Genomic DNA, 57671 nt, shown 5'->3' on the forward strand with positions numbered 1-57671 from the left:
GATGATTTTGGTACTGGATATTCAAGTCTTAATTATTTAAACCAGATGAGTGTAAATGAATTGAAAATCGATAAATCATTTATATGGGATATTGAAAAAAACAATAAAAATAAAATGATTTCAAATACCATAATAATTTTAGCAAAACAACTTGGATTGAAAGTAACTGCTGAAGGGGTAGAGAATGAAGAACAGTTAAATATATTAAAAGAAATGAAATGTGATATAGCACAAGGATACCATTTTAGTAAACCAGTCCCTAAAGAAAGCATAAATGAAATGCTAAGTATAAAAAGCCCTATATAGTACTAGTGTTGCATTAAAGAAATAATTACAGGTTGACATGGAAAAATTTATATAATGAAAAAAAGAACCCCTTGTGTTAAATTGTTTTTGACTAGAAAACAATGAAATGGGGTTCTTTTTTATGGTTCAATATAATAATAAAACAGTTTTTAGTAAATTAATAGAAGTAATAAATGGAAATAAGTTAAATTATATAATTAATAAATATAATTCAGATTATAGGATTCAACATTTTAACACTAAATCTCATGTTTTTTCCATGCTTTATCTTCAGTTAAGTAATACGAAAAGCTTAAGAGGCTTAATTGATAAATTAAATTATAGTCCAAAATTACAACGAACAGTTAATGTTCCAAGCCTTTCACAACTTTCAAGGAAGAATGCCAATAGAGACTATAGAATATTTGAAGAACTTTATTATAGCATGATAAATATGGCTAAAAAGGAGTTAGGAATTAAGAAATCTAATGAAAAATTTAAAGAAATTAAGGCTTTTGATTCAACAGTTATTACAATAGCTTCCTCTTTAGCACCTGAATTATTTTTTGAAGGTAAGTCATCAGGAATAAAGATTAGTACTTTATTGAATATATCTCAAAGCCTACCTGAAAAAGTAAATATTGTACCTGCAAAAATTAATGATAGAAAGTGTATTGATGACTTTTTTGATGATAAGGATACATTATATCTCTTTGATAGAGGTTACTATAATTATAATTGGTATGATAATTTGACTGACAATGGATATAAGTTCATTACAAGACAAAATACTAATGCTGTAATTGAGGAAATAAGATCAACTTATGTTGAGAACGAATTAGTATTTGATGCTGAAATCACCTTAGGAACTGATTACAGTAAAAATAAAACACATAATAAATATAGAGAAATTCTAACCTTTGATGAAGAGGGGAAAGAAATAAGATTTCTTACAAATGTATTTGATATAGAAGCTGAAGAAATTATGGAATTATATAGATTGAGATGGAAAATAGAACTTTTCTTTAAATGGGTTAAGCAAAACTTAAAAATAAAGAAATGGTTAGGCCATAATCAAAATGCTGTTAAAATACAAATATATTCAGCATTAATATCTTATGTAATACTAGCTTTATTAAAGACAAGAATGAAAATTAAATCTTCTATGATTTCAATAAGTAGAATAATTGAAGTAAATTTATTAGAAGAATCATCAGTTTTAAATTTATTAAGTGGTTAAGCTTTTAAAAAAAGTATTTCTTTTCTAGCCTTGGTTTTCCATACGTAATAGATGGTAAATATATGATATATAGTATAATATTGACAAAATGGATGCTGTATTTAGAGCATCCATTTTGTCAAAGCTTAAATTTTACATTAATGCAACACTAGTACCTATATAGGGCTTTTTAGTATTTAAGGGGTGCTTGATGAAGCATATTTACATTACCTTTAGTAAGGAATTTTACTGTACATATAAAATTATCATTTTCCTTATCAAATCTATATTCTTTAAGAATTAAATTTGCAGTACCTGATTGAACTGTGGTAATTACAAAGTCTTCATCTTGAAAATATGAATAGAAATGTAAACCACCTAATTGTATATAATCATCAAATAATACATATTCCTTATCACCATCATGAAGAACTAGAGACCAATTCTGTCCATCGTCCCAGGCCATTTCACCATCAGGTCCTCTTCCAGCAATGGTATAAAGAGAAATAGTTTCCTCTGTTCCATCATTGTCATAGTCTACCTTAGATGAATCAAGTAAAGTCATATCAGTAAAGTCAGCTGGTTTACTTGAAGAAATAGTAAATGAATCTCCTTCTTCTGTATCTTGACCTTCTTTCATAGAATCTACTACTAAGTCTTTTATAAACTCATTTATCTCTATGGATTCTAGAGTATTATCCTCATTATATGCCACCATATAATATTCATTTTCTATTAATCCATTGAACACGCTTTTATCTCTAACTTCTAATTTAATGTTTTCTCCATTGGCAGCAATTTCAATATAATTTTTATTATCTTCAGTTGATTTACTCTCTAAAAATCCTAAATTGGTGTAAAGTTTTTTCTGTGAATCCTCATTAGGAGTACATCCAAAGGAAATAGTTAAGACTAATACAACCAGTAATAATAAAGAAATCTTTTTAGTTAAGTTTTTCATATAATCACCATCCTCTATACTAAAATATCATAATTATATAGCTTTTTCAAGGAACAGAGAATTACAAATTGATTACAATAAAGTTTTATTAATATGATATAAATAGGGTATAGATAATTATGCTTCCCAACTGTGTAGATAAAATGGTTTATGTTTGATGAAATAAAAAATTATCCTATTAAAGTACTAGTATCATAATAAGGAGTTGTTTAAATGGATTGCAATTGTTTTAAAAGAGAAGGAAAGAATTGTATAGAAATAGTACCTATTTTTAGCAATTTAAACTATGAAGAAATGATGGAAGTGGCCAGAATAACAAAAGAAAAGGTATTTGAAAAAGGTGAAATGATATATATGGCTGGTCATAGGGGAGAAAATCTCTATGTAATTCATTCTGGAAAGGTAAAGATAACTCGTTTTACAAGTTCTGGAAAAGAACAGGTAATTAGAGTATTAGGACCTGGAGAGTTTATGGGAGAGCTGTCTCTCTTTAGTCATTTGCCCCTAAGGGATAATGGAGAGGCATTGCTAAAAACTACAGTATGTATGATTGATGGATATAGACTAAAGGATTTAATGAAGAAATATCCTGCAATAGCTTTAAAAGTAATGGAAGAACTAAGTCAAAGACTTGAAAAGGTGGAAAAATTAGTAGAAAATATAAGCTTACAGGGAGTAGAAAAAAGACTTGCAGAGAGTTTAATCAATATGGCAAATGAAAAAGGAGAAATAGCTCTGAAAATGAGTAAAAGAGATTTAGCCTCACATTTAGGAATGAGCCAAGAAACCCTTAGCAGAAAACTAACAGCCTTTCAAGATACGGGAATCATAAAATTAATTGGTCATAGGAGAATTTTATTATTAGATATAGAAGCTTTAGAGAATATAGAATGACCTCTGATTTTACAAAATCAGAGGTCATTCTCATAAATATTACTTTATTAAATTCTTTATGCTATTAAAAAAGTCTTTATTATCTTTGATTATTTTCTCATTTCCCACAGTTACAATATTATTTTCTTTTAACCCTTTTTCAATGATTTCAGCAAATTTCTTCATATCTTCAGGTTTTGTATTTAATATTTCTGTAAGCTCTTTGTTTAAATCCTCAGCTTTAACTCCTGTAAAATAATAATAATCTGCTGTATTTCCTTTACTTAAATTAGAGACTGGAACATAATATTCTGCTAGAGATGAGATAATAAATTTTTCAAACTCTTTCTCATTTAAATCAAAGTTTTTAAGAAAATCTACAGTACCGTTATAAGCATTGTAAGTCTCCTTTAGTTTTGGGTCCCTATAACTCATAAATAGAATATTAGATCCATCGATTATACCAAAGGAAGCACCATATGCTCCACCTTTAACACGAATTTCATTAAATAAATAGTCGGATATAACATTGTTTAATACCTTCATACTACCATTATATTTAGTACCATATTTTGTAAAGTCAAAAGCTGCAAAATTATACAATACATCTGCTGGAGCAACAAATGCTTCATTAGTATCTTTAATATCAAATTTATATTCTTGTGAAGTCAAGTTTTTAGTTTCCAAGACTTTAACTAATGTGTTTAGATTGTCTTTGAAAGCTTTGTATTCAGCATTTTCACCAGTGATACTTACTACTAAATTATTTTTATTGAAAATAGTGTTTGTGACTTCTTCAAGATTTTTAACTATATCTTCAAATTTAGAGTCATAATTCAAATCAAGGTCAGATATAAAGTCATAATAGCCAAAGCCATTTAAATTATCATTATATTTAAAAATAGGTGAGAAATAAGATATATTTCTTATGGCCGCCATATTTGTAGGCATATTATTCAGTTGATTTTCTACATTGAACTTAGACATGGAAATAAGTTGTTTTAGTCTTTCTTTATCATTAAATTTAGTTTTACTTATTTCTTCTGAAATCAATTCAAGCATAGAACCTAAATTTTCACCAGTTGCAATAGATAAAATTCTTAAATTAGGACTATATTCTGTATTACTTCCTGACTTAGTAAATGTACTAGGAATGTAGTTGATTCCACCTGTATACATAGTTTCCTGTACAGGAAGCTGAGAATAGTGATATTTTTCTGTACTCATTTTTCCTAAGACTTCAGATAATAGATTTATATAAGGAATTTGTTCCTGTTTTACAGAAGATGTATCAAAATATAAATTAACACTACCAATACCATTAGTAAATAAAGGATGGTGTAAAGTAGTTATATTGTCAATTTTACTAATATTGGTAGGAGTTTCTTCTATATTAGGTTTTAAGTCTTTCAAAGATAAAACAGGCATAGTATCTAATACTTCTTTAGAATTAGGAGTATTATTCCATTCTTGAAGTTTCTTATATTCCTTTATAATATTTTCGATTTCCTTATCTGAAAGAGAGTCTTTATAGGCTTTAAGCTTTTCTGTTGCAGCAGCCTCCTTTTCCTCCATCAGACCTTTTTTTGGCTGAAGAAGAACTGAAGAACCATGATTATTGTTTAAAATATGCTTTTTAATTAACTCTTCAAAATAAGGTTTATCTAATGCAACTTTTAGTTTTCTAAAACTATCTGCCATATTAATACTTTCAAATGGGTTTTCATCATATAGCCAGCTAAACATTGCTAAATCACTATACATAAGCCCAGTGTTTATATCTCTTGAATATTGTTGTTTTAAATCCAATTCTACAACATTTAAAGTAGATTTAATAAGGTCTTTGTCTATACCTTTTTCTACTATATCTTCTAAAGAAGAAAATAGAACTTTTGCAAAATTGTCCTTCATATCAGAATTGATATTTTGTGCCGTTATTGTCACAAAAGGTTGTAGAAAATTAGAAGAAATTTGAGCATTGATATTATAAAAACCAGCTTTGTTTAGTTCTTGAACCACTGGAGAAGCTTGGTTATTAAACAACATATAAGTCAATACATTGAAAGAAGTCATTGTATCGATTCTAGAATCTCCTTTAACTGCAAAGCTTAGAGCAACAGATGATTTACCCTCTATAGAATCATCAACTGAAATAGGATATTGAACTGTTACTTCCTTTTTATTATTAAATGGTTTTTGAAGTTTAGGCATAGAATCAATTTCTTTTTTATTGAAATCTTTTAAATAATTATCATTAATAAATTGAAGTTTTTCCAATATATCGATTTTGCCGTAAAGATAGATATAACTATTAGAAGGATGGTAATATTTATCATAGAAATCTTTTACCTCTTGGAAAGTCAAACTTGGTATATCAGGAGGATTTCCACCAGATATATAAGCATAGTTTGTATTTGGATACAAACTTTGAATTATGGAATAATAAAGTTGAGCATCAGGAGAGGATAAAGATCCTTTCATTTCATTATATACAACACCATTGTATTGAAGGGGTGAATCCTTATCCTCAATACTATAATGCCATCCATCAACTTTAAAGAAATTTTCATCTTTATAAAAAGCAGGTTTGAAAACTACACTTAGATAAACATCCATTAAATCATTGAATTCTTTATCATTCATACTAGAAAATGGATAAGTAGTTCTATCTGGATAAGTAAGTCCATTTAGATTTTTAGTTAGAGTTCCCTTTACAATCTCAAAGAAGAGATTTCTAACTGGATATTTTTCGGAACCCCCATTTAAAAGCACATGCTCTAAAATATGAGGAATTCCTTTATTGTTTTCTACTGGTGTTCTAAAAGAAATAGAAAAGGCTTTGTTTTCATCATCATTTTCTATTTGAAGTAATTTGGCACCAGTCTTATTATGTTGAAAAATCCTACCAATACCATCTAAATCTTTTAGCTTTTTTTCTTCAATTAATTTGAATCCAAAATATGTCTCTCCAACCTTTAAATCTTTTGTTTCAGCATAAGAAATATTAGGAGATATGCTAGAAAACAAAAAAGTAGATAATAGAACTGCTAGTAAAAGTACAGAAATTTGTTTTTGTTTAACACTAAATTTTTTCATATTTTCCCCCTTTAAATTATATTTATTTGTACTAGTGTATTAAGTTAACGGTACACCAAAAAATACCATTTGTCAACTACCTAATTTAAAAAGTGACCTAAGTAATTATATTCTAGTACTTAGGTCACTCTTAATATTGATTCTATAGATATTTACTCTCCATTTCTTCTATTAATGCAATATATTTATTTTGGACACCGGCTTCAGTGGCTAAATTCTCTATTTTTTCACATTCGTTTTCAATAAATAATTTTGTATTATCATTTAACATGTTTTCTGCAAACTTATACATAGCTGTATTTTCTTTTTCTATATGTCTATCTAATAAATCACTATAGGAAATTCCATTGGCTATAATATCCAATCGTTTTTTATCATCGCCAGATTTAAAGCCTTCTATGGCCTTTTCCAAGTTTGCCATATAGAGTCTTCCCATATCATGTTCTATATACATTCCAGTTATTGCACCTGATTTAGATAATTTTTCTATTTCCTCATTCATGGTCTTGAAAAGAATATCCTCTTCTTTTCCATGATGATGTTTATCTGCATATGTTCTTACAAAATCAATTATTCTTGGGAAATCATCTATATCATAATCCCCTTGAGTCATTAATCTGTAGGAAACTTCTCTAATTACCTTTAACATTCTTCTTATATTTTCATGCTCCTCTACCATTACCTTTATTGAGTTCAAATTTTTCACCTCTTAAAATATTTTCACTATGATTTTACCCCTTTTGTTAAAATAAATAACAAATTAATAATATTTAATGTAAAAGATGGGTAAATATAATGTAAGATTTCATGAAAAAATATAAGGAGGGGTCATAATGAGTTTTAAACTTACAGATAAGGTAAAATGGGTAGGAAAAATTGATTGGGAATTAAGAACATTTCATGGTGAAGAATATTCAACACATAAGGGGTCATCATATAACTCATACTTAATTAAAGACGAAAAGACAGTACTTATTGATACTGTATGGGGTCCATTTGCCCATGAATTTATTGAAAACCTAAAGAAAGAAATTGATTTAAATGATATCGATTATATAATCGCACAACATTCAGAAGTAGACCATAGTGGTGCTTTACCATTATTAATGAAAGAAATACCAAATACACCAATTTACTGTACTGCAAATGGTGCAAAGATATTAAAAGGTCATTACCATGAAGACTGGAATTTTGTAGAGGTAAAAACAGGAGATACTTTAAATATAGGGGAATCTACTTTAACATTTGTAGAAGCAAGAATGCTTCATTGGCCAGATAGTATGATGACTTACATGAGTGGAGACAATATATTATTTAGTAATGATGCCTTTGGACAACATTATGCTTCAGACTTAATGTTTAATGATTTAGTTGATCAATGTGAACTATGGGCTGAATGTATCAAATACTATGCAAATATTTTAACTCCATTTAGTGCTTTAGTAACTAAGAAAATAGAAGAAGTTTTAAGCTTTAATCTTCCTCTTAGTATGATAGCCACATCCCATGGAATTATTTGGAGAGATAATCCAGCACAAATAGTTGAAAAATATTTAGAATGGGCTAATTCATATCAAGAAAACCAAATTACAATAGTATATGATACTATGTGGGATTGTACAAAATCAATGGCAGAATCTATTTCAGAAGGTATAAAGTCAGTAGATAAAAATGTAACTGTAAAATTATATAATGCAGGAATTACAGATAAAAATGATATAATAACAGAATTATTTAAGTCAAAGGCTGTATTATTTGGTTCATCTACAGTAAATAAGAGTATAATGCACGCAACAGCTGGCATCCTTGAAATGATAAAAGGAATAGGATTTAAGAACAAAAAAGCGGCTGCCTTTGGTTCTTATGGCTGGTCTGGTGAATGTGTTGATGTATTAGAACAAAAAATAAAGGATGCAAAACTTGAATTAGTACAGGAAGGAATAAAAATTCTTTGGAATCCTGATGAAAATGGAAAAGCAGAATGTGTAGAGTTTGGAAAGCGTTTTGCAGAAAAATTATAGAAAACCATAATATAGAAAATCATATTAAGGAACAAAGGTATGTACCTTTGTTCCTTAATTGTTAATAGTATTTTAGTAAATTTTACATATTTGATTGTAGTAATCTTATATAATTATATAGTATAATTATTTCATATTATTATGGATTGATACAACTGAATACAGAGAGGGGATTAATATGTTTGATCAATTATTTATCAGTAAACTTAAAAAAACAGGAATATTTTTTGCAGTCTTTACAGCAATATATGTATTATTTTTTCTTACATTGCCTTATACACTACCATTTGTCTTAGCTTTTGTATTAGCATTATGGATAAAACCATTAAATAGGTATATTCAAAGAAAGATGAAGATTTCCAATGGAATATCCTCTTTAATAACTACCATATTGGTTTTTACTGTAATATTGGTAATAATATCAGTCATATTATTTAAGATTACAAACGAAGCAATATTGCTTATTACAAAGATTCCTAATATTGAAGTTATAAAGGATTATATAAAGGAATTGACCCATGAGGCAAGTAAAATATTTGGGCAATTAGATCCTACTATATTGGAAAAAACTTATCAATATTTAAGTGCTATGATGAACAATGTACTGAATGTATTAATTAAGATTTTAAACTCTATTTTATCTTTTGTACTTAAAGTGCCATCTGTATTAATGATTGGATTTATCACATTTTTGGCTACTTACTTTTTTTCAAAAGATATGAGCTTTTTTAATCAAAATTTCTATTCTATTTTCTCTCCACAGGGAAAACGTAGAATGGAGAATGTTATAAAACAGGCAATCAGCATGATTACAGGATATATTAAAGCCTTTTGTACAGTAATTCTAATAACCTTTGTTGAAACATTAATTGGATTTTCAATACTTGGCATTGAGTATGCCTTGATTCTCAGCTTTACGGCATCATTTATGGATGTTTTGCCTATAGTTGGTGTTAGTATAGTTTATATACCACTGGCTATATATTACTTTATTATAGGAAATACATTTGTTGCAGTAGGAATAATGGTATTATTAGCCATAGTTACAGTGGTTCGTCAGATAGTAGAACCTAAACTAGTATCAACTAGTTTAGATATTCATCCAATAATGATTTTAGCTGCAATATTTATAGGTCTTAAAGTCTATGGGTTTATTGGGATGATTTATTTAATAGCTTTAATCATATTCTACAAGATTTTAGTAAAAGTGAAAGCTTTATAATAAGTATAAGTCGATGAAAAAGTTAAATTCATCGACTTATTATATTTATTTGAAGTTAATTTAAGGTTCTGAAAAGGGGAAAAGAGTACTGTAATTAGGAAAAAACTATTAAGATTAAGTTTAAATTTAAAAAAAACCTAAAGTTTATCCATTTCTTAAATTGGCATATTTTTTGCTTACGTTATAATATAAAATAGAAATGATTTATAGGAGTTGGATTACATGAAAAATCTTATGTTTGCAGGATGCGATATTGTAAAATTAGCAGAAAAATATAAAACCCCTCTTTATATAATGTCTGAGGATTATATTGTGGAGAGATTAAGAGAAATAAAGAATGATTTTTTAAATAGACATGAAAAAACTAGAGCAGTATATGCAAGTAAAGCTTTTTTAACTAAGGAAATGGCTAGAATAGTCCATAGAGAGGGAATAGGAATGGATGTAGTGTCTGGTGGTGAGCTTTATACTGCCATGAAAGCAGAATTTCCCATGGAAGATATAATATTTCATGGAAATAACAAAACTATAGATGAATTAGAATTGGCAATAGAAAACAATGTAGGAAGAATAGTAGTAGACCATATAGAGGAAATGGATTTAATTGAAGAAATAGCCAAGGAAAAGAATAAGAAGGTTTATATACTGTTTAGAATAAGTCCTGGTTTAGAAAGTGACACCCATAAATATATACAGACTGGGCAAGTGGATTCAAAGTTTGGAATTCCATTAACTGAAAAAACCATAAGTTCTGCCATGGAAAAAGCATTGAATTTAGAGTTTACTGAGTTACTAGGATTTCATTTCCATATTGGCTCTCAACTTTCCGATAATGAAAATCATATTAAGGCAATAGATATAATGACAAAGTTAATGAAAAAAGTTAAAGATGAATATGGATTTATTACAAAGGAATTAAATACTGGTGGTGGCTATGGTATTCATTATTCTGAAGACGAACACAGAAAGCCTTTGTCATATTATACAGATTCCATAATGATAGAAATAGAAAAGCAATGTAAGTCATATGATTTAGAAAGACCTTTAATAATAATAGAACCAGGAAGATGGGTAGTAGGCGAAGCAGGTATGACCATTTATTCCATAGGAGCCATTAAAGAAATTCCAGGAGTCAGAACATATATATCTATTGATGGAGGAATGCCTGATAATCCTAGACCAAGTCTTTATGAGGCAAAATACGAAGGTGTAATTATAAATAAGATTCATGAAGAACCAACAGAGATAGTTACCATAGCGGGAAAATGTTGTGAATCTGGAGATATTTTAATTTGGGATTTAAAAATACCAAAGGTTGAAAGAGGAGATTTCCTGGGGGTATTGTCTACTGGTGCATATAATTACTCCATGTCCAGTAACTATAATAGAATACCAAGACCTGCTGTAGTTATGATAACCGAAGGAAAAGATAGATTAATAGTTAAAAGAGAAACCTATGATGATATATTAAGAAATGATTTATAGATAACCAACATGAAATCATAATAAAAAATATTAAGGAAGTGCATTTGCAGAATATGGAATAACTCCAGCCGTAGGTTGCGGACTTGAACCTCCATACAGTCGGTACAAGTCTCGCCAACCCTGACGGTAGTATCTACAATTCAACTTTGCTATCGCTCGTTTCACTGGATACTACTCCCAATGAATGAAGCTATAAAATCCGTAAAGAAATTTATATGTTTGAGCGTAGCGAGTTTATAAATTTTAGGATTTTGTAGCTGAATGAATTGTAGGAGTTATCCATATTCGAAACAGCACGAACGTATATTTTTTATTATGATGTTGGTTATCTATATAATTAATATAATCAAATAAATAGGAGGATATAGATGGAACTTTTAAGGGATACATTTCTTGAAGTCAACTTGGATAATTTAATATATAATATAAAAAGCATAAGAAATATGGTGGGAAAAAATGTGGCAATAGCTTCAGTAGTAAAGGCAAACGGATATGGACATGGAGCTAATGGTATTGCCAAGGATTTAATGGAAAACGGATCAGACTTATTAGCAGTAGCAACTTTAAATGAGGCATTGGATTTAAGAAAAAACTTCCCCCGATACCCAATATTTATTATGGGATTTACTCCTGATAGACTTTTAGAATATGTAGTGAAATATAATATTATCCAAAGCATATTTTCATATAATCAAGCCAAGGTATTAGATGGTTATGGGATTAAATATAATAAGAAACCCATAGTCCATATAAAATATGATACTGGGTTTAATAGATTGGGATTTAGAGATTCAAAGGAAAGTATAGATGAAATAGAAAAAATCTGCAAACTACCAAATATAAACGTAGAAGGTATGTTTTCTCACCTTGCCCTTACAAATAAAGATGAAGATGAAAAACAATATAATAGATTTAAAAATGTAATAAAAGACTTAACCAATAGAGGAATATCCTTTAAATATACCCATATTGAAGATAGTATATCAGCAGTAGATTATCCAGAGTTTAGAATGAATATGATTAGACCTGGGGCTATAATTTATGGTATAAAGGGCTTTCATCATAATTCACTAGATATAAAACAGGTGTTAAAATTTAAAACCAAGATATATAATATAAGAAAAATAAATAAAGGTGAAGGAGTAAGCTATGATTTCTTATGGAAAGCAGAAAGAGATAGTATAATTGGAACAATGCCTTTTGGATATGCTGATGGTTATCCAAGAAATCTAAGGGATAAAGGCTATGTCATGGTCAATGGGCAAAAGGCACCTATTATTGGAGTAATATGTATGGATCAATGTATGGTAGATTTAACAGATATAGGAAAAGTTTCAGAGGGAGAAGAAGCGATTATTTATGGTGATGGAACTGATGGTTCTTTAAATATTCATAATGCGGCATTACTGGGAGAAACCAATAAAAATGAAATAATCAGCAAAATTAGTATGAGAGTACCAAGGGTTTATATTAGAGATGGAGAAATAGTAGATATAATAGATTATATTGGTTAAGGAGAATTAGATGGATATAGAAAAAAGAGTAGATGATTTGTTCGGGGAGTTAGTAGATATAAGAAGGGATTTTCATAAATATCCTGAATTAAGTGAGGAAGAATATAGAACCCATGAAAAGATATGTGAATATCTTGAAAAATGGGAAATAGAGCATATAAAAAATGTGGCTAAAACAGGAGTAGTTGCCATAATAAGAGGAAAAAAACCTGGTAAAACTGTAGGGGCTAGGGCAGATATAGATGCTTTGCCAATTAAGGAACTAAATGACTTAGAGTTTAAATCTCTAAATAAAGGAGTAATGCACGCTTGTGGTCACGACATTCATACAACTATCCATCTTGGAGTAGCCAAAATCTTGAAGGATATGGAAGAAAATATATGTGGAAATATAAAAATATTTTTTCAACCAGCAGAGGAAACCATAGGGGGAGCAAAGCAGATGATAGATGAAGGATATTTACAAAATCCAGATGTGGATTATATATTATCTCTCCATGTAATGCCTTATTTAGATGTAGGTAAAATTCAACTGAAACAGGGTAAAATGAATGCTGCCACCAATGAATTTTCCATAAAGATAAAGGGTAAATCCAGTCATGCAGCTTATCCCGAGGAATCAGTAGACGCCATAGTTATATCTGGATATATAATTACTGCTTTACAATCACTAGTAAGCAGAAATATATCTCCTCTTAACTCAGTTGTTTTAACTTTAGGTAAAATCAATGGAGGAACAAAAAATAATATAATAACAGATGAAGTCATTATATCTGGTACTTTAAGGACATTAGACGAAGATACAAGATTATTTGCAAAGAAAAGGCTAAAAGAAATTGTAGAAAATACAGCAAATGTTTATGGAGGTGAAGGAAAGGTTCATTTTGAAGAAGGTTATCCTGCTCTTATAAATAATGATGAAGTGGTAAATATTTTACAGGATACAGCTGAAAACCTATTAGGAAAAGATAATGTAGAGTTTAAGGAATTTCCAAGTATGGGTGCAGATGATTTTTCTTATTTTCTAGAAAAAGTAAAAGGGGCATATTATAATTTAGGCTGCGGAAATAAATCTAAGGGTTGGACAGCACCAATTCACAATGGAAACTTCATAGCAGATGAAGAATGTATAAAGGTAGGAGTTCTTTTACAGACAAAGGCTTTACTTAAATTATTAAATATATAATGGAGAGTGAAATAATGAAAGTTTATATTAGTGTAGATATAGAAGGAATAACAGGAGTTACTAATTGGAATGAAACTGAATTAGGTCATGGTGAATGGCAATGGGCAGTTGAACAAATGATAAAGGAAACCATAGCAGCTTGTGAAGGAGCTTGTGATGCTGGTGCTACAGAAATAATAATAAAAGATGCCCATGATTCAGCAAGAAATATGAATATATCAAGATTTCCCAAGGAGGCAAAGGTCATAAGAGGGTGGGACTCATCTCCTGAATCAATGATGGCAGGTATAGATGAAAGCTTTGATGCTACAATTTTCATAGGCTATCATTCCGCAGCAGGAGAAGATGGAAATCCATTGGCACATACAATGAATTCTAAAAAAATAACCTGGATAAAAATAAATGGAGAAATAGCATCTGAATTTGCAATCAATACATTTATATCTGAATATTACAATGTTCCAGCAGTATTTTTATCAGGAGATAAGATGTTATGTGAAAGTGCAAAAAAACTGATTCCAAATATAGAAACTGTAGATGTAAAGGTTGGAAAAGGTGGAGCAACATTTAATATTCATCCAGATACTGCCTGTGAGTTAATAAAAGAAGGAGTAAAAAATGGATTACAAAAAATAGATAAATGTAAAATAGAATCTCCAAAAGAATTTAAAATGGAAATAAGATTCAGAGAACATCAAGATGCTAGAAGGGCTAGTTATTATCCAGGAGTGACACTTATAGATCCTCATACCGTAGAATATATAGGTCAAAATATTCAGGAAATCATAACAGCAAAGATGTTTATACTATAAATTTTAATATGGTACTACAATAAATCATCAAAAAGTGATATAATTGAATGAAAAATATCTCTAAAGGGTGATTAAATGGCTTTTAATTCAGAATCCTATGTAAAAATGTTTACTGATATGATGTCTGAAGGATTTATAGTAATAGATAATAAGGGAAGTATTCGGATTTATAATGAAAAGGCCAAGGAAATTTTTGGTATAACACAAGAAGGACAAAAACACCATGAGGAAGGAAAGTTAGAGTCTGGTGATATAATCATTATTGGTGACAATTCAATAGGTAAAGACGATGGGAAAATAGACTCTGAAACATTGAAGTTTTTAGGAATAAAAGATAATACCATAGGTAAAGGAGATTCTCTTATTGTAGTTGGAGTATTTAATGAAAATGGAATAATAGAACCAGTCTTTAAGACTTTAAAAAGTAATCATAAAGAAAGTTCTTTAGTTCTAAACACAGAGTATTTGGAAATTCCTATGGAGATAAAAATAGATTTTGCAAATAAACTAATATCCATTAAAGTAAGAGATGAAGAGTTTATCATGAATTATATCAATGCCATTGGACATATGGTGATTTTAGATGGAACTACTAAAGAAATGAAATTTTATCAATCCCATGGATATACTGCAAGAGAAGAGAGCATCAATGATTTACTAAAGGGAAAAGTATATAGACCTAAAGGTAAAAACACGGAGACTTTAGATGTAATAGGAAAAAACATTTTTCAAATTCATAAATCGGATTCAATAATTGAAGAATTTTTTAATGTGGCTAAAGGTGAAGATATTAGTTATATAGATAGATTTGAAGATATTAATGGCTATCCTACTATGTGTACACTTTTACCTGTGGAAGACAAAAATAACAGAATAGGTGCGGCTTTAAAGGTTGAAGATATTTCAGAAATAAAGAGAATTATAAAGGAAAGAGATAATGCCATTAATAAGCTGGAAAAAGCAGAAATTCAATTAAATGAAGAAAAGATATTGAATATAGCATTTTCAGACTTTAGGGGAGACAGTAAAGAAATTGAAACTGTAAAAAGAATGGCATTAAAGGCATCGAAGACTAATTCCAATGTATTGCTTCTTGGAGAAAGTGGAACAGGAAAGACTATTCTTGCAAAGCATATCCATGAAAATAGTAAGCTTAAAAGCAAAAGGTTTATCCATGTAAATTGTGGTTCTATACCTGAAACTCTATTGGAATCTGAATTATTTGGATATGAGAAAGGGGCTTTCACAGGAGCACTTTCTGAAGGGAAAAAGGGTTTTTTTGAAATAGCCAATGGTGGAACTATATTTCTAGATGAAATCGGAGATATACCTATGAATTTACAAGTTAAGCTATTGCAAATTATCCAAGAAAAATGGCTTTATAGAGTAGGTGGTACAGAAAAGATTGAAGTAAATATAAGGATAATTGCTGCCACTAACAAGAATTTAGAGGAGGAAATGTTAAAGGGAAATTTTAGAGAAGATTTATATTATAGGATAAATGTATTTCCCATATGGATACCTCCCTTGAGAGAACGTAAAGAAGATATAATTCCACTAATAGATACTTTGCTTCCTAAAATATGTAGAGAAATAGGATGTGAGCCTAAAAGAATTTCTTCAGAAGCAATTAATATATTGGTTAAATATAATTGGCCAGGAAATATAAGGGAGTTAGAAAATATTTTAGAAAGGGCTGTTAACTTAGCAGAAGGAAATAATATTCTTTCTAAACATATAAAACTAGGATCAAATAAACAAGAAAATAAAGATGAAAGTATAAAATCTCTAAAGGATTCATTAGAAGAATATGAAAAGAAATTAATAGAGGAGATTTTGTCCATTTATAAGGGAAACAAGAAAAGGACAATGGAAGCCTTAAAAATAAGTAAGACTACATTTTACGAGAAAATAAAGAAATATAATATAGAATAATACTACTAAGGAGGGATTAAATGAAGATAAAAGAAATAAAAGTAGGCAAAATAACAGTACCTCTTAAAAAATCTTTTAAAACTGCCCTTAGAACAGTTCATAGTATTGAAGATATAGTAGTTAAGGTAGTTACTGATACAGGTCATGTAGCATATGGAGAAGCAGCGCCTACAGCTGTAATTACAGGAGATACTAATGGGTCCATAAGATGTGCCATAGAAGATTATATAGCACCTCAAATAATAGGTTTGGATATAGAGAATATGGAAGAAATAATGACCAGAATAGATAAATCTATAATTAAAAATACATCTGCTAAAGCGGCAGTAGATATTGCAATATATGATCTTTTCGGACAACTGTATAATGCACCTTTATATAAACTTTTAGGAGGATATAAAAAGGAAATAATTTCAGATTTAACCATAAGTGTAAACGAGCCTTCTGAAATGGCAGAGGATAGTATTGATGCTGTAAAGAGAGGATATAAGACTTTAAAAATAAAAGTAGGTCTTGATTCAAAGATGGATATGGAAAGAATAAAGGCAATAAGAGATGCAGTGGGATATAATATAGATTTAAGATTAGATGCAAATCAAGGCTGGAAGCCAAAAGAAGCCGTTATGTTACTTAGAAAGATGGAAGATAAAGGTTTCAATATAGAGCTTGTAGAACAACCGGTTTTAGCCAGTGACTTAGATGGATTAAAGTTTGTAACAGATAATGTAAATATACCTATATTGGCTGATGAATCTGTATTTTCACCAGAAGATGCAGTGAAGATAATTCAAAACAGAGCTGCTGATTTAATAAATATTAAATTAATGAAAACAGGTGGGATTCACAATGCACTAAAGATATGTTCTGTTGCAGAAATATATGGAGTAGAATGTATGATAGGGTGTATGTTAGAAAGTAAATTAAGTGTAAGTGCAGCAGCTCATTTAGCAGCATCTAAAAAGATAATAACAAAGATAGATTTAGATGGTCCAGGGTTATGCAAAGAAGACCCAATTATAGGAGGACCAGAATTCAATGACTATAGAATCATCTTAAACGATGATGGAGGATTAGGATTTAAAGAAATTAGAAATTTAAGTTTTAGTTCATAGAGTTGACTGATGTCAACTTACAATTAAAATTATCAGATAATTGCGTCAATAAAACCTAGTTAGAATATTTAAAATATGTTTGTTTTATATAACAATTATTTCTAATCTATTTATATGGAATAATATTTTCAAAATCATAATAAATAGTTAGTAAACCTTAAATATATTGATACTAAAATCATTACCTTGAGGAAGGGGGACAGCATTATATAATTTTAAAATAAAGGGGGATAACAATGAAAAGGTTAATAGCAATGATGTTAGCAATAATGATGATCTTGGCAGGATGTAAAGGAAAAACAGATAAGGCTTCAGGAAAAGGAGGAGAGCTTGTTGAGTATTCAACAGTCTATTCAGGAGAAATCACCACATTAAACTACTTAGTAACTGCAAGTACAAATGAATTTGCCTTAGCTGCAAATATGGTAGACAGTTTAATTGATTATGATAAATACGGAGTGGTTATACCTGGCTTAGCAACTGAATGGCATAATACAGAAGATGGATTGATTTGGACTTTAAAAATTCGTGAGGGAGTAAAGTGGCTTACTTATGATGGTAAGGAATATGCGGAAACTAAAGCTAAGGATTTTGTAGATGCAGCTAAATACTTACTAGACCCTAGTAATGAATCTCAAACTGCAAATATATTTTATTCTGTAATTAAAAATGCAGAGGAGTTTTACAATGGGGAAATAGATGACTTTGAGCAAGTAGGAGTAAAGGCTTTAGATGATTATACATTGGAGTATACTTTAAAAGAAAATACACCATATTTTTTATCCATGTTAAATTATATTTGTTTCTTACCTGTTAATGGAGATTTTTTAGAAGAAGTAGGAGGTAGATTTGGAACAGACAATACTAATGTATTATACAATGGAGCTTTTATAATGGAAACCTTTGAGCCACAAACTAGAAGAATCCTTGTGAAAAATCAGGAGTACTGGGATAAGGATAATATATTTATAGATAGAATAAAGGAAACTTATAATCAGGAATCTGCAACACTATCCCCAGAATTATTTCTACGTGGAGAAACTGATTATGCAGAGATTCCAGCTTCTTTAATTGAGGAATGGCTGAAAGACCCAGTTAAAAAAGATGTAGTCAGACCAATTAGAACCAATTTCTATACTTATTTTTACGCATTGAATTTTGACCCTAAATTTGATGCTGAATATGAACCAGATAATTGGAAAATTGCCGTAAATAACCAAAGCTTCCGTAAATCACTATTTCATGGACTAGATAGAAAATCTGCCATGACAACATCAGAACCTTATAATCCAGAGCAAAGATTATCAAATACTATTACACCAAAGAGCTTTGTTGACCTAGCTGGAGTGGATTATACTGAATTAGGAGGACTAGATGAATTTGTAAATACAGATTCATTTAACGAAACATTAGCAAAAGAATATAGAGATAAAGCTATGAAAGAATTACAAGGCAAGGCAAAATTCCCAATAATAGTATATATGCCATATAACTCAGGTGGAACTGAATTAGCAAATAGAGTGCAGGTCATAGAACAGCAGATGGAGAACCTGTTAGGAAAGGATTATATAGATATTCAAATAGATCCAAAACCACCTACAAACTTCTTAACAGAAGTAAGGCGTTCTGGAAAATATGGATTCTTAGAATGTAACTGGGGACCAGATTATGCAGATCCAGAAACATATACAGACCCATTTACTCCTGGGGCAAACTATAATTTCCCAGAATATGTAGAAGGCTATACAGATTCCAATGGAGAAAAGACTTACACCAACTTAACTAATAAAGCTAAAGCAGAAGTTAGAGACATAAATAAGCGTTATGAGTTATTTGCTGAAGCAGAAGCATTTTTAATCAAAGAAGCTTTTGTCATTCCTTATGCAGTTGGTGGTGGAGGATATGCAGCAGGTAGATTGAACCCATTTGAATCTCAGTATTCACCATTTGGAGTATCATCACAAAGATATAAGGGACAGCGTATCATGGAAAAGCCTATGAATACAGAAGAATATAAAAAAGCACTTGATGTATGGGAAGAAGAACGTGCAAAGGCATTGAAAGCTGACAAATAATAATATAGACCTAAGGATTATTTGTAATCCTTAGGTCTATAAATTAAGATACTATATTATATTTAGTTATGTATAGAAAGAAGGGAGAACATGATAAAGTATTCTATTAAGAGACTATTACAATCTTTATTTACCCTATTTATAATAGTGACCATAGTATTTTTACTTATGCGATTATTACCTGAAGAAGGATATTTCGGGGCATCTTATGATAAATTAGATGAACAGCAGAAAGAAGCTATTTTGACAAGTATGGGGTTGCGAGATCCTATACATAAACAATTAGGCAGCTTTTATAAGAAATTATTAGAAGGAGATTTAGGTCAGTCTATTACCTTTAGACCAAAGGTTCCTGTTGCCGAAATAATTAAAGATAAAATACCATATTCTCTATATTTTGGTCTAGCAGCCATAGGAATTTCTCTAGTTGCAGGAGTAAGTCTAGGAATTGCCATGGCAATGGGTAAAGGCAAGATGTGGGATAAATTGGGAACAGGATATGTAGTGTTTATAAGAGCAGTACCTGCGGCAGTATATTTTCTTTTCTTACAATTATATTTGACCAGTGTATTTAAACTCCCTATATTATTTGATATAGATAAGCCCATAAGCTGGATATTACCTACTATATCCATGTCCTTAGGAGGGATAGCCAGTTATGCAATGTGGATAAGAAGATATATGGTAGATGAATTGAATAAAGACTATGTGAAATTGGCTAGAGCTAAAGGATTAAAAGGTAGAAAAATAATGATAAAACACGTATTTCGTAACGCCTTTGTCCCTATGGCACAATACCTTCCTGCCACCATATTATTTACCATAGCAGGTTCAATTTATATTGAATCTTTATATTCAATTCCAGGTATGGGAGGACTATTGGTGGAAGTCATTAAAAGACAAGATAATACTTTAGTACAGGCATTAGTACTTATATATTCTTCCATAGGAATAGTAGGGCTATTTTTGGGAGATATACTTATGGCTATCTTTGATCCTCGTATAAATTTAGAGAAAAAAGGAGGAGCTAGATAATGGGAAAAAGTATAGTAAATAAATTAACAGATTCTATAAATGAAGACTTATTTGAATTTCAGGAATATGATGAAGAAGAAGCTAAAAGAGGAGGATACTCTAATTACTCCTATTGGTATTCTACATGGAAAGTTTTTATTCAAAATAAACTAGCGGTATTCCTTTTGATTTTAATGTCTCTCTTACTTATATTCACCTTGATACAACCTTATTTACCAAATCAAAAATCACCAACTGAAATCCATATAAATCAAGAAACTAGACTACCGCTTTCAAATAATCCTCCAGATTCAGAGTTTTTATTTGGAACAAATTCAATTGGTCAAGACCTTTGGTCCCGTATATGGAGTGGTTCTCGCACATCACTTCTTATTGGATTAGTTGTGGGGGCATGGGAAGCAGTAATTGGAATTACCATAGGTGCAATGTGGGGGTATATACCTTGGCTAGATAGGCCTATAACTGAAATCTATAATGTAATAAATAATATTCCAAAAACTATAATATTGGTTTTGATGACCTATATAATGAAACCAAGCTTATATACCATGATAATTGCCATGGGGTTGACTAGTTGGATTGATATGGCTCGCTTTGTAAGAAATTTGACGGTTATTATTAGAGATAGAGAATATAACCTAGCGTCAAAATGTTTAGGTACTCCTACTAGAAGAATTATAACTAAAAATCTACTTCCATATTTAGTATCGGTTATAATGTTAAGCATTGCACTGTCAATTCCTCAAACAATTGGATATGAAGTGTTTCTAACATATATAGGTTTAGGATTACCAGTAAGTATTCCATCTTTAGGAAATCTTATAAATGAAGGAAGACTTCTTATGATGGCTCCAGCACAAAGATACCAGTTGATTTTTCCATCAATAATTATTTCCATAATAACTATCTCATTTTATATGATGGGAAATGTTTTTTCTGACGCAGCAGACCCTAAAAACCATGTATAGGAGGTGTAACTATGGAGAAGGAAAATATTATATTATCTGTAAAAGATTTAGTAATTAAATTTAAGTTAAGAGGAGATATATTAACAGCCATAAGAGAAGCTTCCTTAGACTTGTACGAAGGAGAAAGTCTAGCCATAGTAGGAGAGTCAGGTTCAGGAAAATCAGTTTTTACTAAGAGCTTTATGGGATTATTAGATGGTAATGGATGGATAGACTCTGGAAGTATAATCTTTGAAGGTGAGGAAATATCCAAATATAAGAGGGAAGAGGATTGGATTAAAATCAGAGGGAAAAAAATTGCCATGGTATTTCAAGACCCTATGACTTCTCTGAATCCTTTAAGGAGTATTGGAAAACAGGTTCAAGAGGCAGTAGAATTACATCAGGGACTGAAGAGAGATGAAGCCAAGAAGAAAACCATAGAAATATTAAAAGATGTAGGAATTACTGAACCAGAAAGAAGATATAGGCAATATCCCCATGAGTTTTCAGGAGGTATGAGACAAAGAGTAGTCATAGCCATAGCCATAGCCTGTACTCCAAAGGTATTGATATGTGATGAGCCCACTACTGCATTAGATGTAACTATTCAAGCACAAATATTAGACTTACTTAAAGGATTAAAGGAAAAATATAAATTGACTACTATTTATATTACTCATGATTTAGGAGTTGTAGCCAATGTAGCAGATAGAATAGCAGTTATGTATGCAGGAGATATAGTTGAAATAGGAAAGTGTGAAGAAGTATTTTATAATGGACAGCATCCATATACTTGGGCATTATTATCTTCGTTGCCCCAACTAGGAGTAAAGGGAGAAGATTTATTTACTATTAAAGGTACTCCTCCAAATTTATTTTATGAAATAAAGGGAGATGCTTTTGCACCTAGAAATCCTAGGGCATTGAAAGTTGACTTTATTCATAAACCACCATATTTTGATGTAAGCCCTACTCATAAGGCAAAGACTTGGATTCTAGACCCTAGATCACCTAAAGTAGAGCCACCAGAATCCATAAAGATTCTAAGGGCACAGTGGGAGGTGGTTAGTCATGGTTAGTAAAGAAAAAGAAGTGCTATTGGAAGTAAAAGATTTAAAGGTAGAATTTGGAAGAAGAAAGAAAAATAAATTTGTAGCAGTAGATAATGTGAATTTTAACATATATAAAGGTGAAACCTTTGGTTTAGTTGGAGAATCTGGGTCTGGAAAAACAACTATAGGTAGAGCTATAATAAGATTAAATGAAACATCAGGTGGGGAAATCATATTTAATGGAAGAAAGATTAATGGAAAAATAAGTAAAGATTTAGATAGAGAAATAACCAAAAGAATTCAAATGATATTTCAAGACCCTATGGCGTCTTTAAATGAAAGAGCAAAAGTAGATTATATTGTATCAGAAGGACTTTATAATCTAAAAAATTATAGAGATGAAAAAGAACGAAAAGAAAAAGTAGAAAAAGCATTGTTGGATGTAGGTCTGCTGCCTGAGTTTCTAAGCCGTTTTCCCCATGAATTTTCTGGTGGACAAAGACAAAGAATAGGAATAGCAAGGTCTGTAGTTATGGAACCGGAGCTGATAATAGCAGATGAGCCTATATCAGCCTTAGACGTATCTATTCGTGCTCAAGTTCTAAATTTAATGAAGGAGCTGCAAAAGGATAAAGGGTTGACTTATCTTTTCATAGCCCACGATTTATCTGTAGTAAGGTTTATAACCGATAGAGTGGCAGTGATTTATAAAGGTAAAATAGTTGAATTGGCAGAAACGGAGAAACTTTACAAAAATCCGCTTCATCCCTATACTAGAGCTTTATTCTCTGCTATTCCATTACCTGACCCGCGAAGGGAAAGGTCTAAGGTACTGGAAGTTTATGACCCTAATTGCCATGACTATGAAAATAATCCACCTAAGTGGATAGAAATAGAACCTGAACATTTTGTATTGGCAAATAATGAGGAAATAGAAGAATATATTAAAATTATAAATAGTTAAGATGAAAACTCTATTTTACATGGAATATAATTAAAACAAGGGGGAGGGAGTATTTATGAACCAATGGAACAATTTTACTGAAGCAGAAGACTTATTCTACTTTGGAAACTTAATTATCAATGGAGGAGAGGATTTTGTAGAAGGAGAAAAAGAAAATATTATTCTCAATAATAACAATGAAATAATTTTAGAAAAATCATCCCTTCAAGGAAAATATATATCACCTATAATGACTACACAAGATTTTAATGAGTTAGTAGCTTCATGGAATGTAGATACTCCAATGGGAAGTGAAATTGAACTACTGGTTAGGGTAAAGGTTCAAGAACAATGGAGTAATTGGGTTACCTATGGGAAATGGTCTGAAAATGGGAATAGAGAAAGTGTAAACAATCAATCTGATGAAATCATAAATATGTCTATAGATACACTAGAAGTACTTTATGGAAAAGATGCAAATGCTATTATTTATATGGTTGAACTAAGACGTGAAGATATAAATATACCTAGTCCTAAAGTAAGAAATATATTTTTTGCATTGAAACTAATAGATGAAATAGAAAATGCTGTAGTCTTAGATAAGGAATACTTCATGGAACTCAATGTACCGGAAAGGTCACAAATGGTAGTGCCAGAAATAGGAAGTGTAATATGTAGCCCCACATCTTTATCCATGGTTTTAGAATATTATGGGTACTATGTAGATACTGTAGAAGTAGCAGAAAATGTATTGGATAAAGGGTCAAATATTTATGGAAACTGGTCCTTTAATGTTGCCTATGGAGGTACTAAAGTATATTCTTATGTGGCTAGGTTTACATCTATTAATGATATAAAAGAAAAAATAGTAAGGGGTATCCCTGTTATAGCTTCTATAAAGTCCATAACTGAAGATTCATTAATTGGAGCACCACAAACTTATCCATCTGGACATTTACTAGTAGTAAGAGGATTTAGAATAAAAAATGGAGAAGAATATATAATAGTAAATGACCCAGCAGCAAAAGAAGTTGAAACAGTACGGAGGGAATACAAAGTATCTCAATTTGAAAGGGTATGGAGTAAAATGGTATATATTTTAGAAAAGAAATAGATTAAAATATGGCCTCAAAGGTTAAAGCAATTTAATCTAGAGGCTTTTTCATGATATTATAAATAGAAGGTGATAAAGATGATAAAAGAAATTATTATGAAAGAGCTAAATAATATAGATGAAGATATTTCTATTGTTATAAAGGATTTAACTAAAAACCAATGGATACTAAAGTATAACGAAAGAGATGTATTCCCATCGGCCAGTTTAATAAAAGTTCCTATAATGGTAGAAATGTTTTATGCTATTCAAAATGGAGAATATAAATTAGAAGAAAAAATAAATATTCAAGAAAACTCTAGAGTTCCATATAGTATTATATCTGAACTGAAGTTATCTGAATATCCATTAATTGATTTAATTACCTTAATGATAATCCTGAGTGACAATACTGCAACTAATGTTTTAATTGACCTTTTAGGCTATGATAGAATTAACGAAAGTATAAAAAGGTTAGATTGTAATGATACGGTGTTAAGGAGAAAAATGATGGATTTTCAAGGAGCAAGGGAAGGAAGAGAAAATATGACTAGTCCCATGGATATGGCTATAATTATGGAAAAAATCTATAGAAAATCCATAGTTGATATAGAAAGCTGTAATATAATGATGGATATTTTAACTAGACAAAAATATAGAGATATGTTACCTAGATATATTCTAGATGAAGTAACTATAGCTCACAAAACTGGAGAATTATCTGGATTGAATCATGATATAGGTATTTTTCAATTGGAGAATATTCATTATTTAATAGGAATATTTACAAGGAATGGGAAAGATGATTTAGAGGGAAAAAGAAGTATAGGAAGAATATCTAAACTAGTATATAATTATTTACTAGATAATTAAATAAAAATATTTTGAGGTGATAATTTGAATAATAGATTAGGGATTTTAAACAAAACAGTGGTACCTATAAATCTTCATCCAACATATTATAGTGAAATGGCTGATGAAGGTTTGTATGGCATGGTAGTAAAGATTCTGGAAGATGTGGGTGATGACTGGTATTATGTGGAGACTCACTATAATTATAAAGGATATGTTCATGGGTCAAATATGATTATGGATAACACCAAAGCTACTGAATGGTTACATAAAGCAGACAAGGTAATTCTTCATGAAGTGGCAGATGTTATGCCAGAAGCTGACTACAAAGGATATGTAAAGGAGATGCTCACTAGAGGAGCTATAATCATAACCACTGGAAGGGAAAAAGATGGTTGGACAGAAATTCAACTATCTGATAATAGTAAGGGATGGGTTAGAACAAAATTTATAGGATATAGGATTACAAATTATGACAAGAATAAGGAAGATGAATTAAGAGAAAATTTAGTTAAAACAGCTATGTTATATTTAGGTTCACAGTATAGATGGGGTGGAAAAAGTCCTTTAGGAATAGATTGCTCAGGTTTATGCTCTATATCCTATATGTTAAATGGAATTATAATATATAGAGATGCCATAAGAAAAGATGAATACATGAGAAGTATTACCTTAGAGGAGATAAAGTCAGGAGATCTTTTGTTTTTTCCAGGTCATGTGGCAATGTATATAGGAAATGACAAGTACATACATTCCAGTGCCAGTATAGACGGAGTCAATATAAATAGCTTAAATCCCAAGGATAAAGATTATAGAGAAGATCTTGCAAATAGCATTACAGATATAGGTACAATATTCTAAAATTAAATTTATTGAAAAAGCATTTCAAAAACTATAAAATAGATATAGAATATTCCATATTTTCGGATTATAGTCCTGTTTATCGTACTCTATTTATTTTATAATAAAGTAAATAGGGTGCGAAATTGTTTGAAGAGTGGGACAAGTCTTTCAAATAAGAGAATTAAAATTTTTATGAAGTTTTAAGATTTAAAATAAATATGGCATATTTATTGCAACAAATATAATGGCAATAACTAAACATGATGAAAAAAAGGAGGAAATTAAATGATTAACTTTATTTGGGCTGGTTTACTTATAATTGGATTTGTAGTTGGAGCCTTTACAGGAAATCTTGATGCAGTAACCAATGCAGCAATTGATAATGCAAAAACTGGAGTTGATTTAGCTTTAGGACTTATAGGAGTAATGACTTTATGGTTGGGACTCATGAAAATTGCAGAAGACTCAGGTTTAGTTGAAAAGCTTGCGAGATTATTAAAACCACTGATGGTATGGTTATTTCCAGATGTGCCACCAGAACACCCTGCAATGGGAGCAATGATAATGAATATAGCAGCAAATATGTTAGGATTAGGTAATGCAGCTACGCCATTAGGATTAAAAGCAATGGGGGAATTACAGAAATTAAGTGACGATAAAGAAACGGCAACGGACGCTATGGTTACGTTCTTAGCAATTAATACTTCCTCAGTGACTCTTATTCCAGCGTCTACTATTGCAATATTAGCTGCAGCAGGAGCAACAAATCCCACTGAGATAATAGGGCCCACATTAGTAGCCACAACAGTATCAACAGTTGTAGCTGTGATTATGGCTAGAGTATTTCAAAAGTTGCCTAAGTATCAGATAAAAAAAGCTAATAACAATAAATAAGAGATAGGAGGAATATAAATGTTTGTAAAAACCATGGAAGTCATATCAACTTATGCCATTCCTTTAATAATTGTAGGATTTATAGTATTTGGAATGTCCAAAAAGGTTAAAGTATATGAATCATTTACAGAGGGAGCAAAAGAAGGGTTTAGTACTGCCGTAAGAATTATCCCTTTTTTAGTAGCAATGTTAGTAGCCATAGGAGCTTTTAGAGCATCGGGAGCTATGGACTTACTTACTAAGGCTTTAAGTCCAATAACTAATTTAATTGGTATGCCGGGAGAAGTTTTACCAATGGCATTTATGAGACCACTATCAGGTGGAGGCGCTCAAGGTGTAATGACAGATTTAATCACAACTCATGGTCCTGAATCCTTAATAGGACGTATGGCAGCAGTTATGATGGGTTCAACAGAGACCACATTTTATGTACTAGCAGTGTACTTTGGTTCAGTTGCTGTAAAAAAACAAAGACACGCATTATCAGTTGGATTATTGGCTGACCTAGCGGGACTTATAACTGCTGTTATAGTAACGAGATTATTCTTTGGAATGTAACATTAGGAGGGTATATTGATGATTAAACCAAAGGCACTAAAACTAGGGGATACCATAGGAATTATTGCACCAGCTAGTCCTACTACAGAAGAAAATGTAAAGAAAGCATATGATAAACTTGTTGAGATGGGTTTTAATGTAAAAATGGGTAAAAGCCCTTATGAAAGATATGGTTACTTATCAGGAACAGATAGTATTAGGGCAGAAGATTTAAATGAAATGTTTAGAGATAATGAAGTAGATGGAATTATATGTATGAGAGGTGGATATGGAACTCCTCGTATTTTAGATTTAATAGATTATGAAGCCATAAAAAATAATCCTAAAGTATTTGTAGGATATAGTGATATTACAGCACTTCATATAGCATTTACTCAAATGGCTGATTTAGTGACTTTTCATGGACCTATGGTGTCCTCAGATATAATAGGAAACTTTTCTGATTTTTCTAAGGAAAGCCTTTATAAAGCAATTATGAGAACAGAAGCCATAGGAGCTATATCCAATCCATTGGGAGAAGAAATAATTACTATAAATGGTGGTATAGCTGAAGGTACTATAATAGGTGGAAACTTGTCACTAATAGTAGATACAATAGGTACGCCTTATGAAATAAATGTAAAGGGTAAAATTCTATTTATTGAAGAAATAGGGGAAGAACTATATAATATAGACAGAATGTTAAACCAATTGAGATTATCAGGTAAGCTAGAGGAATCTAGTGGAATTATACTTGGAGATTTTAATAAATGTGTATCTGATAAACATGATGAAAATCTAACATTGGAACAAGTTATAGAAGATCATATAAAACCAGTTGGAAAACCTACTATATATAATCTTCAAGGAGGACACTGTGAACCAATGGTTACACTACCTTTTGGAGTAAAGGCTCGTCTTGATGCAGATAAAAAAGAACTGACAATACTGGAGACTTGTACAAAGTAAAGAAATGTTAAATGGTGTGTGATATGATCCCTCCAAGTAGACAGTTTAATTAATTAAACTGTCTACTTGGAGGGATTTTTATGATTAAAATCAATTATAAATATATAACCATTTCTTGAGATAGTGATTTAATCTCTGAATATAAAATATCCCTATAGTCCATACTTGGTTTTTCATTGAAATCTTTAGGAATAGATAATTTAAGGCTTTTCCCTTCATCAATAAAGAGATTTAAATCTTTTTCCGTTAAAGTTTGAAAGCTAGATTTCAATATAATTTTTCCTTGAGATATGAAAAATAGTTTATAGCCCATATCAATAGGTAATTTTATAACTATATCCTTAGATAAAATAGTCTTATATCCATATATTCCAGTTTTTAAGTAATTCAATCCATATATCATATCTCTGTAAATTGAGGCAGTGGCAAATTGAAGTTCTATGGCTGCTTCTTTCATTTTTTCTTCTAGTTTATTAATTAATAATACCATTTTTTTATCATCAGAAAAGATTTCTTCTAAAGACTTTTTGTTTTTTTCAAAATGATTTTTATCCATAGAAATAGGTATTAAATTATACTGAAAACTATAAGTTTGATTGTCTTCAATTATGGGATATATATTTTTAAAGGAGTCAATTAATTCTTTTAAGGAAAACTTTCGCCTAAAGGGACCATAAGAATTTTCTTCTCTAGTATTTACTATGGCTAGAGGATTATAAATATTATAATCTTCTATTTTTAAATAAGCATATTTTTCATCATTTTTAAATTGAGAATTAAATAGAGGTTTTATATCTTTAATTAATGTACATTCTAACAGTCTTGCTTCAAGGTGAGTATCTGTAACTATATATTCAATATCATCAATAAATGCTACCATCTTTTCCACCTTGCTCCATTTTGGATTATCTGTAAAATATGACTTTACCCTATTTTTAAGAGAAATGCTTTTTCCTATATATATAATTGTTCCATGGGAATCTAACATTTTATATACTCCTGATTTAGTTGGAATTGTATTTATTTTTTCTACTAAATGTGTAGGAACTTTACTCATAAAATCACCTTTTCTTCAAGATTATATTTTTAGAGTCATAATCTATTATTCCATCATTTTGCATTTTTCTTAATTCTCTTTGCAAAGAAGGTCTTTCTACACCAAATTTTTCGGCTAATTCCTTCTTTGAAATGGAGAGTTTGATTATATTGCTATTTTGCCTGTTGGATTCAAATATTAAGAAATCCATAAGTTTTTCTCTAATAGTTTTCATAGATAAAGAATTAATCTTAGTGGTTAAAACTAGGGCTTTATCTGAAAGGATTTCAAGAAAACCAGCTAGGAATATTTTGTTTTCATAACATAGTTCTAATACTAAATCTTTTTTTATTTTTAGCAATTTAGTATTAGTTTTAGAGATGATTGTCATTGGATATGTATTCTTATTAGAAAAGATTAAGTTTCCACCAAGCATGTCACCTGCAGAAAGAGAGACTATAGACAATATATTCCCGTTTTTATCTATATTCTGCACAATTACTTCACCTTCTAGAATTATATCCATGGTAATAGCCTTTTCATGTTGTAAATATATGATTTCATTTTTTCCATAGCTTTGGATTAAATATTTATCTACTAAAAATGAATATAACTCTTTAATACTGAAGTCTTTAAATAAAGAAATACTTAATATAATATCCATATAATTAAAAGTTTTCATAAATACCTCCAAAAAGTAACTATAGTTACTTTTTATTATACTATTGTAGTATATGATTTAAAAGTAGTAAATAGAAAGGAGAGATTTTATGGATATTTTTACAAAAGGACTTTGGATTATAACTTTAATTTGGTTTATCATCTCTATGATAAAAGACAAAGAGAGAACTATTAATTCTATGAAAAAATCAAGGAAAATGATGGGGAGTATGTTAGGTCAGATACTTGGAATATTATTTTTAATAGGATTAATACTCACCTTTATTCCACCAAATCTTATAAAAGATTATTTGGGTAATTCTAATACCTTGTTATCAACAATAATAGCTGCTTTACTTGGAAGTATAACACTTATTCCAGCTTTTGTTGCATTCCCATTAGTTGGTTCAATTGTGGATATGGGTGCTAGTATCATGCCAGCCGTGGCATTCTTGACTACCCTTACAATGGTTGGATTAGTAACATTTAATTTAGAAAAAAAAGAATTTGGAACTAAGTTTACTATAGTAAGAAATTTATTAAGCTTTGGATTTGCGATTATTATTTCACTATTAATGGGGGTAGTGCTATGATTGAGAGAATAAAGAAAAACTCATTTATATTTGGTATTATAGTCATATATATAATATTGTTTATTATAAATACTGAAAAAGCTATATTGTCTGTCAATAATACTGGATATTATTTGAAGGAAATGATTATTATAATGCCTGTAGTATTTTTACTTACAGGACTTATTGAAACATGGATACCTAAAAATATAATTATGAATGCTCTTGGTGAAAGTGCAGGATTAAAAGGTTCAGTTATTTCTTTGGCATTAGGTAGTATTTCTGCTGGACCTATTTATGCAGCATTTCCAGTATGTAAAACTCTACTTAAAAAGGGAGCAAGTGTTTCCAATATAGTAGTGATACTAAGTTCTTGGGCAGTAATCAAGATTCCTATGCTTGCTAATGAAGCAAAGTTCTTAAGCCCTAAGTTTATGATAACTAGATGGATTTTCACAACTATAGCTATAATCACTATGGGATATATCATAGGTAAAATAGTCAAAAGAGAAGATGTACCTTATGAAGATGAAATACTAGAAAAAGGAGAAATACAAATAAATACTAGTGCTTGTATAGGCTGTGGATTATGTACTAAGGAAGCACCTGAATATTTTAAGATTAAAAATAAAAAGGCAAGTTTAATAATTGATAAAATAAAAGATAATGAAGGAGATAAAGTAATAATAGCCATGGAGAAATGTCCTGTAAATGCTATTGAAATTGGAGAATAAATATGAAATAAAAAATCAGTAGAAATAAAAAAAGTTCTACTGATTTTTATATTTTTAGAGATTTTTATTGTTATGGTATGATAAATATATTATTGTATAACAAATTTATACTCCGTATTTCTTAGTATTATAATCCATAAATAAAGGTAGCTCTGGTGTATAAAATGTAAATAAAACGAAAATACATCCTATTAATATAAATAAACTAAACCATATAATATTAGAAGATTTACCAATATTTAATTTCATTAGTTTAAAACTAATTAATTGACAAATTACAGCACCTAATATAAAAAGACCAATATCCATAAATAAAATAGGTTTGTTTGTTATGGCAGTATAGAAATAAAAGGAAATTATAATAAATAACTCCATGGCAATAATTCCAATAGTCTTTGAAAAATAAAAATTCCTTACTTTATTTCTGACAAACCAATATTCAACAATAGAGAAAAGAAGCAGAGGAAAATATCCTAATTTAAGATGTTCCCAAACACTTTCATTAACAGCGCTGAATGACCCTACGATATAAGAATTACCAGACCATTCATAAGTAAAATGAAGTAAAGATCCTATTAAAACTATCCAAAGTATACCCCATAATTCCCATCTTTTTACATTGTTATAATTATCAAACATAAAAAATCCCTCCTATTATTTATACTATTCCCATATTATGCAATAGAATGATATTGGATATAAAAAATGGATTGTCTAATATGGATTTATCTGATAAAATTTATGATATTTTATAGAAGTGGAGATAAGAGTATGTCAAAGAGATATAATACACTAAATGAAGAATTGAAAAATAAATTTGGTACTAAGGTAATGAAACTATCTTTAGACGGTGGATTTACTTGCCCCAACAGAGATGGTACTGTTGGTACTAAGGGGTGTATATTTTGTGGTGAAGAGGGTTCAGGAGAATTTGCAGGAAGTAGAACTTTTTCTATAAAAGAACAGGTAGAAGAGCAGAAAAGACTTCTATGTAAAAAATGGAATACAGATAAATATATAGTATACTTTCAAAATTTCACAAATACATATGGTTCAATTGAAAGACTAAAAACCTTATATTATGAAGCTGTAAATATAGAAGGTGTTGTAGGTATTGCCATAGCCACAAGGCCAGACTGTTTAGATGAAGAAGTTCTTGATTTATTAGAGGATTTAAATAGACAAACTTATTTATGGATAGAGTTGGGGTTACAAACTATTCATGAAAGAACTTCTAATTTTATTAGGAGAGGCTATCCTTTATCCGTATATAATGAAGGAATAGAGAATTTAAAAAAGCGAAGTATTAAAGTAGTAACCCATATAATATTAGGATTACCAAATGAGAGCAGAGGGGAAATCTTAGAGACAGTAAAATATGTGGCAAATACAAATACTTGGGGAATTAAACTTCATTCTCTATATATCCAGAAGGATACAGATTTATATGATTATTATCTAAAAACCCCATTTGATATAATGACAAGGGAAGAATATATATCTTTAGTAGTAGATGCTTTGGAGTTAATGCCAAAGGATATGGTAATTCATAGAGTAACTGGTGATGGTAAAAGGGAATTACTTCATGAACCTATATGGAGTTTAGACAAGTTAAGAGTACTATCTTCCATAGACAAAGAGCTAAAAACAAGAGATTCTTATCAAGGTAAAAGAATATAATATTTTGAAATACTCACTGTAACCCTTCTTTATAAATTTGCATAGTATATTAATGCAAAGAATAATAAAAGAAGGGTGGGTCAATATGTGTAATAATAGAGCATGTCCAACAGGAAGTTTTTCTTATACGATAAAATCAGGAGATACACTTTATAAGTTGGCAATGACTTATAATACAACAGTGGAAGCCATAATGAAGCTGAATCCTGGAATTAATCCTAATAATTTACAAATAGGACAAAGAATTTGTATACCAGAAGGGACAACTCCACCGAAACAATGTCCAACAGGGAGTTTCTCTTATACAATAAAGTCAGGAGATACATTATATAATTTAGCGATTAAATATAATACAACGGTAGAAGCTATAATGAAGCTGAATCCAGGAATTAATCCTAATAATTTACAAATAGGTCAAGTGATTTGTATACCACAAGGAACAACTCCACCAAGACAATGTCCAACAGGAAGTTTTCCTTATACAATAAAATCAGGAGATACACTATATAAGTTGGCAATAACATATAATACAACAGTAGAAGCTATAATGGCAATAAATCCAGGAATTAATCCTAATAATCTACAAATAGGTCAAGTGATTTGTATACCACAAGGAACAACTCCACCAAGACAATGTCCAACAGGAAGTTTTCCTTATACAATAAAATCAGGAGATACACTATATAAGTTGGCAATAACATATAACACAACAGTAGAAGCTATAATGGCAATAAATCCAGGAATTAATCCTAATAATCTACAAATAGGTCAAGTGATTTGTATACCACAAGGAACAACTCCACCAAGACAATGTCCGACAGGAAGTTTTCCTTATACAATAAAATCAGGAGATACACTATATAAGTTGGCAATAACATATAATACAACAGTAGAAGCTATAATGGCAATAAATCCAGGAATTAATCCTAATAACCTACAAATAGGTCAAGTGATTTGTATACCACAAGGAACAACTCCACCGAAACAATGTCCGATAGGAAGTTTCGCTTATACAATAAAATCAGGAGATACGCTATATAACTTAGCAATAACATATAACACAACAGTAGAAGCTATAATGGCAATAAATCCAGGAATCAATCCTAATAATCTACAAATAGGTCAAGTGATTTGTATCCCGATGGGTAGCCCTGTACCACCATGTAATGGAGTATATTATACAGTAAGACCAGGGGACACTCTATATAGTATAGCAATGATGTTCAATGTATCTTTACAAGCATTGATGGCAGCAAATCCTGGAGTTGATCCTAACAACTTACAAGTAGGTCAATTGATTTGTGTTCCTAAGACAGAAATACCTTGTCCAGGTGGAGTAATTCACACTGTTACAGCTGGAGAAACAGCAGTAGATATAATGTTAAGATATAATATATCATTAACAACTTTAGCAGACGCAAATCCAAACGTAGATTTAAATCACTTGAGAGTGGGGCAAGAATTATGTATAATGCCACATCAAGAAATGGGATGTCCTTGTCCACCTAAATATAAGCAATATAAAATAGATCAATGTGATGTACCGACAACTGGTTCTATAATAGCAGCATTGGCACAAAAATTTAACACAACAGTTGCAGAATTATTAATAGCAAATCCGACAATGTCCCCTGGTGATTTTGTAGTAGGAAAAATAATCTGCGTACCAGGAATGTAAAAAAAAGCCTCCTTTGGATTCTAGTGTTGCATTTAGGAAACAATTAAATATTGACAAAGTGAGAATCCCTTGGATGATATAAATTACATCCAAGGGATTCCTAATTCTACAGTGTAATACATAATTGTCTAATATTACCATATAGGGAGCTAAAAGTGCTACAAGGCTAATTAACAATCATCCAATTTTATCCAAGTATTATCCCGTCAATAAATATTCTATACTTTCATTGAAATTCTCTAATATATTTACTTTTATAATCCTTGTAAGAACTAGCATTGATAATTTAGAGTTTATTTTCATCTTAAAAATATATAACAGCATATACATTATCAAGGCAGTATATATTTGGATCTTTATAGCATTTTCAGAATACCCGATACACTTCTTTATTTTAAGATTTTGTTTAATCCACTTAAAGAACAACTCTATTTTCCAACGTTTCTTATATAAAGCTATTATTCCTTCTGCTGGTATATCAAATATATTTGTTACAAGTCTAAATTCTTCCTCGTTTTCATCAAAAGTTAGGATTTCCCTATATGTGTGCTCGGTTTTATTCTTACTATATTCAGTTCCCATTGTAATTTCATAATCAAATATTAAATCATTTTCCACATAGGTGCTTTTGATTTCTTCAACACAGGCATTAGATACCTGCCTTGTTATAAATTTATATTTATCATCAGTTAATTTATCATACCATTTATAATCAGAATATCCTCTATCAAATAGATATATAGCATCCTTATTATTAATCATGTCATCTATACATTTTCTATCATTTACTTTTCCTGATACTATGTGTATCTTTTCAGGGAAATCGCCATTAAAAAGAGTACTTACTTTAACTGCCGAACGTTTCTGTTTATTATCATAACGAAATTCTTTAACAAAATTGAAAGGCAAATCTATCATAGTAGAGTCTATAATTTTAATTATTGGAAGATCCTTATTGATACGCTGAAGACCAAACATTTTTGTAGCCTTGTTTACTATATGATAGTAAAGTTCCTCGAAAACCCTATAATCCCTGTTAGCATTCTTTCTTGAAAATTGGGAAACACTTGGTACATTAATCATTTTTCTTAATTTATTATTATTTGAGATATTAGTTTGCAGTTCCCTCAAACTATTTAAACCCTTTAACTGAAAGAAAAGCATTGCAAGTAGGTGTGAAGAAGTATCAAAATGCTGCGTCCTGTAATCTGTATTATATTTTTTGACAAGCATATTTAGTATATTACCATTAATTACTTGTGTTATTTTATCAAAAAATATTTTATTATTATTTATATACATGAAAAAGAACCTCCTTGGTGTATGGTTTCTCGATAATTCCATTAAACCAAATGAGGCTCTTTTTTTCATTAATCAAATTTTACCATGTCAACTGGTATTTTTTATTTTGATGCAACACTAGAATCCTTTGGAGGCTTTTTTTATCATATATTAAGTATGATTAATATACTAAATCCTATAAATATAATTGTAGATATTAAAAGTGGAAAACCAAATATTTTTTCTTTAGAAAAACCTCTATTTTCCTTTGTAGATATATTATTCACCTTAAATAGTAATCTAAATAGTTTGATTAAAAATACAAGACCTATTAAAGCAAATATAACTAATCCTATAAAATTTGGTTCTGCAATAGATGTTTCTTCAGGTACTACAGGATATAAATAATCAATAATTAAAGGAAGTCCATTATTGATTGTATGAATAAGCATACCTGCAAATATAGAATTTGTAGCATATACAAGATAAGAAGCAATTATTCCTGCTATAAATGTATGGAAAAATTGAAAAGAGTTCAGATGTAACATTCCAAACATAAATCCATTCATTATAGCTGCAACTAACCTAGATTTATTTCTATATCCATCTAAAATAATTCCTCTCATTAAAAGTTCTTCTAAAATAGCTGGAGTTATGGCTATAAGAAAAAAGTTAATGGTTAAAGACTCGTGAGAGTTTTGAGAAACAATATTGGCTAAAGTATCTCCAAAGAAGTAAATATATAATTCCGCCATCAAAAGTATAATAGGTAAAACTGAAACCCATATACAAACTATAATAAATATGCTTTTTAGATTTAACATATTAGGCTTTAATATTCTCTCTATATTGGATTTGTTTAAAAACAAGTAAATACTTATAGGTATTAGAAATGCTATATACTGATAATAATTTGGGTTAATAGGCATGAACTGAATAAATACAGACCATAAAACAACACCAAGAAAAAAATTATTTACCTGAGAAACAGATTTCTCTTCTCTTAAAACTTTGATATCCATATCCTCACCCCTTTAGACTATATATATAATTATATAATAAAATCTCATAAAAAAGTATTACTTTATAGGAATGGAAAGTTTTACTTCTATTTTTCTCAATTTGTAATGGAATTGTAAAGACTTATAATTATAGCTTGGGTATAATAGATATAAATTCAATTATAAATGAAAGTGGTGATAATGTGAAAAATAGAAAGAGTATATTTATTGTATTCATGTCTATGATTCTAGTTTTAAGCCTTGCAGGTTGCAAAAAAAAGAATCCGGAAAAAGCTGATCCATCTAAAAACCCAACAGAAGCTGTAAATAATTCCTCTGATACTGAAAAGGATAAGGCAACCATAATGAAGGAATTCGACAGTGCTTTGAAAACAAATGACTTAAGCAAAATAGTAAAGTTTGTTGATGATAATATAGAAGGCCTTTCCCAAATAGAGGGAGATAGAATGGTATTAGATTTAGAAACAGCTCTAGAAGAATCTCTAAATGCTATAATGGATAATATATTTGAGATAGACTCTAATGGAGAACTAATGAGTATTGCGGGAACTGAACTTTTCTTTCCAGAGGACAAGGTTAAAGATATAAAGAATGACGAATTAAAAAAACAAATAACTCAATTATTGGAGAATAAATATAAACTTATAAATTTAGAGGGAAACTTCTATCCAGTGACAGATTATGAAAAATTAAAAAAATACAACAATTATGTTTCAAATGAAGTAAAGGAATATATAGAAATAAAAGCAATGGATTCAAATACTCCAGTAGTAATAGATGCCGGACTTCAAATATCTTATGATGACTTAGCATCAAGAATAGTAAAAACTGAAAACTATATACAGCAGTATTCAGGAGTCAAAAGATACGAAGAAGTATTAAGGCTTTACAGAGGGAAGCTAGCTCTTTATTTAGATGGAGTGGATAATACACCTATATCTGATAATACTACAAATAAAATTCATAATGATATATTAGAAAGCTATAAGAAAACTGCAAATATAAAGGATTCGGTAACTGCACATATAGTAAATAAATATATTAATGTTATTGAAGAAAATGATCTTATAATAAATAAAGCAGTTCAAGATGAAGTTGTATCCCTTGTAAATGAAGCAATATCAATACTAGAAGTAACTAAATAAGGAAATACCCCTTTAATAAGGGGTATTTTTTGTATTTGTGAAATATATTGATGTTTAAGGGTATAATATTTTACAAATAGCTTTAAGGAGTGAGAATATGAGTGAATTAATTAATAATAGAGAATATAGGCAAGAAAAACTAAAGGAAGTCATAAGGGAGTTACATGAAGGCAAGACTGTAGAAGAAGTAAAAGCGAAGTTTGCCCAAGTGATTCAAGGTGTAACAGCAAAGGAAATATCTGAAATGGAAGTACAACTTGTAAAAGAAGGACTACCTATAGAGGAAATTCAAAACCTTTGTAATGTTCACGCAGAAGTATTTAAAGGTTCCATAGAGGAAATTCACCATCCCGAAGAAGTACCAGGTCATCCAGTCTATACCATGAGACAAGAAAACAAAGCAATAGAAGATTATATAGAAGGTACAATGAAACCTAATTTAGGTAGATTTGAAGATGACGACTCAAAAGAAAATATACTGGCTTTAATAGCAGATGTAAATTTATTATGGGATATTGACAAACATTACAGTAGAAAGGAGAACTTAATATTCCCATATCTAGAAAAGTATGGAATAACATCTCCTCCAAAAGTTATGTGGGGTGTAGATGACGAAATAAGGGCAATGATTAAAGCTGTTAAGCTATCTTTAACTTCATATAAAGGAAATAAGGAAGAAGTATTAAAGAAAGCAGAAACTGCTTTAAATGAAATAAAGGAAATGATATTTAAAGAAGAAAGTATATTGTTTTCAATGTGTTTAGATACCTTAACGGAAGATGAATGGATCAATATATATAATGAATCAGATGAAATAGGGTATGCAATAATTGCTCCAGAAGAGAAATGGCACAGAGCAAGACTAGATGTGGAAGAAAAGGTAAAGGAAGAAACTGAAGGAACAAATGTAGATAAGGGTTATATAAAATTTGAAACAGGAATTCTGTCAACTAAGGAAATCAACCACATATTTAATACTATACCAGGAGATATGACCTTTGTAGATAAAGATAATATAGTTAAATATTTCTCTCAAGGAAAAGAAAGAATATTCGCTAGAACTAAGGCAGTAATAGGCAGAACTGTAGAAAACTGTCATCCCCCAGCATCAGTAAATGTTGTGGAGAAAATAGTAAACTCTTTTAAATCTGGGGAGAAGGATAGCGAAAGTTTCTGGATTAAAATGGGAGATAAGTTTGTAATGATTAGTTACTATGCTGTAAGAGATGAAAACGGAGAGTTTTTAGGGACATTGGAATTTTCTCAAGATATAGCTCCTATTCAAGCTATTACTGGAGAAAAGAGATTGTTGTCAGAAGAATAAATAAGAAAAAAACCACCAATTGGTGGTTTTTTATGTTCATAGAAGGTTTTCTTACTTTGCAGTTTCAGGTTTTGCAAATAAAAAGCTTATATATCTAACTAGTACATAAAGAACAATAGCCACACCTAAGAATTCCTCAAATTTTACAATATACTTTAATATAGATATTGGTTTTCCTAAATTAGTTAAAAATCCATTAGTAAGTTTAATTGAAATTCCACTGATAACCAATGGGAATGTAAATGCTGAGTAAGATGGATAAAACTTTAAACTAAGTAGTTTAGGAAGTTGTAGCAATACAAATAAATATGATAATTGAGATAAAGCCAGTAAGAACCAAACTATAAAAATGTTTTTGTCTTGAAATGAATTCATATATCCAGCTAAACAAAGAGCAACGGGTGCTGTAAATATTGCCATAGTTGGTAACGCTGGTTCTGGTATCTCTTTAACTTTAACAATTCTTTTAAGTACTGCTGGTAGTAGTAGAAAGTAGGATATAAGTCCAAACCAAAATAAGATTTTTCCTATACTTTCCATGCCGAAGGCTGGGGCAGTAACAGAACCTACTACTATACCTACATAAACAATAAACCAAGAAGGAAAAACTTTTTTGATATTAAAGTTTACTAAATAATTTTTTGAGAAAATAATTATTAGAACTGCGTGAAGAACTAAACCTACAATCCACACAGCAAATCCTATAGTTGGTACAATAGGTTTAATATATGTGGATAAAAGCATAATTCCCATAGAAAGAGTAGGAAAAACACTTGCAACCACTGGGTTTTCTAGGGCTTCAGATACTCCTTTTGGAAACATAATAATCTTAGCCAATATAAGAAGCAAAATGATTGCGGATAAAGCGCCAAAAATATTTCTATAAATTTCACCATAAGATAATACTAAGTTTCCTGTTGCTGCTAAAGCTAACATTAGTCCCACAATAGGTACGGGTAGTTTTTTAATGATTTCCTTCATTTAGACATCTCCTTTTCTCTGAATTTAAACAATATCTTCCTTCAGTAGACTATCATAAAACTATATTCAAATCCAATAGAAAATATCTATAGAAAAAAATATACTATAAGTAAATTTATATTAAAGACTTAGATATATTGATTTCTAGGACTGTTATTAAGTTGCCAATTATTACATTGATTATTAAATTATCGTCAATAAAATAGGCTGAATAACATATCTTTTATTTACCAAATCATTGTTGTATCCAAATTGTAACGTTTTCTAGTATATTTATAATTGTAATTATTCTTTATATGTAGTATTATTTAATGTATAACTTAAAATACTTGAGGTGTGATGATGAAGAAAAAATTTATATTATCATTTATAATATCTTTTGCATGCTTTGCATTGGTATTTGGTTTCTTTGGTGAAAAGATATTCTCTAAAAATAATACAACTGTGGCAACAGGGGAAGAAGACAACACAGAGAATAATACTGATGAAGATGTAATCGAACCCAAGAATGAAGAAGAGATACTATTTTTATTAATGGGTGTAGATGCAAAGGATGTTAAAAAGTCCAAGGGGACCCGTACTGACACCATGATGCTTTTTAAGGTTAATTTAGAAACAGGTGGAATAAACTTACTATCCATACCTAGAGACACTAGAGTAAAAGTAAGGAATACAGAAGATAAAATTAACCATGCTCATGCTTTTGGCGGACCAGAACTTACTATGCAGACAGTAAGAGATTTCCTTAATTTAGATATTGATTATTATGTAAAGGTTGACTATAAAGCAGTAATGGGAATTGTAGACGCCATAGGCGGAGTAGAGATAGATGTACCAAAAAATATGAAATACTCCGACCCAACTTGTGATCCGCCTTTAAATATAAATTTAAAAAAGGGCTTGCAGGTGCTAGACGGAAAGAAATCCCATGATTTCCTAAGATATAGATCAGGATATGCAGAAGGAGATATTGGAAGGATTAAGGCACAGCAAATGTTTATGAAAGAAATGATAAAGCAAACCTTAAAGCCTAAAAATATTTTAAAGTTACCAAAATTGGTTAACACTTATTTTGAATATGTAGATACAAATATCCCTTTAAATGTTATACTAAAAGGAGCAAATGCAGCAAGAAAAATAGATATGGAAAATATGAAGACGAATACAATTCCAGGATATGATAAAAAGATTTCCAAAATAGATTATTGGATATATGATAGGGAACAAACAGAAGAAATTGTTAAAGAGATGTTTGGAGACTATTTATTAGATCAATAGATAGAGGTGGAAACATGAGAAAAATAAGGAAAAAAGAGCATGTTGAGAACTATTTGAGGACAACCTATAAGGGAAATACATTGTTTGAAGATGTATTTATAGAGCATAATTCATTACCAAATCTAGATTTCAATCATATAGATACAACAACAAGTTTTTTAGGAAGAACAGTAGGCTACCCTATTATTATAAATGCAATGACAGGTGGGGCAGAATTTTCTCAGGAAATTAATCAAGATTTAGCACTTATTGCTAAAGAGTATAATATTCCCATGGCAGTAGGATCACAGACCATAGCATTATGTGATGATGAGGAATGCCGAGAATCTTTCACTATAGTTAGAGAAATAATAGGTGATGAGGGGATTGTTATAGCAAATCTTAATGCTCAATCATCTATAGATGAAGTAAACAAAGCCTTAGAGATGGTAAAGGCAGATGCAATACAATTACACCTAAATCCAGCCCAAGAAATAGTCATGTTAGAAGGAGATAGGGATTTTAAGGGTATATTGGAAAATATTGAAACAATAGTGAAAACCATAGATAAACCTGTTATAGTAAAAGAAGTTGGATTTGGCATATCAAAGGAAGCTGCATCTAAATTATATAATATAGGTGTTAGAAATGTTGATATATCAGGTTTTGGTGGAACTAATTTTATTGAAATTGAAAATATTAGATATAATAGTATAGATTTTTCAGAACTTTACTCATGGGGCATACCCACAGCACTATCTTTAATTAAATGTAGAGAATTGCCAGAGGACTTAAATATAATTTCTAGTGGTGGCATAAGAAATAGTATGGATATTGTAAAATCTCTGATTCTTGGTGGACAAATGGTAGGAATATCTGGTGAAATTTTATCTTACCTTCTACATGGAGGATATGAAAATGCCAAGGATTATATGGAAGCAACTACACATAAAATGAAAATAATAATGCTTTTATTAGGCAAGAAAAATATTCAGGAGTTAAAAACTACAGAATATAAGATACTGGGAAATTTAAAAGATTTACTAAACGGTAAATAATAATAAAAAAGGAATTTGGATTAATCCAAATTCCTTTTTTATTATTGGTGAACTGTTACCAGTTAAAATCCTCCTGCACCTCCACCACCAGCACCTCCTCCTCCTCCGCCAGAGAAGCCACCACCACTACCAATAGAACTTGAATTAGTAGTTGAAGAACCAGGATAAAAGGAAGAATTAAATCTATCTTCAAACATGGAACCTCCATATTTATTAGTTAAGAAATATAAATATGCCCAATGACTGGGATTGTAAGATTCTTGGAAGTTATCTCTGAAATTATCTATGGTTTTCATAGGTAATCCTAAAGCTAAGGCATATATCAATATCCTATCAGTTGGTATATTGGTATCATAGTCTTTAAGTATATCTCTATTTTTAGATAAATCTCTTTTTATATCTTTCCATATTAAATATTGAATATATCCCTTATCAGATTTTCTAAAAAGAAGAACTATAGAATAGAAAAATATAGGTACTGATAGTAAAAGAGGGATAATACCGTAAAGAGAATCAAAAGTCAGAGAAAGCAGTCCTAAAATAAGAGAAATTATACCAAGAAAAAGTACGAACCATCCCCATTTATGCCCTCTATCGTCATAATAGCCCTGTGACTTTACATCGGATCTTACTTCATTTTGCCAAGCTAAAAGCTCTTTATTAAATTTAGTATAACTAGACTTTCTATAATCCTCTATATCTTTTGTGGATACTTTTTGTCCATTTCCAATATGGTTAAACAGCCAATTGAAGATATATTTTTCATGAGAAGTTAAATCAAAATCAGAGTTTTTAGTTTTTCTAAATAAAAAATCTTTTTTCTTTTTTTTGGAACTCTTTTGAGACGTTTCTATTTCTTCAACGGTTAAAAATCCTTTTCTTGCTAAATCAAAGATTGTTGTCATTAAGGATCTAGAGTCTATAATGTTCTGGAAAAATAATCGCAATTCAGCAGGGGTAATGTCATTGAGTGAAAAGTAAGAAGAACTACTATCTATATTTCTTCTAAACTTATTAAATACAAACCCTATAATAGCAACTCCTAATGCTGTAAATATAAGGGATATATTGCCAAAAAGAGTTTTATTTTTAGCTCTTGATTCAGCTTTCTTTTCAATTGACCTAATAAGAACTAGTTCTTCATCCATTATATTTTCAAAGCTACTATTTCCAATGTTTTCACTAGCACCTATGAAGTCAGGAGGAAACAGTATTCTTCCTTCTACAAAGGTTTCAGCAGGCACATTAAATACTTCTAATTCTATTAAATTATCTTCTAAAAAATCAATTGTTCCATGGAGAGGACCATGTGCAAATATTTTAGTCTTTTCTCTATCTATCTTAGGTAAAGTGATTTTAGCAGAGAAATACTCAATTGGAGTAGCATTTTCCTTACCTATGAATTTATAATATAACTCTCCAATGTCTTTATGTCTAATTGCCACATTTTTAACTGTGTAATTAATTCTAAAGGTTTTTTCTTCATTATTAGATGGAGAAAATATCATTAATTCCAGAGTATCCTTCTTCTTTGCAGCAGTAAATACGTTTTTATCACCTTTTTTAGCAGAGTCTACTAATGTATAAAAAATTTCATCATTATCTTCTAATTGAGATAGTTTTAAATTTTCAATTCCATCAGTATTTGTTAAGACTATGTTTCTATACACTCCATTGAATTTATCCCTAAAATCAAATGTAATATCTTCTGAAATAATTAAGTCACCATTTTCATTTAAAGTAGAAAATACTGTCCAACTTCTAATACCTAAAGTATCATCGGCAAAACTTACACTAGATATAGAAAGTATTAGTATAATAAGAATCAAAAGAGAGATTTTTTTATTTAGCAAAATTACCACCTCCAAATTTCATATATTTATTATATTATATATTATAATCATAAATACAAGCTAATATTTAGAAAGTTTTTCATATAATGATAATAGGCTTTAATAAGATTGCCTAGAAATCCTAAAAGATATATAATATATCTACAAAAGAACTAAGGGAGGAGTGACAAAATGGGTTTAAAGATTGGAATAGTAGGTGCTACTGGTGCTGTTGGACAAAAAATGATAGAAGTAATATTGGAAAGAAATATAGATGTAGATAATTTTAGATTATTCGCATCTAAAAATTCAGCTGGAAAAATAGTGAAACTTAGAGATAAAGATATGACAGTAGAACTATTAACTGAAGAGGTTATGAAAGAAAAGTATGATTATTTGTTATTTGCAGCAGGTGGAAGTATATCAGAAAAGTTTGCACCTATTGCAGCAGATGCAGGTAATATAGTAATAGATAATTCCTCACATTTTAGAATGATGGAAAATATACCTTTAGTAATACCAGAAGTGAATTCTCATGTACTAAGAGGATATAGAGGAATAATAGCAAATCCAAATTGCTCCACCACACAGATGATAGTAGCCATAGCTCCAATATATAAGAAATATGGAATAAAAAGAATTGTAGTATCTACCTATCAAGCAGTATCAGGAAGTGGTTACAAGGCTATTGAAGAACTTGAAAATCAAATTAAAGATAAAGATTATCCAAATAAAGTATATACAAGAAAAATTGCAGGAAATTGTATACCCCATATTGACGTCTTTAATGAAAATGGATTTACAAAGGAAGAGTTAAAGATGGTATATGAAACACATAAGATATTAGATGATGAGTCCATAGAAATAAATCCTACAGCTGTTAGAATTCCAGTTTTCTATGGTCATAGTGAGTCCGTATATCTAGAACTTAAAGAAGAAGTAAATATAAAGGAAATAAGAAGTTTATTGGAGAAGGCAGAAGGAATAGTATTAGAAGATGAACCTAGTGAAAATAAATATCCTACACCACTTCAAGCAGAGAATACAGATTATACTTATGTAGGAAGATTAAGAAAAGATATTTATGACCCTAAGGGGCTATCTCTTTGGGTAGTAGCAGATAATCTTAGAAAAGGGGCAGCTACTAATGCTGTTCAAATTATAGAAGCTATAGAAACTATAAAATTGGAGGGATAATTATGTTTAAAGGAGCAGGTGTTGCAATAGTTACTCCATTTAAAGATGGAAAATTTCATAAAGAAGCTTATGAAAGATTGATTGAGTTTCAAATTCAAAATAAAACTCAAGCATTGATAGTGCTAGGTACAACTGGAGAAGCTTCAACTATTAGTTATGAAGAAAGAGAAGAAATTATAAAAACAGCTGTAGAAAAAAATGCAAAGAGAATTCCAATTATAGTAGGTACTGGCTCAAATTCTACTGAAACTTCAGTAAAGTATACTAAACAAGCAGAGGAACTGGGAGCAGATGGAATATTACTTGTAACTCCATATTATAATAAATGTACAAATAAAGGTATGATAGCACATTTTACAGAAGTTGCAAAGAATACAAAATTACCAGTTATATTATATAATGTTCCTGGAAGAACAGCAGTAAATATACCACCAGATGTAATTGTAACTATGTCCAAGGTAGAAAATGTAATAGGAGTTAAGGAAGCCAGTGGAAATATATCACAAGTACTAGAAATAAAAAGATTGGTATCAGAAGATTTCATGATCTATTCAGGTAATGATGACCAAGTAATACCTGTATATGCTTGTGGTGGTCATGGAGTGATTTCTGTAGCATCAAATATAATTCCTAAAGAAATGCAGGAAATGTGTGAAGCTTTTATGGAAGGAAATGTTGCTGAAGCTTTAAAAATTCAATTAGAATATAAGAAATTGATAGATTTATTATTCTCAGAAGTAAACCCAATACCAGTTAAGGCAGCTCTATCAGAAATGAGATATATTGAGGATCAATTGAGATTACCTCTTACATCTATGGAGGAGGGCAATAAAATAAAATTAATCCAAGAGATGAAAAGACTAAATCTAGTTTAGGAGGAAAATATGGATTTATTAATCAATGGAATAGAGGGGAAAATGGGAAGTACTATTAAGGAGTTGGCAATGGAGGACTCCTATTGGAATAATATATATGGCATATGCAGAAAAGTTCCAGTAATAGGGGATAATATTAACTTTGATATATTATTAGACTTTACCCATGAGTCCACTTTAGATAAGGTACTGAGTATTGGTTTAGATAGAAATATCCCTGTTGTAATAGGTACTACAGGATATAATGAAGAACAATTAAAAAAGATACAAGTAACTTCCACAATGATTCCTATTCTTTATGCTACTAATATGTCTATGGGTATGAATTTATTATTTAGTCTAGTAGAACAGACGGCTAGGATATTAGGTCAAAAAACTGATATTGAAGTAATAGAGTCTCACCATAATAGAAAGAAGGATGCTCCTTCAGGCAGTGCAGTTACAATAGTAGAGTCCATAGAAAGAGGATTGGGAGAACAGAGAAATCATCAACATGGAAGAGTTGGAGAATGTCCCAGAGAAAAAGGAGAAATAGGAATCCACTCTTTAAGAGCAGGAAATATAATAGGATTTCATGAAGCTGGTTTTATTGGAGAATTAGAAGCCATAAAAATTAGCCATGAGGCTTATGATAGAAAGGTATTTGCCAGTGGAGCATTGGAGGCAGCAAAGTTTCTTATAGGTAAAGAACCGGGATTATATACTATGAGAGATGTACTGCATTTATAAATAATGAAAGTGAATGATGAATGGTGAATAGTTTTAAGTGAAAATTTATGGTCTTTTAACTATTCACTATTATCTATTTACTATATTTTAGGTGGTGATATATTGAAACAAAAAATTTTAAATATGCTAAAGAATGGTGAGGATTTTATTTCAGGTGAAGAAATATCTAAGGAGTTTCATATGACCCGTGCAGCCATATGGAAATATATCAATGCTTTAAAAGAAGATGGATATAATATAGAATCTGTACCTAGTAAAGGATATAAAATAATATCCTTGCCAGATATTTTGACGTTGGAAGAAGTTGAACCCTATTTAGATACAAGCTTTATAGGCAGAAATATAAAATATTTTGATACCATAGATTCTACTAATAAAAAGGCTAAGAAAATAGCCTTTGACGAAAATGAAGGAACCGTTGTAATTTCAGAAGAGCAAACAGAAGGAAAAGGAAGATTGGGCAGACATTGGGTATCTCCAAAAGGAAAAGGTATATGGATGAGTATAATCCTAAAACCTAAGGTGGACCCAATTAAGGTATCAAAAATAACTTTGTTAGGGGCAGCAGCTGTACATAAGGCATTGAAAAATATGAATATAGAATCTCAAATAAAATGGCCCAACGATATACTAATAGATGGCAAAAAGATTTGTGGAATACTTACTGAAATGAACTGTGAGTTAAATATGATTAATTATGTAGTAATGGGTATCGGGATAAATGTTAACTTTAACCAAGAAGATATACCTGTGGATTTGAAAGATAAAGCCATGTCAATTAAAATAAGTAAAGGTATAGAAATAAATAGAAAAGAATTATTAGGAAATATTATAAATGAATTTGAAAAACTATATATTGATTTTAGAGATAAAAAGAGTATTTCTAAGGCAATAAAAGTATGTAGAGAAAGCTCTGCACTAATTGGTAAAGAAGTGAGAATAATTAAAGGGGAAGAAGAAACACTAGGTAAGGTCTTAGACATCAATGAAGAGGGAGAATTAGTAGTAGAATTTCAAGATGGGACAGTTGATAATATCTATTCAGGAGAAGTTTCTGTTAGAGGCTTAAATGGATATATTTAACAACCTTTTTTGATAGAATCAAAAAGGGTTGTATTGTTTTCAAACTTGTGTTACAATTTGAATAATTACAAAATTGTAGCGAGGTGTTGTTGTGAAAAAGAAAAATGATGCACTTATTTTAGGAGCGGCATTATTCTCCATGTTTTTTGGAGCAGGAAATTTAATATTTCCACCATTTTTAGGACTTTTAGCGGGACAAAAATGGAATTGGTCTATGTTTGGATTTTTTATTACAGGAATTGGGTTACCACTTTTAGGAATAATTGCTTCAGCTAAAGCTGGAGGAGATGTGGACAAACTAGGTAGAAGAGTTTCACCGTTGTTTAGTAAATTTTTAGGCATAACAGTGGTTTTAGCCATAGGTCCATTATTAGCAATTCCAAGAACAGGAGCAACTGCTTTTGAAATAGGGGTTTTACCATTGATGCCCAATGGCAATCCTGTTATATTTTCCATAATATATTTTGGTATAACTTTATTATTGGTTATAAAGCCAAATGACGTAATAGATAAAATAGGAAAAGTATTAACACCTGCTTTACTGATTCTATTGATTTTAATCATAGTTAAGGGAATAGTTGATCCTATGGGTATGCCTGTGCCAGAAGACTTTGCAAGACCTTTTTCTGAAGGGTTTATTAGTGGGTATCAAACCATGGATGCCTTAGCTTCCATATTATTTGGTGGAATTATAACTACATCACTTATTCAAAGTGGTTATAATGATGAAAAGGAACAAATGAAGATGACTAAAAAGGCTGGTTTAATAGCAGTATCAGCTCTTACTTTAGTTTATGGCGGACTAGGATATTTAGGAGCAACAGGAGGTTCATTATTTTCAAAGGATATAGAAAAGGTAGATTTAATAGTAAATATAGCAAATAATTCCTTAGAGAGCTTTGGAAAAATAGGTTTAGGAGTAGTTGTATCCTTAGCATGTTTAACTACTACAATAGGACTTACTGCTACAGTTGGGCAATATTTTAATAAAATAAGTAATGGTAAATTAAAATATGAAACCTTAGTAATAGGAACAACTATATTTAGTGCTCTTATGTCCATAAGGGGAGTAGAATCAATAATAGGATTTGCAGAACCAATACTTGTGTTTATGTATCCAGTTGTAATTGTAATGATATTACTTACTATGATTCTAGGAAAAGAACCTAATAAAAATATTTACAAACACGCAGTATATGCAACACTAATAGTCAGTACTTTAGAATTATTAAATAGATTTGAAATATGGAAGATTACAAATATAGTAGAACATTTACCTTTAGCTTCATGGGGCTTAGCATGGTTACTTCCTGCAATAATAGGAGCTGTTATAGGAACATTTTTACCAAACAAACCAGATATTCAAGTAAATTAAAAATCAGGGTTATCTTAATTCAAAGATAACCCTGATTTTTTAAGTATTGGTAAAATTTTTGCAGTAGCTACTGAAGCTATAATAAACTTAAAAAGGTCTCCAGGGAGAAAAAGAATACAACCCATATTAAGAATTGTACCAAAGGATAAACCCTTTCCCATTACTATATTTAATATATAGTACATATAAGGTAACCCAATTAAATATGCCACTATAGTTCCTACAAAAGATCCAATCCAAATATTGATTTTTGAAGAAGATTTTCCACAATGCGAAATCAATCCTGCAATATAGGACACAAATATAAAAGAAATAATAAATCCAAAACTAGGTGCCATTATAGATTGAAGCCCACCAGTAAATCCTGCAAATATAGGTGCACCTGCTAGTCCCAAAAGTACATATACTATTTGTGATAAAGGACCTAGTTTGGGACCTAATATAAGCCCGGATAAAATCACAAATAAGGTTTGCATTGTAATAGGTACTTCTCCAAAAGGGATACTAACCATAGCTCCCACAGCAGTAAGTCCTGCAAACATAGCAACTAAAGACATTTCTCTTACGGATATTTTCATTTTACCCCTCCATTGTCAACTAAAATATGATTATATGTTTACAATAAGATAATATATTAATTTGTAAATATTGTCAACTGAAATATAATTTTAAGTTTACAAGTTGAAATTTAATACTTTAAAATATTGACAGATAAAAAATATAAGTATATACTGTACATATAGGAAATATACAGTATATACAAACATAACAGTTTGTTCTAAGGAGGGATATTATGAGAATAATAGTATCTAATTCATCTAGTGAGCCTATATATGAGCAGATAGCCAGTCAAATCAAGGGAATGATAATAAAAGGAGAATTGGAAGAAGGGGACGCACTACCTTCCATTCGTGGACTGGCAAAGGACCTTCAAATATCTGTTATTACAACTAAGAGGGCATATGAAGAATTAGAAAAAGAAGGATTTATAGAAACTATGCAGGGAAAGGGCTCCTTTGTGGCTATGCAGAACAAGGAATTAATGAAAGAGAAAAAACTAAAGGTTATAGAAGAAAAATTAACAGAAGTAGTAGCAGAATCCAGACTACTAGGACTTGAATACAAAGAAGTAAAAGAAATGCTGAAGATTTTATTTGAGGAGGAGTAAATATGTTAGAGATAAAGAATGTATCCAAAAAATTTGAGAAATTTAAGCTTAATGATATATCCTTCAACCTAGAATCTGGATATATAATGGGGTTTATTGGACCAAATGGAGCAGGTAAAAGCACTACTATAAAGCTTATAATGAACTTACTAAAAAAGGATTCTGGAGAAATAAAGATATTTGGAAAAGACCATATAGACTTTGAAAGAGAAGTAAAAAATAGAATAGGATTTGTATATGATGAATCCTATTTTTATGAAGATTTGACTATTAAGCAAATGAAAAATATAATAGCGCCTTTTTACAAGGAGTGGGATGAGAAGCTGTTTAATAAATATATAAAGGATTTTAATCTAGATTATACACAAAAAATAAAGAAATTATCTAAAGGTATGAAGATGAAATTTTCTTTAGCAACAGCATTATCTCACAATGCAGATTTGATAATTATGGATGAGCCAACATCTGGTCTTGATCCGATTTTTAGAAGAGAAATACTAGATATACTATATAGTGTTATCCAAGATGAAAATAAATCTATATTCTTTTCAACTCATATAACTACAGATTTAGAAAAAGTAGCAGATTATATTACCTTTATAAATAATGGAGAAATAGTTTTTTCTAAATCTAAAGATGAAGTTTTAGAATCCTATGGAGTAGTAAAAGGTGGGAAAGATTTATTAGATGGAGATACAAGAAAAGAATTTATAGGAATTCGAGAGACTAATGTTGGATTTGAAGGATTAGCAGAAAACCCACAAAGATTGAAAAAGATATTTGGCAGTGAGATATTGATTGAAAGACCAACACTTGAAGATATTATGATTTATAGTGTAAGGAGGTAGAAAGATGTTAAATTTAATCAAAAAAGACTTCTTGTTAGCCTTTTCTAGTAAATCAACTTTGATATTTATAATATTATATGTACCATTCATTCTATTTACAATAGGTACGGATAATAAATTCATAGGTAGTCTAATGATATATACATTTGTATATATGCTGACAACTATATCTTTTGGTTATGATGCACAAGTAAAAACCCATATATTATTGCAATCCTTACCAATTAGAAAAAGAGATATAGTTATTAGCAAATATTTATCTATATTTATAAATTATACAATAGGATTTGTTATTACTGGGAGTTATTTGTGGATAATTAAACTCTTAGGATTTATAGATGTGGATACTTTCAATCTTTCTCTTGTGGAATCTACCTTACCTATAATATTACTGTCATTATCCATATCATTACCTGCACTTTTTAGATTGCCACCTAAAATAGCCAATATTATAAATATGTTTATATATATAGGTATTATGAATTTTGTTATTATACCATTCAGTCAATATGGTAATTTATTAAATGGATTAGGGTTACTAATTATAGCGGTTATAGTATATTTTTTATCCATGGGAATATCTTTATGGCTATATGAAACAAGGGACTTTGTGTAGGAGGGATAGCAATGAAACAACTGGTAATAAAGGATATGCGATTATTAAAAATTATAAATCTAGTTATACTTTGCGGGGGAATATTATTTGGATATATTGGGGTGAGCATAGACCATATATATAAATCTAAGCTTGTATATGGATTTGCCATGTTTATAATGGTATATATAGTTTCAATGTTTTCCACTCAATATGATGTAAAAGGAAAAACAGATATGATGTTAAATTCATTTCCAGTGGATAGATATGATATTGTAAAATCAAAATATATATCTATGGGACTATATATTTTATTTATAACTGGCGTCGTCTTTTTATCTTCTAATATATCTAGAATTATATTTAGCACCACAATATCAGGAAATCCTGCAACCATATGGGATGTATCATTTATAATTGGATTATCCTTAGTATTTTTCTCTATATACTTACCATTTCACTATTACAATGTAGGAAAAGCCCAAGCATTTAATCAAATTTTTTATATTATACTTATTATATTACCAAATGTAATAAGTAAATTTAGTAAAAAGATTGAAAATACAGAGATATTTCAAGGTATAATAAATATGGATTGGAAAATAGTGATTCTTATGTTTGTAAGTATTGGAGCAATAATGTATTTAATATCCTTACAAATTTCAAAAAATATATATAAAGGAAAAGAATTTTAAAATATATTAAAAGCCTACAATAATCACTGTAGGTTTTTAATATATTTTTATATTAATATGAAAAAACAAACAAAAATAGACAAAAAAGTACTACGGATATTGATTTATCTGTATAATGAAGATATACTGAAAAATAAACATATATCCAATGAAAGAAAAAACATGAAAAATTATTTTCGATAAAATATGACAAAAAATATCGAATATTGTAAAAATAAATATATTGACTATATAATCCATAATATGGTTTAATAAAGTAATATATAATAATCATATTGTGGATTTAATAAATATTTTACTACCAATACAACTGGGATAATTCTGAAACATATAATTAAATACTAGATAGGAGTGATATGCTTGGACACAATGAAGATAGGGTCCAATAATCATAGAAATACTTTGGAAAGAATCATAGAGAGATTAGATATAGGGGAATCAGAAATGGTTTTAAAAGATAAGACTGATAACTTGCTAAAATCAATAGGAACTGAGGAAGTTCCTCTAAAAATAGATGATGCACAATTAATATGCAAAGAAATAAATAAGATATTAGAGGAAAAGAATATAGATTTAATTATAGACCCAGAAGATTTATTAAATTCTAGAAGATATGAGGCAAAGGAAAGAGTAGAGGAATATATTGCAGAGTTGGACAAGCATAAAAATCAAAAGGATTATATTATTGATTCAGATGATTTAGATGATATAGAGTTTCTTTTAAATGAATACGATCTTATGGATAAAAAAATTAAGGCATATGAGATTATAGGAGATATATATTTTAATTCTAGAAATTATGAAAAAGAATATGAATATATGTGTAAAGCTTGGGAGCTAACCACTAGATACCCTAAGCGAAAGCTAAACTATAGAATAATGATAAAACTTGCCAATAACTATATTGATAGAGGAAAATATCAAGATGCTATTGCATTATATCAAAAAGCTTTATTAAATGTTGATGATATACCTGAAAGGTATTTAATACATTTATATTATAACTATGCTTTAGCCTACTATAGATTAAAGCTTTATTCACCTTCTTTAGAAATAATTTCAGATTTATTATGTTGTACAGAGAGGAAAGATTATGATTTATGGAGAATGGCATATAATCTTCAAGGATTATGTTATTTTGAAATGAAAGACTATGAATCAGCTTTAAGTAGTTATAATAATGCACTTCAAGTTTTGACCTTTACTGGATATAGTGATATTAAATATTTAATATATGGAAATATAGCAGAAGTGTATCTTAAACTAAATGATATAAATCGTACTAATATATATTTAGATATGATATTAAGAGATATTGCTGAGTTAAATAAGAATAGTGATTTATATTATAAAATATCTCATAGGGTAGCTTACATTTATGAAAACTTAGGAGAAATCGAAAAAGCAGAAAAGCATTATAGAGAATCTTTAGAATATGCAAAGAGAAATGTTCATCAGAACTATATTTCTAAGAATATCTTGTCTTTAATAGAATTAAACAAGAAAGTGAAAGTTAAAGATATTTGTCAAGTAATAGAACAGTATAATGATGATATTTTATTTGGAATAAAGTCTAATAATGATTCATCATTAATTTTCAAATGCTTAAAAACATATGTGGATAATAAAGAGTATAATAGGTTTGAAAAGCTAATTGATAATATAATAAAATATCAAGGAGGAGAAAGTAAATGAAGAAAAGAAAGTTAATATGTGCAGTTACATTAATGGTTTTACTGTTGAATTTATCCATGGTGGTATTTGCTGGAGATGATGCAGGTACAACTAGACCAAATAGTATCCCCTTGCCTATAGAAAGCCAAGAGCCTATAATCGGCTTTTTTGGTGATGATGCAGGTACAACTAGGCCAGACTAGTAAATTATATTAGAGAGTAATATTTTTATTTGAATTTATGTTTAAAAATGATAAGGTACTTAATTATTATCAATAGTTTAATAGAACCTAAATCATAATTAAAATAAACCTCAAGAATTTACAAGTTCTTGAGGTTTATTTATTATCTTAATTTGTTCTTACTTTTTTCTTTCTACATATAAAATCAACTAGTGTAACTAATCCTGTGATCAATACTCTTAGATAATAATCAATAAATCTCCAAAGGAGCAATGCAAAGGATAAAATCTTCTTAGGAAATATTACTTTAAATAACATATAAAATCCACCTTCAGATGCTCCAGCAGTTCCCGGTGTAGGCATAAAGGATACTGCCATATAATGAAGGGATTGGATTGCTATAATATCTAGAAAATGTCCCATTTCAAATCCTAGAGCCAAGTATATAAAATAGGTAATAGAAAAACTTATGGTCAATTGTATTATGGATATAAAGATTAGATGTACAGTAGTTTTCTTATCTTTCTTCATTTCCTCAACGCTTATTTTATAATCTAATAAAGTATTGTTTAATTTTTCTTCAGATTTTTCTATGTTCTTTACTATTTTAAGTTTATGAAGTATTCTAATGGATTTTCCTAAAAAAGCTTTAACAAATTTTTCATTTAGTAAAAATAAAAAAATACCTACTAAAATTACCATATTTATAAAACAGCCTATTACTATAAAGGGTAATGCCAATTGGGCTTCACTATAGAGTAGATTAAATTTTATTATAAACATAAATAATGCGTAGAAAGTCATAACAAATTGATATATTAAAAATCTATTAACAAATAGAGAAGATGCAGTACCTATAGGAACACCGTCATTTACCATGGAGTATATTTGAACAGGCTGACCACCAGTGGAAAATGGAGTAATAGCACTATAATATTGTCCAATCATACATAGTTTAAGAGATGATCCATAACTTGTATTAATATTTAGAGTTTTTTTCATTTTGTGAAGTATATAAGCTTCAAAGAACCAATATAAAACCATACATAAAAAAGCAATCAATAAAAATAAAGTATTAGTACTTTTGATTAGTTCAGAAAAATTATCGAAATCGTTATTACTGACGAAAATCCATATAGTAAGTCCAATAAGACTAAATAATATTATAAAATTCAATGTTTTTTTCATTGTATTTTCACCTTCCTTTATTACAGTAGATTTTATAGCCACTATATAGAGTATATATTATAAAAGGTAATAATAAAAGAAGAAAATAGGCGACAAAAGTCGCCATATAGAATTATATAAATAGCTGAATATCTGTTTCCAAAGCATCAATTAAATATTCTTCAGCAGTAACTATATTGATTTCTTTAAGTAATTCTGCCTCTCCAAAGCCCATTACTTCACAGGAGAGTTTACATGCTTTCATATTTACTCCTTTTTTCAATGCTCCATTTAAAAATGCAGTAAGATTTGGAGTATCGTTTTCCTCCATCATACCTACTAACATTTTCTTTCCTATACCAGCAAAATTCATTTTAGACAATGGAAGATCTTCTATATGTTTTGGAGTCATATTGGCAAACATCTTTTCAGAAGCAGTCTTTTCTTCTTCTGGTATAGAATTTGGGTCTCTAATAAGCATTAGTCCCCAAAAAGCAAAAAACATAGTAACATCAATATTGATTTCCCTAGCAGAGTTAGCTAAAATAAGGGCTGCCAGTGCCTTATCATAATCACCGCTAAACATCAATATGCTCATTTTTTTATTAGGATTTTTACTCATAAAAAAACCTCCTTTCCACTAGGATTAGTAGAAAGGAGTATTTATATACTTAATTAATGTTTTAATATAGACTTTTCTTATAACGAATAAGAAAGTTCTACTTTGTTATCTTTTCCTAATAAGAACTTTCTGTCCATGAGTTTCAAGAAAAGCTACATTGTGAGTGTTTTAATATAGGCTTTTCTTATAACGAATAAGAAAGTTCTACCTTGTTATCTTTTCTAAAATGGGAACTTT

General features: G+C 29.8%; 55 protein-coding genes (1 of these 55 cut by a window edge). 41 read left to right on the plus strand and 14 right to left on the minus strand.

What is annotated here, in order from left to right; genetic code table 11:
* Positions 1-306 carry the final stretch of an EAL domain-containing protein gene (locus tag KQI41_RS02235; RefSeq protein ID WP_195838074.1) on the plus strand. Its footprint begins 1950 nt before the window's first position, so 306 of the gene's 2256 nt are visible here — the last part of the coding sequence; the start codon falls outside the window, past its left edge; it ends in the stop codon at positions 304-306.
* A 121-nt stretch (positions 307-427) separates the two neighbouring features.
* On the plus strand, positions 428-1525 hold the full coding sequence (locus KQI41_RS02240) for an IS4 family transposase (protein ID WP_195838080.1): 1098 nt from the start codon (positions 428-430) through the stop codon (positions 1523-1525).
* 169 nt (positions 1526-1694) lie between these two features.
* Here KQI41_RS02240 and KQI41_RS02245 read toward each other — a convergent pair whose 3' ends face one another.
* Positions 1695-2465, minus strand: coding sequence for a hypothetical protein (locus KQI41_RS02245; protein ID WP_154442025.1), 771 nt, complete (start codon positions 2463-2465; stop codon positions 1695-1697).
* A gap of 213 nt (positions 2466-2678) precedes the next feature.
* On the opposite strand from KQI41_RS02245, the gene KQI41_RS02250 reads away from it, so the two are divergent.
* Positions 2679-3359: a Crp/Fnr family transcriptional regulator gene (locus tag KQI41_RS02250; protein WP_154442027.1), complete on the plus strand. Its 681-nt coding sequence runs from the start codon at positions 2679-2681 to the stop codon at positions 3357-3359.
* Between the two features lie 39 nt (positions 3360-3398).
* Here the strand turns inward: KQI41_RS02250 and KQI41_RS02255 are convergent, their stop codons facing one another.
* Both KQI41_RS02255 and KQI41_RS02260 read right to left on the minus strand, forming a co-directional pair.
* Complete coding sequence (locus KQI41_RS02255; protein ID WP_154442029.1) at positions 3399-6434, minus strand: insulinase family protein; 3036 nt, start codon at positions 6432-6434, stop codon at positions 3399-3401.
* Positions 6435-6576: 142 nt separating this feature from the next.
* Positions 6577-7131 carry a hemerythrin domain-containing protein gene (locus KQI41_RS02260; RefSeq protein ID WP_154442031.1) on the minus strand — a complete coding sequence of 185 codons (555 nt, stop codon included), beginning with the start codon at positions 7129-7131 and terminating at the stop codon, positions 6577-6579.
* 136 nt (positions 7132-7267) lie between these two features.
* On the opposite strand from KQI41_RS02260, the gene KQI41_RS02265 reads away from it, so the two are divergent.
* The 3 genes from KQI41_RS02265 to lysA all read left to right on the plus strand — a co-directional run bounded on the left by KQI41_RS02265 (position 7268) and on the right by lysA (position 11162).
* On the plus strand, positions 7268-8455 hold the full coding sequence (locus KQI41_RS02265; protein WP_216584758.1) for an anaerobic nitric oxide reductase flavorubredoxin: 1188 nt from the start codon (positions 7268-7270) through the stop codon (positions 8453-8455).
* Between the two features lie 178 nt (positions 8456-8633).
* A complete protein-coding gene (gene ytvI / locus KQI41_RS02270; protein ID WP_154442035.1) occupies positions 8634-9677 on the plus strand; it encodes a sporulation integral membrane protein YtvI in 1044 nt (347 codons plus the stop codon).
* A gap of 222 nt (positions 9678-9899) precedes the next feature.
* Entirely contained in the window at positions 9900-11162 is a 1263-nt protein-coding gene (gene lysA, locus KQI41_RS02275) for a diaminopimelate decarboxylase (protein ID WP_216584759.1), read from the plus strand.
* A 30-nt stretch (positions 11163-11192) separates the two neighbouring features.
* On the opposite strand, the gene KQI41_RS19045 is transcribed toward lysA, so the two are convergent.
* Positions 11193-11327, minus strand: coding sequence for a hypothetical protein (locus KQI41_RS19045; protein ID WP_280634046.1), 135 nt, complete (start codon positions 11325-11327; stop codon positions 11193-11195).
* A 203-nt stretch (positions 11328-11530) separates the two neighbouring features.
* Here KQI41_RS19045 and alr point away from each other — a divergent pair, with 203 nt between their 5' ends.
* From alr to KQI41_RS02355, 16 genes are all read left to right on the plus strand, one after another.
* The gene (gene alr / locus KQI41_RS02280) at positions 11531-12676 is read left to right on the plus strand and encodes an alanine racemase (RefSeq protein WP_216584760.1); all 1146 of its coding nucleotides are present in this window, start codon (positions 11531-11533) and stop codon (positions 12674-12676) included.
* A 10-nt stretch (positions 12677-12686) separates the two neighbouring features.
* Positions 12687-13862, plus strand: coding sequence for a M20 metallopeptidase family protein (locus KQI41_RS02285; RefSeq protein ID WP_216584761.1), 1176 nt, complete (start codon positions 12687-12689; stop codon positions 13860-13862).
* 14 nt (positions 13863-13876) lie between these two features.
* Positions 13877-14674: a M55 family metallopeptidase gene (locus KQI41_RS02290; protein ID WP_154442044.1), complete on the plus strand. Its 798-nt coding sequence runs from the start codon at positions 13877-13879 to the stop codon at positions 14672-14674.
* 75 nt (positions 14675-14749) lie between these two features.
* Positions 14750-16609, plus strand: a complete 1860-nt coding sequence (locus tag KQI41_RS02295; RefSeq protein WP_154442046.1) for a sigma-54 interaction domain-containing protein — start codon at positions 14750-14752, stop codon at positions 16607-16609.
* A 20-nt stretch (positions 16610-16629) separates the two neighbouring features.
* Positions 16630-17721, plus strand: coding sequence for a dipeptide epimerase (locus KQI41_RS02300; protein WP_154442048.1), 1092 nt, complete (start codon positions 16630-16632; stop codon positions 17719-17721).
* Positions 17722-17957: 236 nt separating this feature from the next.
* Positions 17958-19796, plus strand: a complete 1839-nt coding sequence (locus KQI41_RS02305) for a peptide ABC transporter substrate-binding protein (protein WP_216584762.1) — start codon at positions 17958-17960, stop codon at positions 19794-19796.
* 90 nt (positions 19797-19886) lie between these two features.
* On the plus strand, positions 19887-20831 hold the full coding sequence (locus KQI41_RS02310) for an ABC transporter permease (RefSeq protein ID WP_154442052.1): 945 nt from the start codon (positions 19887-19889) through the stop codon (positions 20829-20831).
* Positions 20831-21799, plus strand: a complete 969-nt coding sequence (locus tag KQI41_RS02315; RefSeq protein ID WP_244971079.1) for an ABC transporter permease — start codon at positions 20831-20833, stop codon at positions 21797-21799. The genes KQI41_RS02310 and KQI41_RS02315 overlap by 1 nt, the downstream gene beginning before the upstream one ends.
* An 11-nt stretch (positions 21800-21810) precedes the next feature.
* A complete protein-coding gene (locus KQI41_RS02320; protein WP_154442056.1) occupies positions 21811-22860 on the plus strand; it encodes an ABC transporter ATP-binding protein in 1050 nt (349 codons plus the stop codon).
* On the plus strand, positions 22853-23797 hold the full coding sequence (locus tag KQI41_RS02325) for an ATP-binding cassette domain-containing protein (RefSeq protein ID WP_216584763.1): 945 nt from the start codon (positions 22853-22855) through the stop codon (positions 23795-23797). The genes KQI41_RS02320 and KQI41_RS02325 overlap by 8 nt, the downstream gene beginning before the upstream one ends.
* Before the next feature lie 55 nt (positions 23798-23852).
* Positions 23853-24890 carry a peptidase C39 family protein gene (locus tag KQI41_RS02330; protein WP_216584764.1) on the plus strand — a complete coding sequence of 346 codons (1038 nt, stop codon included), beginning with the start codon at positions 23853-23855 and terminating at the stop codon, positions 24888-24890.
* Positions 24891-24968: 78 nt separating this feature from the next.
* Positions 24969-25742: a serine hydrolase gene (locus KQI41_RS02335; protein ID WP_216584765.1), complete on the plus strand. Its 774-nt coding sequence runs from the start codon at positions 24969-24971 to the stop codon at positions 25740-25742.
* 24 nt (positions 25743-25766) lie between these two features.
* A complete protein-coding gene (locus KQI41_RS02340) occupies positions 25767-26582 on the plus strand; it encodes a C40 family peptidase (RefSeq protein ID WP_216584766.1) in 816 nt (271 codons plus the stop codon).
* A gap of 267 nt (positions 26583-26849) precedes the next feature.
* The gene (locus KQI41_RS02345; RefSeq protein ID WP_154442067.1) at positions 26850-27458 is read left to right on the plus strand and encodes a nucleoside recognition domain-containing protein; all 609 of its coding nucleotides are present in this window, start codon (positions 26850-26852) and stop codon (positions 27456-27458) included.
* A gap of 18 nt (positions 27459-27476) precedes the next feature.
* On the plus strand, positions 27477-28016 hold the full coding sequence (locus tag KQI41_RS02350) for a spore maturation protein (RefSeq protein ID WP_154442069.1): 540 nt from the start codon (positions 27477-27479) through the stop codon (positions 28014-28016).
* Positions 28017-28034: 18 nt separating this feature from the next.
* Complete coding sequence (locus KQI41_RS02355; protein ID WP_216584767.1) at positions 28035-28964, plus strand: S66 peptidase family protein; 930 nt, start codon at positions 28035-28037, stop codon at positions 28962-28964.
* A 94-nt stretch (positions 28965-29058) separates the two neighbouring features.
* On the opposite strand, the gene KQI41_RS02360 is transcribed toward KQI41_RS02355, so the two are convergent.
* Positions 29059-30021 carry a GIY-YIG nuclease family protein gene (locus KQI41_RS02360; protein ID WP_216584768.1) on the minus strand — a complete coding sequence of 321 codons (963 nt, stop codon included), beginning with the start codon at positions 30019-30021 and terminating at the stop codon, positions 29059-29061.
* 4 nt (positions 30022-30025) lie between these two features.
* The gene (locus KQI41_RS02365; protein WP_216584769.1) at positions 30026-30682 is read right to left on the minus strand and encodes a Crp/Fnr family transcriptional regulator; all 657 of its coding nucleotides are present in this window, start codon (positions 30680-30682) and stop codon (positions 30026-30028) included.
* 88 nt (positions 30683-30770) lie between these two features.
* Between KQI41_RS02365 and KQI41_RS02370 the strand changes: the two genes are divergently transcribed.
* Positions 30771-31253 (plus strand): permease, encoded by a 483-nt coding sequence (locus KQI41_RS02370; protein WP_216584770.1) that lies wholly within the window; start codon positions 30771-30773, stop codon positions 31251-31253.
* Complete coding sequence (locus KQI41_RS02375; protein ID WP_216584771.1) at positions 31250-31966, plus strand: permease; 717 nt, start codon at positions 31250-31252, stop codon at positions 31964-31966. Before KQI41_RS02370 ends, KQI41_RS02375 begins: the two co-directional genes overlap by 4 nt.
* A 105-nt stretch (positions 31967-32071) precedes the next feature.
* Here KQI41_RS02375 and KQI41_RS02380 read toward each other — a convergent pair whose 3' ends face one another.
* On the minus strand, positions 32072-32605 hold the full coding sequence (locus KQI41_RS02380) for a DUF6512 family protein (RefSeq protein ID WP_216584772.1): 534 nt from the start codon (positions 32603-32605) through the stop codon (positions 32072-32074).
* A 132-nt stretch (positions 32606-32737) separates the two neighbouring features.
* On the opposite strand from KQI41_RS02380, the gene mnmL reads away from it, so the two are divergent.
* Positions 32738-33646, plus strand: a complete 909-nt coding sequence (gene mnmL / locus KQI41_RS02385; RefSeq protein ID WP_216584773.1) for a tRNA modification radical SAM protein MnmL/YtqA — start codon at positions 32738-32740, stop codon at positions 33644-33646.
* Between the two features lie 85 nt (positions 33647-33731).
* Positions 33732-35324 carry a muramidase family protein gene (locus tag KQI41_RS02390; RefSeq protein WP_216584774.1) on the plus strand — a complete coding sequence of 531 codons (1593 nt, stop codon included), beginning with the start codon at positions 33732-33734 and terminating at the stop codon, positions 35322-35324.
* Between the two features lie 198 nt (positions 35325-35522).
* Here KQI41_RS02390 and KQI41_RS02395 read toward each other — a convergent pair whose 3' ends face one another.
* Together KQI41_RS02395 and KQI41_RS02400 are read right to left on the minus strand one after the other, a co-directional pair.
* A complete protein-coding gene (locus tag KQI41_RS02395) occupies positions 35523-36626 on the minus strand; it encodes an IS4 family transposase (RefSeq protein WP_195838079.1) in 1104 nt (367 codons plus the stop codon).
* Between the two features lie 143 nt (positions 36627-36769).
* Positions 36770-37627, minus strand: coding sequence for a CPBP family intramembrane glutamic endopeptidase (locus KQI41_RS02400; protein WP_216584775.1), 858 nt, complete (start codon positions 37625-37627; stop codon positions 36770-36772).
* A gap of 182 nt (positions 37628-37809) precedes the next feature.
* Here KQI41_RS02400 and KQI41_RS02405 point away from each other — a divergent pair, with 182 nt between their 5' ends.
* The gene (locus KQI41_RS02405; RefSeq protein WP_154443113.1) at positions 37810-38772 is read left to right on the plus strand and encodes a hypothetical protein; all 963 of its coding nucleotides are present in this window, start codon (positions 37810-37812) and stop codon (positions 38770-38772) included.
* 97 nt (positions 38773-38869) lie between these two features.
* The gene (locus tag KQI41_RS02410; protein WP_154443114.1) at positions 38870-40096 is read left to right on the plus strand and encodes a DUF438 domain-containing protein; all 1227 of its coding nucleotides are present in this window, start codon (positions 38870-38872) and stop codon (positions 40094-40096) included.
* 51 nt (positions 40097-40147) lie between these two features.
* Here the strand turns inward: KQI41_RS02410 and KQI41_RS02415 are convergent, their stop codons facing one another.
* Positions 40148-41077, minus strand: coding sequence for a TDT family transporter (locus KQI41_RS02415; protein WP_216584776.1), 930 nt, complete (start codon positions 41075-41077; stop codon positions 40148-40150).
* A 342-nt stretch (positions 41078-41419) separates the two neighbouring features.
* On the opposite strand from KQI41_RS02415, the gene KQI41_RS02420 reads away from it, so the two are divergent.
* Both KQI41_RS02420 and fni read left to right on the plus strand, forming a co-directional pair.
* Positions 41420-42355, plus strand: a complete 936-nt coding sequence (locus tag KQI41_RS02420; RefSeq protein WP_154440756.1) for an LCP family protein — start codon at positions 41420-41422, stop codon at positions 42353-42355.
* 14 nt (positions 42356-42369) lie between these two features.
* Positions 42370-43392: a type 2 isopentenyl-diphosphate Delta-isomerase gene (fni, locus tag KQI41_RS02425; protein WP_216584777.1), complete on the plus strand. Its 1023-nt coding sequence runs from the start codon at positions 42370-42372 to the stop codon at positions 43390-43392.
* A gap of 62 nt (positions 43393-43454) precedes the next feature.
* On the opposite strand, the gene KQI41_RS02430 is transcribed toward fni, so the two are convergent.
* Positions 43455-45245, minus strand: coding sequence for a DUF2207 domain-containing protein (locus KQI41_RS02430; protein ID WP_216584778.1), 1791 nt, complete (start codon positions 45243-45245; stop codon positions 43455-43457).
* 171 nt (positions 45246-45416) lie between these two features.
* On the opposite strand from KQI41_RS02430, the gene KQI41_RS02435 reads away from it, so the two are divergent.
* The 5 genes from KQI41_RS02435 (at position 45417) to brnQ (ending at position 50483) form a co-directional block, all read left to right on the plus strand.
* Positions 45417-46421, plus strand: coding sequence for an aspartate-semialdehyde dehydrogenase (locus KQI41_RS02435; protein ID WP_154440753.1), 1005 nt, complete (start codon positions 45417-45419; stop codon positions 46419-46421).
* Positions 46422-46423: 2 nt separating this feature from the next.
* Positions 46424-47296, plus strand: coding sequence for a 4-hydroxy-tetrahydrodipicolinate synthase (gene dapA, locus KQI41_RS02440; RefSeq protein WP_154440752.1), 873 nt, complete (start codon positions 46424-46426; stop codon positions 47294-47296).
* Between the two features lie 9 nt (positions 47297-47305).
* Positions 47306-48025, plus strand: a complete 720-nt coding sequence (gene dapB, locus KQI41_RS02445) for a 4-hydroxy-tetrahydrodipicolinate reductase (RefSeq protein ID WP_216584779.1) — start codon at positions 47306-47308, stop codon at positions 48023-48025.
* Positions 48026-48127: 102 nt separating this feature from the next.
* On the plus strand, positions 48128-49108 hold the full coding sequence (locus KQI41_RS02450; protein ID WP_216584780.1) for a biotin--[acetyl-CoA-carboxylase] ligase: 981 nt from the start codon (positions 48128-48130) through the stop codon (positions 49106-49108).
* Positions 49109-49199: 91 nt separating this feature from the next.
* The gene (gene brnQ, locus KQI41_RS02455) at positions 49200-50483 is read left to right on the plus strand and encodes a branched-chain amino acid transport system II carrier protein (RefSeq protein ID WP_216584781.1); all 1284 of its coding nucleotides are present in this window, start codon (positions 49200-49202) and stop codon (positions 50481-50483) included.
* Positions 50484-50497: 14 nt separating this feature from the next.
* Here brnQ and KQI41_RS02460 read toward each other — a convergent pair whose 3' ends face one another.
* Complete coding sequence (locus KQI41_RS02460; protein WP_154440749.1) at positions 50498-51061, minus strand: biotin transporter BioY; 564 nt, start codon at positions 51059-51061, stop codon at positions 50498-50500.
* Positions 51062-51276: 215 nt separating this feature from the next.
* Between KQI41_RS02460 and KQI41_RS02465 the strand changes: the two genes are divergently transcribed.
* From KQI41_RS02465 to KQI41_RS02490, 6 genes are all read left to right on the plus strand, one after another.
* Positions 51277-51651 (plus strand): GntR family transcriptional regulator, encoded by a 375-nt coding sequence (locus KQI41_RS02465; RefSeq protein WP_154440748.1) that lies wholly within the window; start codon positions 51277-51279, stop codon positions 51649-51651.
* A 2-nt stretch (positions 51652-51653) separates the two neighbouring features.
* Positions 51654-52499 carry a phenol-soluble modulin export ABC transporter ATP-binding protein PmtA gene (pmtA, locus tag KQI41_RS02470; RefSeq protein WP_216584782.1) on the plus strand — a complete coding sequence of 282 codons (846 nt, stop codon included), beginning with the start codon at positions 51654-51656 and terminating at the stop codon, positions 52497-52499.
* 4 nt (positions 52500-52503) lie between these two features.
* The gene (locus KQI41_RS02475) at positions 52504-53115 is read left to right on the plus strand and encodes an ABC-2 transporter permease (protein ID WP_216584783.1); all 612 of its coding nucleotides are present in this window, start codon (positions 52504-52506) and stop codon (positions 53113-53115) included.
* Between the two features lie 11 nt (positions 53116-53126).
* Complete coding sequence (locus KQI41_RS02480) at positions 53127-53789, plus strand: ABC-2 transporter permease (protein WP_154440745.1); 663 nt, start codon at positions 53127-53129, stop codon at positions 53787-53789.
* Between the two features lie 369 nt (positions 53790-54158).
* Positions 54159-55484 (plus strand): tetratricopeptide repeat protein, encoded by a 1326-nt coding sequence (locus tag KQI41_RS02485; RefSeq protein ID WP_244971131.1) that lies wholly within the window; start codon positions 54159-54161, stop codon positions 55482-55484.
* Positions 55481-55666, plus strand: coding sequence for a hypothetical protein (locus KQI41_RS02490; protein ID WP_216584785.1), 186 nt, complete (start codon positions 55481-55483; stop codon positions 55664-55666). The genes KQI41_RS02485 and KQI41_RS02490 overlap by 4 nt, the downstream gene beginning before the upstream one ends.
* A 147-nt stretch (positions 55667-55813) precedes the next feature.
* Here the strand turns inward: KQI41_RS02490 and KQI41_RS02495 are convergent, their stop codons facing one another.
* Entirely contained in the window at positions 55814-56833 is a 1020-nt protein-coding gene (locus KQI41_RS02495) for a lysylphosphatidylglycerol synthase transmembrane domain-containing protein (protein WP_216584786.1), read from the minus strand.
* A 112-nt stretch (positions 56834-56945) separates the two neighbouring features.
* Entirely contained in the window at positions 56946-57434 is a 489-nt protein-coding gene (locus KQI41_RS02500; protein ID WP_154440741.1) for a DsrE/DsrF/DrsH-like family protein, read from the minus strand.
* Positions 57435-57671 lie beyond the last annotated feature (237 nt).

Origin of the sequence: Tissierella pigra (genome assembly GCF_018917845.1) — a bacterium.
GTDB lineage: Bacteria > Bacillota > Clostridia > Tissierellales > Tissierellaceae > Tissierella > Tissierella pigra.

What these genes read in the sequence shown, in the direction of transcription:
- KQI41_RS02240 (WP_195838080.1), top strand. Translation starts at nt 428, where the DNA reads ATGGTTCAATATAATAATAAAACAGTTTTTAGTAAATTAATAGAAGTA.
- KQI41_RS02245 (WP_154442025.1), bottom strand. Translation starts at nt 2,465, where the DNA reads ATGAAAAACTTAACTAAAAAGATTTCTTTATTATTACTGGTTGTATTA.
- KQI41_RS02250 (WP_154442027.1), top strand. Translation starts at nt 2,679, where the DNA reads ATGGATTGCAATTGTTTTAAAAGAGAAGGAAAGAATTGTATAGAAATA.
- KQI41_RS02255 (WP_154442029.1), bottom strand. Translation starts at nt 6,434, where the DNA reads ATGAAAAAATTTAGTGTTAAACAAAAACAAATTTCTGTACTTTTACTA.
- KQI41_RS02265 (WP_216584758.1), top strand. Translation starts at nt 7,268, where the DNA reads ATGAGTTTTAAACTTACAGATAAGGTAAAATGGGTAGGAAAAATTGAT.
- ytvI (WP_154442035.1), top strand. Translation starts at nt 8,634, where the DNA reads ATGTTTGATCAATTATTTATCAGTAAACTTAAAAAAACAGGAATATTT.
- lysA (WP_216584759.1), top strand. Translation starts at nt 9,900, where the DNA reads ATGAAAAATCTTATGTTTGCAGGATGCGATATTGTAAAATTAGCAGAA.
- alr (WP_216584760.1), top strand. Translation starts at nt 11,531, where the DNA reads ATGGAACTTTTAAGGGATACATTTCTTGAAGTCAACTTGGATAATTTA.
- KQI41_RS02285 (WP_216584761.1), top strand. Translation starts at nt 12,687, where the DNA reads ATGGATATAGAAAAAAGAGTAGATGATTTGTTCGGGGAGTTAGTAGAT.
- KQI41_RS02290 (WP_154442044.1), top strand. Translation starts at nt 13,877, where the DNA reads ATGAAAGTTTATATTAGTGTAGATATAGAAGGAATAACAGGAGTTACT.
- KQI41_RS02295 (WP_154442046.1), top strand. Translation starts at nt 14,750, where the DNA reads ATGGCTTTTAATTCAGAATCCTATGTAAAAATGTTTACTGATATGATG.
- KQI41_RS02300 (WP_154442048.1), top strand. Translation starts at nt 16,630, where the DNA reads ATGAAGATAAAAGAAATAAAAGTAGGCAAAATAACAGTACCTCTTAAA.
- KQI41_RS02305 (WP_216584762.1), top strand. Translation starts at nt 17,958, where the DNA reads ATGAAAAGGTTAATAGCAATGATGTTAGCAATAATGATGATCTTGGCA.
- KQI41_RS02310 (WP_154442052.1), top strand. Translation starts at nt 19,887, where the DNA reads ATGATAAAGTATTCTATTAAGAGACTATTACAATCTTTATTTACCCTA.
- KQI41_RS02315 (WP_244971079.1), top strand. Translation starts at nt 20,831, where the DNA reads ATGGGAAAAAGTATAGTAAATAAATTAACAGATTCTATAAATGAAGAC.
- KQI41_RS02320 (WP_154442056.1), top strand. Translation starts at nt 21,811, where the DNA reads ATGGAGAAGGAAAATATTATATTATCTGTAAAAGATTTAGTAATTAAA.
- KQI41_RS02325 (WP_216584763.1), top strand. Translation starts at nt 22,853, where the DNA reads ATGGTTAGTAAAGAAAAAGAAGTGCTATTGGAAGTAAAAGATTTAAAG.
- KQI41_RS02330 (WP_216584764.1), top strand. Translation starts at nt 23,853, where the DNA reads ATGAACCAATGGAACAATTTTACTGAAGCAGAAGACTTATTCTACTTT.
- KQI41_RS02335 (WP_216584765.1), top strand. Translation starts at nt 24,969, where the DNA reads ATGATAAAAGAAATTATTATGAAAGAGCTAAATAATATAGATGAAGAT.
- KQI41_RS02345 (WP_154442067.1), top strand. Translation starts at nt 26,850, where the DNA reads ATGATTAACTTTATTTGGGCTGGTTTACTTATAATTGGATTTGTAGTT.
- KQI41_RS02350 (WP_154442069.1), top strand. Translation starts at nt 27,477, where the DNA reads ATGTTTGTAAAAACCATGGAAGTCATATCAACTTATGCCATTCCTTTA.
- KQI41_RS02355 (WP_216584767.1), top strand. Translation starts at nt 28,035, where the DNA reads ATGATTAAACCAAAGGCACTAAAACTAGGGGATACCATAGGAATTATT.
- KQI41_RS02360 (WP_216584768.1), bottom strand. Translation starts at nt 30,021, where the DNA reads ATGAGTAAAGTTCCTACACATTTAGTAGAAAAAATAAATACAATTCCA.
- KQI41_RS02365 (WP_216584769.1), bottom strand. Translation starts at nt 30,682, where the DNA reads ATGAAAACTTTTAATTATATGGATATTATATTAAGTATTTCTTTATTT.
- KQI41_RS02370 (WP_216584770.1), top strand. Translation starts at nt 30,771, where the DNA reads ATGGATATTTTTACAAAAGGACTTTGGATTATAACTTTAATTTGGTTT.
- KQI41_RS02375 (WP_216584771.1), top strand. Translation starts at nt 31,250, where the DNA reads ATGATTGAGAGAATAAAGAAAAACTCATTTATATTTGGTATTATAGTC.
- KQI41_RS02380 (WP_216584772.1), bottom strand. Translation starts at nt 32,605, where the DNA reads ATGTTTGATAATTATAACAATGTAAAAAGATGGGAATTATGGGGTATA.
- mnmL (WP_216584773.1), top strand. Translation starts at nt 32,738, where the DNA reads ATGTCAAAGAGATATAATACACTAAATGAAGAATTGAAAAATAAATTT.
- KQI41_RS02390 (WP_216584774.1), top strand. Translation starts at nt 33,732, where the DNA reads ATGTGTAATAATAGAGCATGTCCAACAGGAAGTTTTTCTTATACGATA.
- KQI41_RS02395 (WP_195838079.1), bottom strand. Translation starts at nt 36,626, where the DNA reads ATGTATATAAATAATAATAAAATATTTTTTGATAAAATAACACAAGTA.
- KQI41_RS02400 (WP_216584775.1), bottom strand. Translation starts at nt 37,627, where the DNA reads ATGGATATCAAAGTTTTAAGAGAAGAGAAATCTGTTTCTCAGGTAAAT.
- KQI41_RS02410 (WP_154443114.1), top strand. Translation starts at nt 38,870, where the DNA reads ATGAGTGAATTAATTAATAATAGAGAATATAGGCAAGAAAAACTAAAG.
- KQI41_RS02415 (WP_216584776.1), bottom strand. Translation starts at nt 41,077, where the DNA reads ATGAAGGAAATCATTAAAAAACTACCCGTACCTATTGTGGGACTAATG.
- KQI41_RS02420 (WP_154440756.1), top strand. Translation starts at nt 41,420, where the DNA reads ATGAAGAAAAAATTTATATTATCATTTATAATATCTTTTGCATGCTTT.
- fni (WP_216584777.1), top strand. Translation starts at nt 42,370, where the DNA reads ATGAGAAAAATAAGGAAAAAAGAGCATGTTGAGAACTATTTGAGGACA.
- KQI41_RS02435 (WP_154440753.1), top strand. Translation starts at nt 45,417, where the DNA reads ATGGGTTTAAAGATTGGAATAGTAGGTGCTACTGGTGCTGTTGGACAA.
- dapA (WP_154440752.1), top strand. Translation starts at nt 46,424, where the DNA reads ATGTTTAAAGGAGCAGGTGTTGCAATAGTTACTCCATTTAAAGATGGA.
- dapB (WP_216584779.1), top strand. Translation starts at nt 47,306, where the DNA reads ATGGATTTATTAATCAATGGAATAGAGGGGAAAATGGGAAGTACTATT.
- KQI41_RS02460 (WP_154440749.1), bottom strand. Translation starts at nt 51,061, where the DNA reads ATGAAAATATCCGTAAGAGAAATGTCTTTAGTTGCTATGTTTGCAGGA.
- KQI41_RS02465 (WP_154440748.1), top strand. Translation starts at nt 51,277, where the DNA reads ATGAGAATAATAGTATCTAATTCATCTAGTGAGCCTATATATGAGCAG.
- pmtA (WP_216584782.1), top strand. Translation starts at nt 51,654, where the DNA reads ATGTTAGAGATAAAGAATGTATCCAAAAAATTTGAGAAATTTAAGCTT.
- KQI41_RS02475 (WP_216584783.1), top strand. Translation starts at nt 52,504, where the DNA reads ATGTTAAATTTAATCAAAAAAGACTTCTTGTTAGCCTTTTCTAGTAAA.
- KQI41_RS02480 (WP_154440745.1), top strand. Translation starts at nt 53,127, where the DNA reads ATGAAACAACTGGTAATAAAGGATATGCGATTATTAAAAATTATAAAT.
- KQI41_RS02485 (WP_244971131.1), top strand. Translation starts at nt 54,159, where the DNA reads ATGAAGATAGGGTCCAATAATCATAGAAATACTTTGGAAAGAATCATA.
- KQI41_RS02490 (WP_216584785.1), top strand. Translation starts at nt 55,481, where the DNA reads ATGAAGAAAAGAAAGTTAATATGTGCAGTTACATTAATGGTTTTACTG.
- KQI41_RS02495 (WP_216584786.1), bottom strand. Translation starts at nt 56,833, where the DNA reads ATGAAAAAAACATTGAATTTTATAATATTATTTAGTCTTATTGGACTT.
- KQI41_RS02500 (WP_154440741.1), bottom strand. Translation starts at nt 57,434, where the DNA reads ATGAGTAAAAATCCTAATAAAAAAATGAGCATATTGATGTTTAGCGGT.